Genomic DNA, 55,954 nt, shown 5'->3' on the forward strand with positions numbered 1-55,954 from the left:
CATCACCTGTGCGCTGACCGGCGCGGGCGACACCGTACGCCGCTCCCCGCACGTCCCCGTGACGCCGGAGCAGATCGCCACGTCCGCCGTGCAGGCGGCCGAAGCGGGCGCCGCCGTGGTGCACATCCACGTCCGCGACCCCGAGACCGGCGACCCCTCGCGCGACCCGAAGCTGTACGCCGAGGTCGTCGAGCGCATCAAGGAGACCGGCACCGACGTCGTCATCAACCTGACCGCCGGCATGGGCGGCGACCTGGTGCTCGACCCCGACCAGCCGCTGGAGAAGGGCGCCCGGCCCGGCACCGACCTGGTCGGCGGCCTGGACCGGCTCCCCCACGTCGAGGATCTGCTCCCCGACATCTGCACCCTGGACTGCGGCTCGCTGAACTTCGGCGACAACCTCTACATCTCCACCCCCGAGATGCTCCGCAAGGGCGCCAAGCGCATCCAGGAGCTGGGCGTCCGCCCCGAGCTGGAGATCTTCGACACCGGCCAGCTGTGGTTCGCCAAGCAGCTGCGCGCCGAGGGTCTGCTCGACGACCCGACCGTCTTCCAGCTGTGCATGGACATCCCGTGGGGCGCCCCGGCCGACCCGGGCGTGCTCCAGTCGATGGTCAACATGCTGCCGGAGAACGCGGAGTGGGCCAGCTTCGCGCTCGGCCGCATGCAGATGCCGTGGGTCGCCCAGTCCATCCTGCTCGGCGGCAACGTCCGCGTCGGCCTGGAGGACAACCTGTACCTCTCCAAGGGCGTGAAGGCCACCAACGCGCAGCTCGTCGAGCGCGCCGTGACCATCACCGAGTCCCTCGGCGCCAAGGTCGCCACCCCCGACCAGGCCCGCGCCCGCATGGGCCTGAAGCCCCGCGCCTGACTCCCGCTCGCCGTACGCCCGTTCCCACCCTCAGGAGACGCCTCCCCATGTCCTCCCCCGCTCCGCTCGCCCCCGAAGACGTAACCAAGGTCGCCTGCATAGGCGCCGGTGTGATCGGCGGCGGCTGGGTCGCCCACTTCCTCGCCCGCGGTTACGACGTGACCGCCTGGGACCCGGCCGACGACGCCGAGGAGAAGCTGCGCCGCCTGGTCTCCGCCGCCTGGCCCGCCCTTGAGCAGATGGGCCTCGCCGAGGGCGCCTCGCAGGACCGCCTCACCGTCGCGCCCACCCTCGCCGAGGCCGTCGCCGACGCCGACTTCGTGCAGGAGAGCGCCCCGGAGAAGCTGGAGCTGAAGCGCTCGCTGCTGGCCGAGCTGACCGACGCCACCCGCGACGGCGTGGTCATCGCCTCCTCCACCTCCGGCTACCCGATGTCGGACATGCACTCCGACGCCGCCGACAACGGCCGCCTCGTCGTCGGCCACCCCTTCAACCCGCCGTACCTGATCCCGCTCGTCGAGGTCGTCGGCGGCGAGAAGACCGACCGCGCCGCCGTGGAGTGGGCCTCCCGCTTCTACGACATCGCGGGCAAGTCCGTGATCACCATGGACCGCGAGCTGCCCGGCTTCATCGCCAACCGGCTCCAGGAGGCCCTGTGGCGCGAGGCGCTGCACATGGTCGCCAACGGCGAGGCCTCGGTGCAGGACATCGACGACTCGATCACCGAGGGCCCGGGCCTGCGCTGGGCGTTCATGGGCCCGCTGCTGACCTTCGCGCTGGCCGGCGGCGAGGGCGGCATGGGCCACATGCTCGACCACTTCGGCCCCTCCCTGAAGTCCCCGTGGACCCGCCTGGAGGCCCCCGAGCTGACCCGCGAGCTGCGGGACGCGATGGTCGACGGCTGTGAGAAGGAGGCGGGCGAGCGGACGTACGCGGACCTGGTGGCCGAGCGCGACCAGGGCGTCATCAACGTGCTGCGCGCCACCGGCCGGCTCGGCGGCGCCAAGTGACGGCGGCCGCCGGCGCGCTGCCGCTCTTCCGGCAGACCGTCAAGGACGAGTGGATCGACTACAACGGTCACCTCAGCGAGGCTTACTACGTCCTGGTCTTCGGCTTCGCCACCGATGCGCTGATGGCGGAGACGGGACTGGGTCCGGAGTACCGCGAGACGACCAACTGCTCGCTGTACACGGTCGAGGCGCACGTCCGGTACCTCCGCGAGGTCGACCGCAACGCCGAACTCGCCGTACGCACCACCGTGCTGGGCGCGGACGCCAAGAAGGCCCGCTTCCTGCACGAGATGTACGTCGCCGACGCGGCCGGCGAACCGGCCGGCGAACCGGTCGCCACGGAGGAACTCTTCGCCCTCCACGTCGACCGGGCCACCGGCCGCTCGGCACCGCTCCCCGACGCGGTACGCGACCGCCTCACGTCCCTGACCGCCCCGGCCCCGGAATGGGCGGGGCGGGGGATCCGGGAGGTCTGACAGCGGTGCGGGTCCGGCTGCCTCCGGGCCCGCACCGTCCGTGGGTGACATCCTGGAAAGGACCGTCCCTCGTCCGGGAGGACCACTGATGACCACAGGCCACCGCATCACTGTCGAGCGGAGCGACACCCATGTCCGCGTGGTGCGCGGCGGGGAAGTGATCGCCGACAGCACGCGGCCGCTGGTGCTGCGCGAGACCGGGTATCCGGATCGCTACTACCTGCCGCCGCAGGACGTCCGTACCGACCTCCTCGCCCCTTCCAAGACCACGACCCACTGCCCCTTCAAGGGCGACGCGTCCTACTGGTCCCTGCCGGGCGGACCCGAGGACGCCGTGTGGGCGTACCCGGAGCCCAAGGAGGCCGTGGCGGAGATCAAGGACCACTACTGCTTCTACGAGACCGAGGTCGTCGACGGCTGATGCGCACGGAGAGCCACGACGAAGGCGGCGACCCGGCCTGCTGGCTGGACCGGGTCTGCGACGCGTGCGGCCGGATCCGGGAGGACCCGGCCGCCGCGTGCCCCCACTGCGCGGTGGAGGCGGCGGACGGCGGCGCCCGGAACGGCGCGGCGAGCGCCGCACGCGACGCGGCCCCGCGCGGCGCCGGTGCGCCCCGGCGCCGGGACCGGGACGACGAGGGCCGGGCGCGCAACGCCCGGCCGCGGGACGGCCTGGGCCGCCCGCTGCCGTACGGCTCCCCCGGCGTCGCCCGGCAGCCGGAGGGCGTCGTACGGGAGCCGGCGGAGTCGCTGGCGGAGGCGCAGCGGTTGCTTGACGACGGGATGCCGTTCCACGCCCACGAGGTGCTGGAGGACGCCTGGAAGTCCGGGCCGCCGGAGGAGCGCGAGCTGTGGCGCGGCCTCGCGCAACTGGCCGTCGGGCTCACCCACGCGGCCCGCGGCAACGTCACGGGCGCCGGCTCGCTGCTGACCCGCGGTGCCGCCGCCCTCGGCCCGTACGCGGACTCGGCGCCGTACGGCATCGACGTCGCCGGGCTCGTCCGCTGGGCGGGTGACCTGGCCGGATCGCTGCGGGGCCCGGTACCGGCCGCCGCTCACGCGCCCCGGCTGCGCGCCGCGGCGGAACACTGAAGCCCGGGAGCCGCACCGGCTCCCGGGCCCGGGGACAGCGCCTCAGCCCGCCTTGAAGCCCCAGTTCAGGAGGGCGGCGGCCTCCTTGTAGACCGCGTTCTTCTTGTTCTTGGGGTCGAGGACGGTGACGACGAGGGTGCGTCCGTTGCGTTTCGCGGCGGCGATGAGGGTGTTGCCCGCCTTGCTGGTGTAGCCGTTCTTCACACCGATGATGCCGGGGTAGCGGTTCACGCCGCCCGTGCCGGACAGCATCCGGTTGGTGTTCACTATGGCGCGCGCCCCCTTGGAGCCGCCGGGGAAGGTGGCCCGTACGGTGCCGCAGTACCGCGCGAAGTCGGCATTCTGCAGGCCCTTGCGGGCGAAGAGGGTGAGATCGCTCGCCGAGGAGACCTGCCCGGCCGCGTCGTAGCCGTCCGGTGTCTTCACGGTCGTGTCGTCGGCGCCGAGCGTGCGGGCCTTGGCCTGCATCTCCTTGGCGGTGGCCTGCCAGCCGCCGTTCATGCTCGCCAGGACGTGCACCGCGTCGTTGCCGGAGCGGAGGAAGACGCCCCGCCACAGGTCGGCGACCGTGTAGCGCTGCCCCTTCTTGATGCCGACGAGGCTGCTGCCCTCGCCCACGCCCTTGAGGTCGGCGGCGGTGACCGTGCGGACCATGTCGGCGGGGAACTTCGGCAGGACGGTGAGCGCGAAGAGCGTCTTCAGGGTGCTGGCCGGGGCCAGTTGGCGATGCGGCTGTTTCGAGCCCACCACCTGGCCGGTCGTGGCATCGGTGACCGTCCAGGCCTTGGCGCTGATGCCGGCCGGGGCCGCCGCCGCGGGCCCCCGGGGCATGAAGGACGGCAGGAAGGCCCCGGGCCGGACGGGTTCGGGCCAGGCCGCCGTGTGGGGCGCGGAACTGTCGGGGAGTGCCCTGCCCTGTGTCGTGGGCGCGGCATGCGCGGGGGCAGGCAGTGCGAGGAGGGCGCCCGCCACGGCTATGGCCGTCAGGGTGCCCGTGGTCCTGGTCGAAGCGGTGTCGGTTCCCATGGAACCACGCTAGGGACACAAGCGGTCACGCGCAGTACCTGATGCGCCAGACGGCTCACGTGTCGCAGCGGAAGGCCCGCCCGGTGCGACGGGGGATGCACACCGGGCGGGCTCAGAACCTTTCTACCGCATGCCGGAACGGTTATGCAGGAAAAGCCTGTTCGAGTCGCTGTTACCAGGCGACGGGGAGCGAGATCAAGCCACGCGCTCGGATGGACCTGCGCCACCGCAACTCCGCCCGGGGAACGGTCAGGCGAAGGCCGGGGAAACGCTGAATCACGGCGTTGAGGGCCGTCTGCGTCTCCATTCTGGCGAGCGGAGCGCCGAGGCAGTAGTGGATGCCGTGACCGAGCGCGAGATGGCCGAAAATATCGCGGTGCGGATCGAGTGTCGCGGGCTCGGGGAACCGTTCCGGGTCACGGTTGGCGGACGCCAGCGAGAGCAGCACACTCTCCCCCGCCGGGATCCGCACGCCACCGATCTCCACGTCCTCGACCGGGAAGCGGCGGATGGCCAGCGGCGCCGGGCCGTCGTACCGCGCGAACTCCTCCACGGCGCCGGGCATCAGCCCGGGATCGGCACGCAACTCCGCCAGCACGTCCGGGTGGTCGAGCAGCCCGAGTACGGCGTTGCCGATGAGATGGACGGTGTTCTCGTAGCCCGCGAAGAGGATCAGGAACGCGAGCGAGGTCAGCTCGTCCTCGCTGAGCCGGTCCCCCGCCACCCCGCCGGCTCCGCTCTCGTCGTCCGGCTCGTCCCGCACGGCGATCAGGTCGGAGAGCAGGTCGTCACCCGGCTCGGCGCGCTTGGTGGCGATCAGCCCGGTGAAGAAGCGCAGCATGGCACCGATCGCCTCCTTCATCGCCTCGGGCCGGGACGGGTCGGGCGTGATGAGCGCGTCGGTCCAGGAGCGGAAGTCGTGCCGGTCGGTCTCCGGCACCCCCAGCAGGTCGCAGATGACGATGATCGGCAGCGGGCCCGCGAAGTCGGCGATCAGGTCGGCGGTGCCCTTGGCCTCGACGGCGTCCAGCAGGTCCTGCGCGACCTTCGCCACGGGAGCGCGCAGCTTCTCGACGCGGCCGGGCGTGAACGCCTTGACCACCAGGCGGCGGACGCGGGTGTGGTCCGGCGGGTCCATGTTCAGCAGGTTGGCGTCCAGGGCCGGCGGCAGGGAGAAACCCCGGTAACCGTTCGAGCTGTTGCGCTTGTCCAGTGCGAGCCGGGGGTCGGCCAGACCGCTGCGGACGTCGGCGTAGCGGGTGACGAGCCAGGCGGGCTGCCCGTCGGGGCCGGTGATCCGGTGCACCGGGCCGGCCTCCCGCAGCCCCTCGTACGCCGCGTACGGGTCGTCCAGCAGCATCGTCGGGTCGAGGGGGTCCGGACGGTCGGATGTGGGGGTCTTCTGCATGGATCCCGACCTTATGGGGTGCCGGCCGGCCGCCCCCACCCGGGGCGGGGCCCGTCTCCGGCCGCGGACAAGGGCACAGGGCGGCTCCGGGGCCGAAACCCCGTGCCGCCCTGTGCCGTAGGCGGTTCGGACCCCCGTACCGAGCCACCTTGTCTGTGGTGCGCCGTTGCGGCGCTATGCCCCCCGTTCCTGCACGGTGCTGCGTTGTTGCAGTTCGGCCAGGACCGTCTCGGCCAGGGACGAGCGGTAGACGTCCGCGACCAGTGCCAGGTGTTCGTACTCCGCCGCCGGCGCCATGTCGGTGGTGACCACGACGGATTCGGCGTACGGCTCCGGGAGCCGGCCGGCCCGCCGGTTGTCCAGGCCCCGGCGCAGCGCCACCGCCTCGGCCACCGCGGCCAGTTGCGACGCCTCGATGCCCACCGCGCGGGCCCGCTCGGTGGCGAAGTCGACGGCGTCTGCCTCGACGTATCGGCGGATGCCGCGCTGTACGTCGCGGATCTCCGCCATCTGGCGGTTGGCCCGCCACTCCAGGTCGGCGAAGGGCCAGCCGCCCGGCCGCGAGCCCTCCATCGTCACCTCCGGGGCGTGCGCGGTGGCCTCGCGCCACAGGGGCGAGAGGCGGCGCAGCCGGCGCCAGGCGGACGCGCGGGGACCGGCGGCGGGCAGCGCGAACCCGATGAGGACGAGGATCGCGGCGACCGAAGCGCTCAGCGGGGCCACGCCGTTGGAGAGCCACAGCGCCGGGCTGCCGGCCCAGGAGAGCGCGAAGCCGATGAGCTTGCAGGCGCAGTACAGCAGGCCCAGCCAGCAGCCGGCGGCCAGCACGCGCAGGCCGCGGGCCAGCCAGGACGGGCCGACCTTGGCGGCGTAGCGCGGGCAGAGGGTGCCGAGCCCGGCCAGGCTGGCGCCGAAGATGGCCAGGTACAGCATCAGGAAGACCATGACGCCGGGCGCGTCGGTGTACGCGGTGCTGAAGTCCCGCGGGTGCTCCACGGCGTCCGGGCGGCCGACGGCGAAGCCGGTGACGGCCACCGCCCACGCCACCACGACGAGCCCGAGGACCGTACGGGTGCGGGTGCGGGCCCGGTCGCGGGCCGCCTCGTCCTCGCCGCCGGTCCAGCGCAGCAGCAGCACCAGGGCGCCGGCCGCGAAGACCACGACGGAGGAGTACAGGAAGACCATGGCGAGGTTGGCGACGCCGGTGAACCGGTCGAAGGCGCGGTACAGGCTCGGCGCCGAGAACAGGAACACCGTGGCGACGCCCGCCGTCATCAGGGACGTCAGGCCCAGGTCGGCGTTGGCGCGGTCGCGCAGCCAGGCGCGGAACTTGTAGCCCGCGAGCCCCCAGGCGACGGCCGCGAAGCAGAGATAGACCACGTCAAACACGCGGCGGCCCTCCGTCCTCGGAGCCGGTCCCCCGGTCCTCCGGACCGCTGTCCCGGGCGCCGTCCAGCTCCCGGCGGATGTGCTTGAGCGCGGGGCCCAGCGCGGCGGCGATCTCGGCCGCGTCACCGCTGAGCGGCGGGTCGTCCTTGGCGGTGGCGGGCACCAGGTGCGCCATGAGGAGCGTGCCGAGGACCTCGGTCTCGCGCTCGGTGGCGTCGTCGTAGCAGTGGTGGCGCGCGAAGCGGGCGGTCAGGCCCATCCGCCGGGCGGCCGTGGCGACGTCCATGGTGGGCGTCCAGACCTTCAGCGCGTTCTCGGTGACGGTGGGGTCCTGCTCGTGGCCGAGGAGGAGGTGGCTCAGCTCGTGGAGGACGATGTGGGTCTGATGCCAGGGCGAGGTCTGCCGCTCGTAGAAGACCCACCAGCCGTCGTCGGTGCCCGCGGTCATGCCGGAGACCACGCCGCCCAGGCTCATCGGCGCGATGCGCACGGGGCGCCCCACGCGCCGCGCCACGACCTCGCACAGGCCGGTCAGGTCGGTCGCGGCGGGCAGCGCCAGCTCCTGGACGAGCTGCTTGCACCTCCGGCGTATGCGCCGTACCCGCATGGCCGTCCCGTCCTCGAATCCCGTCCGCCGCCATGCGGCGAAGAGCTGCTCGTCAGTGGCCGGCATGCGGTTCCTCACCGCTGGTCGCCGGCGGGTCCGGCGGCAGGTCCATCTGCTGCCGGAACTGGGAGATGATCGTGGTGAGGCTGTCCTGCACCTCGGGCGGCAGACCGACCGAGCGTAGCGCGATCGTCCGCACCCGCTGGTCGCGCATGGCCGCGAGGAAGCTCAGTTCCTCCTCCACCCGGTCGGCCTGCGGCTGGGAGAGGTCCCCGACCAGATAGCCGACCGGCACCGCGAAGAACTTGGCGAGGGCGCGCAGCACTTCGTGGCTGGGGTTGGTGCGCCTGCCCTTGCGGAGCATGGACAGGTACTGCTCGGAGAGCGTCACGTCCCCGTACTCGGTGCCCTCGCTGATCTCCTCGGCGACGTAGGCGTTGGTGTACGGCGCGCCGGGCGGATGCATGTGGGCGAAGAGGTGGTTCAGCCGCTCGGCGAGCGGGCTGTGCTCGCTCTTCGGCATACCCTCGCCCCCTCGCGCCATGTCCGTCCCCCATCCCTGTCTGCCCTGGTCCCAGCAGCGGCCGAACGACGCGCGCACCCAACGGACAGTTGAGTCGCGCGCTCTCCGCTGTGCTCATCCTTTCATGAGCGGAACGACACGCACCAGTCCACCTACGGACGGTCACCACATCCCGGCACAGGCGTGCATCAACTCGTGGTTGAGAAGGTTCCCCGGATACGGACGGTGTCGAGAAAACCGCCGACGGCCTGCGCGAACCCCGCGGGGTCGTCGGCGTGGAGCCAGTGCCCGCAGCCGGGGAACTCGGTGAGTGCGGTGTGCGGCCGGGCAGCGGCCATCCACTCCGCGGTGGCGCGCGTCAGCAGGAAGCTCTCGCCCGCCCTGAGCAGCAGGGCGGGCTGCCGGGAGGCGGCCCACCGGGCGGAGAAGTCGCCGGTGAAGGCGCGTTGCGAGGCCATCATGCCGTCCGTGTCGAAGAGCAGCCCCCAGCCGTCCTCGAACTCCGCCGCGCTGTCCAGGAAGTAGCCGGCGTCCGGGATGCCCCGCGCCTCGATGGCGGCGCGCAGGGCCGCGCGCGAGGGGGTGCGGCGCGGCCACCGCGACACGTCCAGGACGGGCCGGGTCTCGGGGGCGTGGTTGCGCACGGTCATGTCCGCCACGACGAGGGCCCGGACGAGCTCGGGGTGGCGTTCGGCGAGCAGGAAGGCGACGGCGCCGCCCATGGAGTGGCCGAGCACGGCCGCGGGGCCGGCGTCCAGGGCGCGCAGGAGGGCAGCCGCGTCCGCCACGTACGCGTCCGGGGTGTAGGGGCCGCCGTGGTCGGAGAGCCCGTGGCCGCGCTGGTCCGGGGCGAGGACGCGGTACCGGCCGGCCAGCGCGGCGGCCAGTGGCGCGAAGATTCGGCCGCGGCCGAAGTGGCCGTGCAGTGCGAGCAGGACGGGGCCAGGGCCGCCGGAGTCGAGGTAGGCGAAGCGGCGGCCGCGCAGGCGGACGAAGGACTCGGGGACGGGCGCGGCGGGCACGGCGGGGCCTCTCTCGTGGGCGTCGGACGTACGGACGTCCACGAGCATCCCAGCCGGCCCGCCGGCCGTCCTACCGCGCGGGCAGCGGCGCGGTGACGGTAGCCCCCGCCGCGGCGTCCGCCGCCGTCTCGTCGTGGTTCGGTCGGCGCAGGAGCAGCAGCATGCAGCCCATGGTCAGGGCGACCTGGAAGACCGCGTAGACGATGACCGTGGTGATCGAGCCGGTCCAGTTCAGCAGCGACTGGCCGATGATCGGCGTGGTGCCGCCCAGCAGCGTGCCGCACAGCTGGTAGCAGAGCGAGATGCCGGTGTACCGCAGGTGCGCGGGGAAGCGGCTGGCGAGCATGCCGGCCAGCGCCGCGTAGTACAGGCAGTGCGGGATGGTGGCGACCGCGACGCCGAACATCGCCAGGCCGTAGTTCTCGGTGCCGATGAGGAGGAACATCACCGGCATCAGGAACAGTTCGGGGATCAGCATCACGCAGACGGCCCGCGACCAGCTCTTCATCTTCGTGGCGAGGACCGCGCCGAAGGGCTGCACGATGATCTGGGTGATGTTGGCGACCAGGATGATCGTGAGGAAGGAGCTGCGGTCGAAGTCCAGGGCGCTGGTCGCCCAGGACAGCGCGAAGGTGGACTTGAAGTACGTGGCCGACAGGCCGATGGTGCAGGCGCCGATGCCCAGGACGATCAGCATCGGGTGGCTGCGCAGCACCTCGGTCAGCGGCAGCTTCGCGACCTCCTTCTTCTCGATCAGCTTGGCCATCGCCGGGGACTCGGCCACCTTCAGCCGGACGAAGAGGCCGACCATGACCAGCAGCGCGGAGGCGAGGAACGGCACCCGCCAGCCCCAGGAGACGAAGGCGTCGTCCGGCAGCCGGCTGATGGCCAGGAACGAGAGCGTGCTGAGGGTGTTGCCGACGGGCGAGCCCTGCTGCGCGAAGGCCCCGTACAGCACGGACTTGCCCTTGGGCGCGGACTCGGAGGCGATCAGGACGGAGCCGCCCCACTCGCCGCCCAGGCCGATGCCCTGGATCATGCGTATCGCCACGAGCAGGACCGGCGCCGCGACGCCGATGGAGGCATAGCCGGGCAGCAGCCCGATGGCCGTGGTGGACACGCCCATCATCAGCAGGGTGATGACGAGGGTCTTCTTGCGGCCGAGCCGGTCGCCGTAGTGCCCGAAGATGATGCCGCCGAGCGGCCGGGCGAGGAAGCCGACCCAGAAGGTCGCGAAGGCGACCAGCGTGCCGAGGGCGCCGTCCAGTTCGGGGAAGAAGACCTTGTCGAAGACGAGAGCGGAGGCGGTGCCGTAGATGTAGAAGTCGAACCACTCGATGGTGGAGCCGATGAAGGCGCCGATCCCGGCGCGGTTGGCGGCTCTGGTGCGGTCGCGTGCGGTGGGCGCGGTGGGCGCACTCATACGGACTCCCTGGGCGTCTTTGGGCAGGGGAAGGGGACACCAGGGGCGCCGCGTCGTCCCGAGCGGCGCCCCTGGGTGGTACGGGTGGTGCGCGATGTACTTGTACGGGTGCGGAGGAACTCCGCAGGGGATCGGCCGGGGGTCGGCCGGAGGTCAGACGATCCGCTCGAAGACGGCCGCGAGTCCCTGGCCGCCGCCGATGCACATGGTCTCCAGGCCGTAGCGGGCCTCGCGACGCTTCATCTCCCGTGCGAGGGTGGCCAGGATGCGGGCGCCGGTGGCGCCGACGGGGTGGCCGAGGGAGACGCCGGAGCCGTTGACGTTGAGCCGCTCGTGGTCGGCCTCGCCGAGGCCCAGTTCCTTGGTGCAGGCCAGCACCTGTGCGGCGAACGCCTCGTTCAGCTCGATGAGGTCCATCTCGGCGAGCTTCAGGCCCGCCTTGTCCAGCGCCGAACGGGTGGCGCCGACCGGGCCGAGCCCCATGGTCTCCGGGGCACAGCCGGTCCGTGCGAAGGAGACGAGCCGCACGATCGGGGTGAGGCCCAGCCGCTCGGCGGTGGCGGCGCTGGTGACCAGGCAGGCAGCGGCGGCGTCGTTCTGGCCGCTGGCATTGCCCGCGGTGACGGTGGCCTCGGGGTCCTGCCGGCCCATGATCGGCTTGAGCTTGGCCAGCTGCTCGGCGGTGGTCTCGGGGCGCGGGTGCTCGTCGGCGGAGACGACGGTGTCGCCCTTACGGCCGCGCACGGTGACCGGCACGATCTCCTCGTCGAAGAGGCCCGCCTCGATGGCGCGTCCGGCCCGCTGCTGCGAGCGGAGCGCCAGCGCGTCCTGGTCGGCGCGGCTGATGCCGTACTGGCGGCGCAGGTTCTCGGCGGTCTCGATCATGCCGCCGGGGATCGGGTGGTTCGCGCCGCCCGCGGTGACCCGGCCGCGGGTGAGGGAGTCGTGCAGGGTGAGGTTCGGGCCCTTGATGCCCCAGCGGCCCTCGTGGGTGTAGTACGGCGCCGCGCTCATCACGTCCACGCCGCCGGCGATCACCACGTCGCTGAACCCGGCCTTGATCTGCATCGCGGCGTCCAGCACGGCCTGCAGGCCGGAACCGCAGCGGCGGTCGATCTGCACGCCGGTGACGGTGTCGGGCAGGCCGGCGTCCAGGGCGGCCACCCGGCCGATGGCCGGCGCGTCGGAGGTGGGCCAGGCGTGGCCGAGGATCACTTCGTCGACCTTCTCGGGCGCGACGCCGGTCCGGCGGACGATCTCGCTGATCAGCAGGGCGGCCAGGGCGGCGGGGCGCTGTCCGGCCAGCGCGCCGCCGAACTTGCCGATCGGGGTGCGCAGCGGTTCGCAGAGAACGATTTCGGTGGGCTCGGACATGCCACGGCCTTTCCTGGTGGACGCTTCCCGGTGACTTTTCCACCCGAGTACTGAGCCGGTCCAATATCCAATTCGGCCAGAATTCGGACGCCAGACTTATCAATCAGAGATCGCCGCAGGTCAGGCGCGAACCGGAGCCTTCCCTTCAGGCGTGGGCAGCGCCTCCTCGGCCACCGCCAGGACGGTACGCAGGGCCGCCGAGGGATTGTCCGGACGCCAGGCCAGCGCGGCCTGCAGCCGGATCGGCGGGCCCGCCAGCGGCCGGTAGACCAGCCCGGTCTGCTGGATGTGCTGGCAGGAGGTGACGGTGAGGGTGACGCCCACGCCCGCGGCGACCAGCGCCAGGATCGTGTACGAGTCGGGCGCCTCCTGCACCACCCGCGGGTTGAACCCGGCGTCCTCGCACGCCCGGACCGTGGCGTCCCGGACCGTCGAACCGGCGTTGGCGGGAAAACTGACGAACGGCTCGTCGGCCAGCGCGGCGATGGGGATGCGCCGGCGGCGGGCCAGCGGGTGGTCCGACGGCAGCGCGCAGACCAGCTCCTCCTCGTCGATCACCCGGGTCGTGACGCCCGCCTGGGTGACCGGCAGGCGGACGAAGCCGAGGTCGAGCGAGCCGTCGGCGACCCCGGCGAGCGCGACGTTGGCGTACGTCTGGCCCTTCATCACCAGCTCCAGCGCCGGGTGCGCGGCCCGCACTGCGCGCGTGAGCAGCGGCAGCGTCTCGTGCGTGGAGGCGCCGGCGAAGCCGATGGTGACCCGGCCGTACTCACCGCGCCCGGCGGCCTTGGCGGCGCGGGTGGCGGTGTCCAGGTCGGCGAGGACAGTACGGACGGGATCCAGGAAGGACTGGCCCGCGCTGGTCAGCCGGACCGAGCGGGTGTTGCGCTCGAAGAGCTGGACGCCCAGTTCCTTCTCCAGCTGGCGGATCTGCTGGCTGAGCGGCGGCTGCGCCATCTGCAGACGCTTGGCGGCCCGACCGAAGTGCAGCTCCTCGGCCACCGCGACGAAGGCGGTCAGATGCCGCAGCTCCATGCCGTTCAGTCCGTTCCCTGCGAGCCGACTATTTCTTTCCTGATATCAGTCTGACCTTAATTCGGTATTGGACGGAGATCAATGGCCGGTGAAACGGTAAGCGGGACCGGATCCACATCCCGCACGCCGAGGAGCACCGTGGACAAGACCATGACGATGCGGGAGGCCGTCTCCTCCTTCGTCCATGACGGGGACACCGTCTCCCTCGAAGGCTTCACGCACCTCATCCCCACCGCCGCCGGGCACGAGATCATCCGGCAGGGCCGCCGGGACCTCACCGTCGTCCGGATGACCGCGGACATCGTCGTGGACCAGATGCTCGCCGCCGGCTGCGTGTCCCGGCTGGTCTCCTCCTTCGTCGGCAACTCCTCGGCCGGTTCGCTCGGTGAGCTGCGCCGCCGGGTGGAGAAGGCCGTCCCGGAGCCGCTGGTCTTCGAGGAGTACAGCCACTACGGCATGATCTGCCGCTACCTCGCGGGCGCCCAGCGGCTGCCGTTCTACCCGCTGCGTTCGTACGGCGGCAGCGACCTGCCCTCCGTCAACGAGGGCCTGCGCAAGGTCACCTCGCCCTACCCGGGCCCGGACTGCGAGGCCGAGCAGGTATACGTCGTACCGCCCGTCAACCCCGACGTGACGATCATTCACGCGCAGCGCGCCGACCGCAGCGGCAACACCCAGATCTGGGGCCTGACGGGCGTCCAGGCGGAGGCGGTCTACGCGGCGGACAAGGCGGTCGTGGTCGTCGAGGAGATCGTCGAGGACGAGGTCGTCCGCTCCGACCCCAACCGCACGGTGATCCCCTCGCACGCGGTGGACGCGGTGGTCGCCTGCCCGCGCGGCGCTCACCCCTCCTTCGCGCAGGGCTACTACGACCGGGACAACGCCTTCTACCGCGCCTGGTCCGGCGTCAGCAAGGACCCCGACCGGCTCCAGGACTGGCTGAAGGAGTGGGTGTACGGCACCGCGGACCACGCGGAGTACGTCAGCAAGCTCGGCGAGGAGTTCTGGGACTCCCTCGCCGTCGGCGAGGCGATGAGCCTGCCGGTCAACTACGGGAGGCGACTGTGAGCACGGACCTGACCACCACCCCCGACGTGACCTCTTCCGAGCTGCTCGCCGTCGTCGCCTCGCGCGAACTGGCGGCGCGCCGGACGGTGTTCGCCGGTATCGGGCTGCCCACGCTCGCCGCCTCGCTCGCGCACCTCACGGTCGCGCCGCAGCTGGAGATCGTGTACGAGTCCGGGGTGTGCGGCGCGCACCCCTCGCACCTGCCCGAGACGATCGCCGACGCGGTGCTGATCACCGGTGCCGAGGCGGTCCTGTCGATGCCCGCTCTCTTCGGGTACGTCCTCCAGGGCGGCCACATCGACGTGGGGTTCCTCGGCGCGGCGCAGATCGACAAGTGGGGCAACCTCAACACCTCCGTCATCGGTGACTGGGAGGCGCCGAAGGTGCGGCTGCCCGGTTCCGGCGGCGCGATCGAGGTGATGGCCAACTCCCGCGAGGTGTTCGTGGTGATGCGCCGCCACGACCCGCGCTCCTTCACCGAGAAGCTGGACTTCTGCACCACGCCGGGGCCCGACCGCGCCCTCGAAGAGGGCGTGCGCCCGCTCGGCACGGGCGTCACCCGGGTCATCACCGAGCTGGGCATCCTGGCCCGCACGGGCGTCGGCCGGGAGCTGACGCTGGTGGCCGTGCACCCGGGCGTGACGGTGGACCAGGTACGCGAGAACACCGGCTGGGACCTGGCGGTCGCCGACACCGTGGAGACCGTCCGCCCTCCGAGCGACGCCGAGCTGCGCCTGCTGCGCGAGGATGTCGACCCGGACCGGGTGTACCTGCGCTGACCGCGTACGCCTGCGCGCTGACCGCGTGGACAGCGCCCCTGGTGACGCCGGATTGTCAGTGGGTGGGAGTAACTTCACGAGCAGAGTGGTGGAGGCGGGGGAGGGGGTCTCGATCACGGGACTCTCCTCGTGGGGATCGGGACTTTCCTCGTGGGGAGAGGGAGGGGCCCTGCCAAGGAACCGAGGGAGTATCTGACGTGCGAATCAGGATCGTCGGCGCCGGCGTCATGGGCCGCGGCATCGCCCAGTGGGCCGCCACCGCAGGGCACACCGTCGAACTGGCCGACATCCGTACGGAGGCGGTCGGCGCGGCCGTGGACTTCGTGCGGGGCATGCTCGACCGGGCCGCCGCCAGGGGACGGATCACGGCAGGGGAAGCGGCGGACACGCTCGCCCGCATCGTGCCGCTGGACTCCCCCTGGGCGCCAGGCGATGATGTGGAGCTGGTCATCGAGGCGGCCCGGGAGGACCTGGACACCAAGGCCGAGGTCTTCGGCAAGCTGGCCGAGGCGCTCCCCGCGTCCACGGTCTTCGCGACCAACACCTCCTCCCTGTCGGTCACCGCGATCGGCGCCACGCTGGCCGACCCGTCGCGCCTGGCGGGCCTGCACTTCTTCAACCCGGTACCGCTGATGCGGATCGTGGAGGTGGTGCCGGGCGCGGCGACCCGGCCGGAGATCCCGGAGCTGCTCACCGGGCTGGTGACCGGCACCGGCCACCGTGCCGTGGTGGTCGCCGACACCCCCGGGTTCCTCGTCAACCACGCCGGGCGCGGCCTGGCCACCGAGGCGCTGGCGCTGCTGGAGGAGAACGTCGCCGACGTGCCCGGCATCGACCGGGTCGCCCGTGACGTGCTGGGCCTGAAGATGGGCCCGTTCGAGCTGATGGACCTCACCGGGCTCGACGTGACCGCCGCGGTCATCGACACGATCTGGCACGGCTTCCGCCACTCCGACCGGCTCCGCCCGTCCTTCCTCACCCCCAACCGGGTGACCGCAGGGCTGCACGGCCGCAAGACGGGCCGCGGCTGGTACGCGTACGGCCCCGAGGACCCGGCGCCGGCCGCCGTCCCCGAACCGCCCGTCACCGGCGACGCCAAGCGGCCCGTACGGGTGGCCGGCACGGGCCCCGGTACGGAGGCGCTGCGCTCGGCGCTCGCCGCGTCCGGCGCGGTGCTCGACGAGGCCGAGCGCCCGGGCGACGACTCGCTGGTCCTGGTCGCCACCTGGGGCACGACGGTCGCCGAAGCGGTGGCGGGGCTGGACCTGCCCCCGGCCCGCACCCTGGGCGTCGACCCGCTGTCCCTCGCCACCCGCCGCCGGGTGCTGGCGGCCACGCCGGCCACCGACCCGGAGGTGGCGGCCGACGCCCGTGCGGCCCTCGCGGCGGCGGGCGGCGAGGCGGAGCCGTACGCGGTGACCGTCGTACGGGACGCCGCGGGCTCCGTGGCGCAGCGGCTGCTCGCCTCGATCGTGTCGGTCGCGGCGTCCATCGCGGAGCGCGGCCTCGCGACACCGGCCGACATCGACCTCGCCGTCAGCACCGGCCTGGGCTATCCGCACGGGCCCCTGGCCTGGGGCGACACCATCGGGGCTCCCCGCCTGCTCGCGCTCCAGCAGTCGCTGCACCGCACGACGGGCGATCCGCGGTACCGCCCCACCCGCTGGCTCACCGAGCGCGCCCAGCTGGGGATGTCCCTCACCGACCCGGGCAACAGCCCGTTCCCGCAGGCCGGCTGAGCCTGCCGCAGGCCCGGTGCCTGCCTCCGACCCGGCCGCGGCGTACCGCTGATCATGCCCTGACTCCCGGTGCGCCGCGGCCGCGCACGCCGTGGCGGCCGTCGCCCGGCCCACTTGTCATGCGCTCGTCATTCAACTCGCGCCAATGTCCCGCAGAGAGCACCTGACCAGCAAGGACAAGACCCGCACCGGGTTCCTCTTTCCCTGCCCCGCCGTTGTACTGACGCCATGGACAACGACTGGTACGTGGACGACCGTTGCACCGACTGCGACGTCGCCAGGCAGCTCGCGCCCGGCCTGATCGACCGGGTGGGGCGGCGGTCCGAGGTGGTACGCCAGCCGCGCGACGCGGCGGAGGACCGGGCGGTCCACGCCGCCGCCTTCGCCTGCCCGACCCGCTCCGTCCGCCCCGCCTCCGGGCGCCTCGACCCCGCGCTCGACCCCTTCCCGCTGGCCCTGGACGCGGCCGTCTCGCTCTGCGGCCACAACTCCCGGCAGACCGCCGGCGCCAACTCCTACCTGGTACGCCGCCCGGCGGGAACCCTCGTGCTGGTGGACACCCCACGCTGGAGCGAGGTGCTCGCCGCGAAGTACGCGGCGCTCGGCACGGTCACCGACGTCCTGCTCACCCACCGGGACCACGCGGCGCACGGCCGCCAGTACGCGGACCACTTCGGCGCCCGGCTCTGGATCCACGAGGGCGACCTGGACGCGGCGCCCGACGCCGACCGGGTGCTGCGCGGCACGGAGCGCGTGGAGATCGGCCCGGGGCTGGTCGCGCACCCGCTCCCCGGCCACACGCGGGGCAGCGTGCTGTACGTCGCCGACGAGCGGTACTGCTTCAGCGGGGACAGCTTCTACTGGTCCCGCACGACGGGCGACGTCGAGGTGGCGGAGAGCGTCACCTGGTACTCCATCGAGGAGCTGGCCGCCTCCCTGGCACGTACCGCGGGGCAGCTGCGCTTCGAGTGGCTGCTGCCCGGCCACGGCGACCGCAAGCACCTGCCGGCGGACCGGATGGCGGAGCGGCTGCGGGGCCTGGCGGCGCGCACGCGGCGACTGACGCCTCGGCCGGTCGACTTCACCGCGATGCGCTGGTGACACCGGCCGCGCCCGCGACCCCTCCCCCTCGTGAGCCGTCCTGGCCGATTTCGTCGTGCGGGACCGTTGCGCGATCACGGTGCGGTGACCAATCATGACCGGCGAGTGATCTTCAGGTCCCGCTGAACGGAGGGTGCCGATGGCTGTCGGGGACGACAGCGCGGCCGTCGAGCTGCGCGGCGTCACGATGACGTACCAGGGTGCCGAGGGCGATTACACGGCCGTACGGGAGGTGGATCTGACGGTGGCGCCGGGGCGGTTCGTCTCGGTGGTCGGGCCCACGGGGTGCGGCAAGTCCACGGTGCTCAACGCGGTGGCCGGGCTGCGCGAGCCGTCCGCCGGGCAGGTCCGCGTCGGCGGCGAACCGCTGCACGGCCTGAACCGCAGGGCCGGTTACATGTTCCAGCAGGACGCCCTGCTGCCCTGGAAGACCGTCGTGCAGAACGTGGCGTTCGGCCTCGAACTGTCCGGCGTGGACAAGACCGAACGCCTGGCGCGGGCCCACGAGTGGGTCCGGCGCGTGGGCCTGGCCGGCTTCGAGAACGCCTACCCGCACCAGCTCTCCGGCGGCATGCGCAAGCGCACCGCCGTCGCCCAGACCTGGATCGGCGACCCGGACATCCTGCTGATGGACGAGCCGTTCGGCGCGCTGGACGTGCAGACCCGGCAGGTCATGGAGAACGAGCTGCTGGCGCTGTGGACCGACAGCGGCAAGACGGTCCTCTTCGTCACCCATGACCTGGAGGAGGCGGTGTCGCTGTCGGACGAGGTGGTGCTGCTGTCCGCGGGCCCCGGCAGCGGCGTCGTCGGCCGGTACCCGGTCGACCTGCCCCGGCCGCGCGACCTGCTCGACATCAGGACCACGCCGCGCTTCACCGAGCTGTACGGCGCGATCTGGGCGGACTTGAGGAACGAGGTGATGAGGACCTATGAGCGCGCTTCCCACGGGACCGCGGGCGCCGGAGCTGTCCAAAACGCCGGCTGACACCGCACCGCCACGGCCCGCCGGGCCCCCGCGCCGCCGCCGGAGCGGCCCGTCCCGGCCCGCCGTGCTCGCGGCCCAGCTCGGCCTGGCCGTCGTGCTCGTCGCGGGCTGGGAGGTGGGCGCCCGTACCGGCGTCGTCGACCCGTTCTTCTTCAGCTCCCCCGCCGCCGTGGCCGGCCGTATCGGCAAGTGGCTGGGCAGCGGCGAGATCTACGGGCACCTGCTCACCACCCTGCTGGAGGCGGCGCTCGCGCTGGTCATCGGCGGCGTACTGGGCCTGGGCATCGGCTTCCTGCTGGCCCGCGCCCGCACCCTGGCCGCCGTCCTCGACCCGTACATCAAGGTGCTCAACGCGCTGCCGCGGGTCGTCCTGGCACCGATCTTCCTGCTCTGGTTCGGCCTCGGCATCTGGTCGAAGGTCGCCTTCGGTGTGACGCTGGTCTTCTTCATCGTCTTCTTCAACACCTACCAGGGCGTACGGGAAGTGGACCGGGTGCTGGTCGACAACGCCCGGATGCTGGGCGCGAAGGAGAGCCAGCTGATCCGGCACGTGCTGCTGCCCAGCGCCATGTCGTGGATCTTCTCCAGCCTGCACACCAGCGTCGGCTTCGCGATCGTCGGCGCGGTGGTCGGCGAGTACCTCGGCGCGTCCGAAGGCATGGGCTACCTGATCGCGCAGGCGGAGGGGACGTTCGACACGACCGGGGTGTTCGCCGGGATGGTCGTGCTCTCCGCCGTGGTCGTCGTCATCGACCTCCTCGTCAACCGCGTCGAACGCCGTCTGCTGCGCTGGCAGCCGGCCCGCGAGCGCGGCCACGCCTGACCCGTCCCCTTCCCCAGGAGAGTTCATGGCGCACCATCCCGCCCGTCGCCCCCTGCGCAGCGCCGTGGCCGCGGCGGCCTGCCTCGCCACGCTCGCCGCCGTCTCCGGCTGCTCGTCCGGCGGCGGGGGCGACGCGGTCCGCATCGGCGTCGGCGGCCAGCCGCTGCTGGTCTACCTGCCCACCACGCTCGCGCAGCAGCTGGGCTACTACAAGGAGGCGGGCGTCCAGGTACGGCTGGAGGACCTGCAGGGCGGTTCGAAGGCGCTGCAGGCGATGCAGGGCGGCAGTGTGGACGTGGTGAGCGGCTACTACGACCACACGATCCAGATGCAGGCCAAGCACCGGGACGTGGTCTCGTTCGTCAACATGCTGCGCTACCCCTCGCTGGTGCTGGCCGTCTCGCCCAAGGCGAGCAAGAAGATCGACTCGGTCGACGACCTCAAGGGCGCGAAGGTCGGTGTGACCGCGCCCGGTTCGTCCACCGACTTCTTCCTCAAGAAGCTGCTCACCGACCACGGCATGAAGGCCGACGCGGCGAGCGTGCAGGGCATCGGGGGCGACTCCACGGCGGTCGCGGCGATGGAGCAGGGCCGGGTGGACGCGGCCGTCATGCTCGACCCGGCGGTCTCCCAGCTCCAGAAGCGGGTGGGCGCGAAGGAGGTGAAGCTGCTCACCGACACGCGCACCGAGAAGGGCGTCCAGGAGGACTTCGGGGTCTCCACCTACCCCGCCGCCGTCCTCTACTCCGACCGCGACTGGCTGGAGGACCATCCCGACCAGGCACGCAAGCTGGCGAAGGCGGTCCTGAAGGCCCTGAAGTACATCGACACGCACTCGGCCAAGGAGATCGCGGCGAAGATGCCGCGCCAGTACGCCGGTGACGACCCGGCGGTCTACGAGAAGGCCATCGCGCAGGCGAAGGACGCGTACGCCAAGGACGGCCGGATCCAGGCCGACGGCGCGGCGGCGGTGCACAAGGTGCTCTCCGCCTTCACGCCGGAGATCGCGAAGGCGGACGTGGACCTGAAGAAGACCTACACGAACGAGTACGTGAAGTAGGGCGGTCCGGGGTGTTCTCGTACGAGAACACCCCGGTCTCCGGTCAGTCCTGCGCCGCGGCGTCCTGCAGCTCGCGCACCTTGGCGAGGAAGTCGCCGATGAACGGGTCACCGATCTTGACCGCGCCGTGCGGGCGGGTCTCCTCAGGGTCGGAGGTGATCTTTCCGGCGGCGCTGGCGTCGGCGTCCATGGCGGCACGTTCCTTCGCGGCCCCCGCCGTGTCGCCGTCCTGCACGGCGGTCAGCGCGGCGAGGCCGTGCCGCATCGCCGAGCCCCACAGCGCGGTGGCGTCCAGCCAGCGGTCGGCGTCGTGCAGGAACAGCTCGTCGGGCACCCCGGAGCGGATCACCCGCGGCGCGCGGGCGATGCCGTCGACCGTCGGGCGCAGCTTCGCCACCGCCGCCTTCGGGTCGCTGTCGTACGCCTTCCAGAACGCCGCCAGCCGGGCGCTGAGCACCGGGGCCTGCGGCTGCCACGGCGTCGGCGTGGAGCCGGGCGCGAGGTGGTTGAGGTCGACGAAGGTCTGTACGGCGTCGGCGGTCCCCGGGTCGCCGCCCGCGAGGTGCAGCGCGGACTGCCGGGCCGAGCGCTTCACGTCGTAACCGCGGTCGTTCCAGGCGAAGTCGGCGATGGTGAAGACGGCGAGCTTGCTGGCCGCCTCCTGGTTCATCGGGTTGGAGACGATGCCGCTGAGGTGGTCGGAGAGGCCGGCCTCGCGTTTGTCGTACGGGGCGAGCAGCAGCCGGCCGGCGGTCTTGTCGAAGTCGTTGACCGGGTAGTTGTCCCAGACGAAGACCTTGCGGCCGAACAGCTCGGCGGCCTTGGCGGCCTGGTCGTTGGTGATCTCCGACGGCACCACCTCGGTACCGGTCCACATCACCTCGATGTCCTTATCGAGCGTCGAGCGAAGCTTCTGCTTGTACGCGGTGTCGGTCAGGTCGCCGTACTCTGTCGGCACCATCTGGAGCGGGTTGGTGCCTTCGTGGGTGGCGATGAAGGCGCGCTGGACCTCGTTGAGCAGGCCGACCTGGGCCTCGGCGGCGGGTTCGCGGCCCGGCGCGCCGAACTTCTTCTCGTCCCCCGCGCAGTTCCACTTCGTGTAGCTGATGTCGTCCAGCGGCACGGAGAAGGAGCGGACGCCGAGGCCGTACAACGACTCCAGCTTGGCGATGAGCGCCTTGACGTCGGCGGGGTCGGAGTAGCAGATGGAGTTGCCGGGCGAGACGGCGAAGGTGAAGCGGACGTGGTGGGCGGTCGCGCGCCGCACCAGGGCGCCCAGCTCGTCGAGCTTGTCGGCGGGATAGGGATCGCGCCACTTCTCGCGGTGGTACGGGTCGTCCTTGGGCGCGTAGACGTAGGTGTTGGACTTGACTTCGCCGAGGAAGTCCATCTGGTCCAGGCGCTCTTCGTGGGTCCACGGGGAGCCGTAGAAGCCCTCGATGGAGCCGCGCAGCGGCATGGACGGGAAGTCGGAGACCGAGGCGCCGGCGATCCGGCCCCCGGCGATCAGGCCGCGCAGGGTCTGCACGGCGTAGTACTGGCCGGCGGCGTCGGTGCCGCCGAGCGCGACGGTGGCCTGCCGTGACCGGTGGTCGGCGACGCGCAGCGCGTACCCCTCGGCGTGGTCCGGTACGTCCGTGCCGCGCAGCGCCGCAGCGACGTCCGGGCGAGTGGCGGGGCCGAGCAGTACGGTGAGGGCGGCATGGCGGTCGGCACGGGTGCTGACATCGATGTCACGCACGCCGTGCGCACGGAGCGTCTTGAGGAGCAGCTTGCGCGCCGCCGCGTCGGCGTCCCTCCCGACGACGACGTTGACGCGGCCGCCGAGCCGGACGTCGGCCGAGACCCGGGTCATGTGCTGCGGGGTCGGCGAGATCACCGGGAGCGGCGGTTCATGGCCGGCTTCCGGTACTGCGCCGCCCGGTGGCGCGGCACCGAGCGTGGCGGCGGCGAGCAGCACGGCGAGCGAGCCGGTGAGCGATCTGGCGAAGACGGTCACGTGGCCTCCGGAGGTGTGGCGGACTGCGGGTGCGCGGCCGGCCCATGAAGGGAAGCGGAGCCGGTGCCTGGAACCGTCCGCAAGCCTCCGACATGCGGGAACGGGCGTCAATGCCGCCTCGCCGGTCGGGACTTGGACTTTTCTGCGCCCGTTTCGTCCTGGTGCACATGCGCCACATCCGCATGTACGGTGCATCCGCTCCACGGTCGAGCCACCGAACGGCGAGGAGGACGCATGCGTACCCGTCCACGTACCGGCAAGCTCATGACCCGCTCCTGGACCCTGCCGGTACTGGCCGCCGCCGCGGTGGCCGCCGGGCTGCTGACCACCGTGCCGTACGGGACCGCGGGCGGCGGGCGCGGGGACGGCGGCGCCTCGGCCGGGCCCGCCGCCGGGCGCCTCGCGGCGGCCGGGGCACCGCAGGGCAAGGCACGGCCGGACGCCCGGCACGTGGTGCTCGCGGTGCACGGCGGCGCCGGCACCGCACTGCAGCGCGACGAGACCTCGCCCGAGCGGGAGAAGGCCTACCGGGACGGCCTCGCGGACGCGGTACGGGCGGGCAAGCAGGTGCTGGACCGGGGCGGCGACAGCGTCTCGGCGGTCGAGGCCGCGGTCCGGTCGCTGGAGGACGATCCGCTGTTCAACGCGGGCAAGGGCGCCGTCTTCACCGCGGACGCCGGGCACGAACTGGACGCCTCCATCATGCGCGGCTCGGACCTGGCGGCGGGCGCGGTCGCCGGGGTACGCCACGTCCGCAACCCGGTCTCCGCCGCCCGCCTGGTCATGGAGAAGTCCCCGCACGTGCTGCTGGCGGGCGAGGGCGCCGACGACTTCGCGGCCCGCAACGGCCTGGCGACGGTGACCCAGGACTACTACTGGACGCAGGCCCGCTGGGACGCGCTGATGGCGGCCAAGAAGAAGGCCGGCGAGGACCGTTCCGGCGCCGGCACCCGCTCCTCGGCGGCCCTCGCGGACGAACAGGCGAAGGGCACCGTTGGGGCGGTCGCGCGGGACGGCAGGCGGAACCTGGCCGCCGCCACCTCCACCGGCGGCCTCACCAACAAGATGTCCGGGCGGATCGGCGACTCCCCCGTGGTCGGCGCCGGTACGTACGCCAAAAACGGCACCGTCGCGGCCAGCGCCACCGGTGACGGCGAGATCTTCCTCCGCGGCGCCGCGACCGCGACGATCTCCAGCCTCATGGAGTTCGGCGGCAAGGACGTGGCAGCGGCGGCGTACGAAGTGCTGGTGAAGCGGCTGCCGAAGCTCGGGGGCGACGGCGGGGTGATCGCACTGGACGGCAGGGGCACCTTCGACGCGCCGCACAGCAGCGAGGGCATGCTGCACGCCTACCTCACCGAGGACGGCACGATCGTGACGAAGATCTTCCCGGACGAGACCCCACCGAACACCTGATCCGTCCGGGTACGGCAGGAAAGACCTGGTCGCACGGCGCGTGTGAGGTCCATAGGATCAACGGCATGTCCGACACGCCGCACTTCCGTCCGTCCGGCCGCCGGGAGACCACCGCATGACCGCGCCGCACCGCGACGCCTGGCTCGATGTCACCTCCGGCGTCGCCGGGGACATGCTGCTCGGCGCGCTCATCGACGCCGGGGCCACGCCGGAGGCCGTGCAGCACGCGGTCGACGCGGTGATCCCCGGCGCCGTACGGCTGACCCGGTCGGCCGTCACCCGCGCCGGGCTGCGCGCCACCAAGGTCGGCATCGAACCGCTGGCCGAGGACCATCCGCACCGGACCTGGCGCGCCATCAGGGGCCGGATCGAGGAGGCCGGACTGCCGGGCCGGGTCGGCGACCGTGCGCTGGCGGTCTTCGGACGGCTCGCGACGGCGGAGGCCCGCGTGCACGGCGTACCGGTCGAGGAGGTGCACTTCCACGAGGTCGGCGCCTGGGACTCGATAGCGGACGTGGTCGGGGTCTGTGCCGCGCTGCACGAACTGGCCATCGACGGGATCACCGCGAGCCCGGCCGCCCTGGGCTCCGGCCGGGTCCGCACGGCCCACGGCGACCTGCCGGTACCGGTGCCCGCCGTGCTCGAACTGGCAGCGGGCTGGGAGGTGGTGGGCGGCGGCGCCGGCGAGCTGGCCACACCGACCGGCATGGCGCTGGTGACCGCGCTGGCCACGGAGTGCGGCGAACTGCCGCGGCTGCGGGCCGAGGCGACCGGGGTGGGCGCGGGCACGCGGGACACCCCGGGCCGCCCGAACGTGGTACGCGTGGTGATCGGCTCCCCCGCGGCCGCCGCGTCCGGCGCGGACGAGGAGACGTCCGCCGCCGTCCTGGAGGCCAACGTCGACGACCTGGACCCGCGCCTGTGGCCCGGCGTCCTCGCCTCGCTGCTGGCGGCCGGCGCCTCGGACGCCTGGCTGGTGCCGATCCTCATGAAGAAGGGCCGCCCGGCGCACACGCTGCGGGTACTGGCCCCGCGGCAGCGGGCGGACGCCCTGCGCGACCTGATCTTCCGTGAGACCAGCACCATCGGGGTGCGCGAGTCGGCCGTACGGAAGACCGCGCTGCAGCGCACATGGGTACGGGTCACCGTGGCGGACGGCGCCGAGCTGCCGGTCAAGGTCGCGCACCGCGGCGGCGTGATCGTCCGGGCCACCCCCGAATTCGACGATGTGGCCGCCCTGGCCGCCGACCGCGGCCTCCCCACGAGCACCCTCCTGGACGCCGCGATCGCGGCAGCAGTAACAGCCGGCCTGATCCCGGGCGCCGCACTGCCCGGCGGGGCCTCCTAGGAAGCCCCGCCTTTCGGCGGCCGGTCTACGCCGCGGGAAACGGTGCCGCGATCTGGGCTGCCAGGTGACCCGCGCCGTAGCCGTTGTCGATGTTGACCACGGCGACGCCCGGGGCGCAGGCGTTGAGCATGGCCAGCAGCGGGGCGAGGCCGCCGAAGGCGGCGCCGTACCCGACGGAGGTCGGCACGGCGACGACCGGCGCCGCGACCAGCCCGGCCACCACGCTGGGCAGCGCGCCGTCCATGCCCGCGACCACGACCACGGCCCGTGCGGAACGCAGCAGGTCGAGCCTGCCGAGGACCCGGTGCAGCCCGGCGACGCCCACGTCCGCCACGAACGCGGTCTCCCGGCCGAGGTACGCGGCGGTGAGCAGCGCTTCCCGGGCCACCGGGAGGTCGGAGGTGCCGGCGCAGACCACGGTCACCTTGCCGCCGGTCGCGGTCGGCGGCGCCGGCGGCCAGGCGAGCAGCCGGGCTTCCGTGTCATGGCGCGCGTCGGGGAGTTCGGCGAGCACCGCCTTGGCGTGTCCGTCGTCGGCCCGGGTGAAGAGGGTGACCGGTATGTCGGGGCCCAGGTGCCCGGTATCGGCGTACCGTTCGCGTATCGCGGCCGCGATGGCGGCCACCTGAGCCGTCGTCTTGCCCTCGCAGTAGACCGCCTCCGGGTAGCCGCGCCGCGCGGCCCGGTCATGATCCAGCTCGGCGAGCCCGGCGAGGCTCGTCGCACCGCTCATCGCCGCCTCGGGACCCGGCGCGTGCTCAGACATTGCGGCCGCCTCCCGTCACGCCGACCAGCGGCAGGGTGAACGCGCCGGACTGGATGCCGGCCAGATCGATCGCCACCATGCGGAAGCCGGCCGCCTGCACGGCGCTCAGTACCGCCTCGCGCAGCTCGTCGGAGGCGGCCCGGGCGATCTCCGCGACCGGCAGCTCGACGCGCGCCACCTCCCCGTGGTGCCGCACCCGGCAGTCGCTGAACCCCAGCCCCCGCAGCGCCTTCTCGGCCCGCTCTATCTGCCCGAGCTTGGCGGGCGAGACCTCTTCGAAGTGCGGGATGCGGGAGGCCAGGCAGGGCGCGGCGGGCTTGTCGGCGCAGGGCAGCCGGAGCGCGCGGGCGAGGCGGCGTACGGCGGCCTTGTCCAGGCCCGCTTCGGCGAGCGGCCGCAGCACCCGGTGCTCGGTGGCGGCGCGGCTGCCGGGCCGGTCCGGGCGGCGGGCGTCGTCGGCGTTCTCCCCGTACGCGACCGCCGCGAGCCCGTGCTCGGCGGCGACCTCGTCCGAGATCCTGGTGAACAGCTCGTCCTTGCAGTGGAAGCAGCGGTCCGGCCCGTTGGCGCGGTAGGCCGCCGACTCCCCTTCGTACGTGGCGACTTCGACGACCCGCGCGCCGATGTGGGCGGCCACCCGGTGGGCCCCGGCGCGCTCGTCCGCGGCGAGGCTGGGCGAGACGCCGAGGACCGCGACGACCCGCTCGGCGCCGAGCGCCCGTACGGCGAGCGCCAGCAGCAGCGAGGAGTCGACGCCGCCGGAGAAGGCGACGCCGAGCGGGGCGGCGTCGCGCAGCAGCGCGGCGACCGCGTCGGCCGCCTCGGCGTCCGCGCCGGTGAGCTCCGGGAGCTGAGGCAAGGTCATGTACCGCTCCTCATTTCGTGCGCAGCCGGTGGAGGATCTCGCCCGCGTGCGGCACGACCAGGGTCTCCGGGTCGGCGGCGAAGGCCGCGGGGTCGATCTCCGCCGGGTCGAGGTGGTTCAGGTTCGCGGCGCGGACGACGTCCTCGGGGATGCCGGTGGCGAGCGTGACGGTGACCCGGCAGTGTTCCTCGCCGGTCTCGGCGTCGTACGTCCCTGCGCCGCGCAGGTGCGTGGAGTGGGCCAGCACGCCCCAGTGCAGGTCCTTGAAGCGGTCCCACTGCTTGGTGAAGTAGTCCCGGCAGTGGTAGCCGATGTCGCCGATCTCCGGGTGCATGGCGGAGAGCTGCGTGATGTGCGGCGCGTAGAGGATGACCTCGCCGCCGTCCGCGACCACCGGCTCCAGCTTGTAGAAGCCCTTGGCGGCGGTCCAGATGTCCTCGTACTTCTCCGGCATGACCGACAGGACGCGCTGCACGGGCGCGTCCAGGTACCGGATGTGCGTCTCGGCGGAGACCTCGGCCGCCGCGGCCCAGGCAGCCTCCGGTGTGCCGTACGCGAGGCAGTGCAGCGCGTCCGTCCCCGACTGCGCGACGGCGCAGAGGGCGAGGCGGCGTCCGGGGATGAGGGCCGCGGCCTCGTCGATGAGCGCGCGTACGGGCGTGATGCCGCGGGTGCCGATGATCTCCACGCTGCTGATCAGGGCGCCCAGCCAGTGCGAGAGGTCGATGATGTCGGCGCCCGCGACGCCGGGGAAGAAGTACTTGTTGCCACCGGAGAAGCCGACGACCTCGTGCGGGAAGACGGGGCCGAGTACGAGGGTGACGTCGTGGTCGACGACTGCGCGGTTCAGGCGGACGTCGACGGCGTGGTGCAGCAGCCCGCCGGACAGCTCGCCGACCCGGTCGGCGGAGATCGTGCCGAGCGAGACGAAGGTGTCGGGGTCCCACCACTCGTGGTTCCGTACGGTCATGCCCGGATAGCGCGCGGCGAGCCCGCCCTCCGGGTAGCCGAGATGCTCGGCCAGCCGGGCTTCGTCCATGGCGGCGTGGGTGCCGAGCGCGATCAGCACGGTCAGCCGGCTCACCCGCCCGGCGAGCGCGCCGTGCACGGCGGACAGCAGCAACGGCAGCGGACAACTCCGCGTCCCGTCGGGCACCACGACGCAGACACTCCGCCCGTCCAGCTCCGCCCCGCCGAGCGCCCCGGCAACGAACTCGGTGACCTGCGCGTCGTCGAGCACCGTCCCGGCCCCTCCGACCCGTGCGACCCCGGCCTCCGCCGCGTCCTTCGGCTCCGCGTTCTCCGTCATGCCGAAACGATCTCCGAGCCCGCCGCCGGCCGCAAGGGGCTGTGGACAACTCTCCGGTGTGCACGAAAGCCGTCACCCGTACGAAGCACGCAGGCCTCTCCACGAGCGCGCAGGCCGCCCCCACACGTGCGGAGGCGGCCTGCGCCACAGGGGACTGCCCCGCCTAGTCCGGCGGCGTAGGCGTGTCCGGGCTGCGGTACATGGCCTGGAGGTCGAGTTCCAGTTTGACCGTCGGGCCGACGACGGCGATGCCGCGGGCGAGCATGTTGCGCCAGTTGAGGGTGTAGTCCTCGCGGTGCAGCTCGGTCTTGGCCAGGGCGGCGCAGCGCAGTTCCTCGCCGTAGCCGCCGTTGACGGCGCCGAGGTAGGTGGTGTCCAGGTTGACGGTGCGGCTGACACCGTGCATCTCCAGGACGCCCTGCACGACCCACTTCTGGCCGCCCTTGTGGATGAAGCGGGTGGAGGCGAAGTGCAGGTACGGGTAGTTCTCGACGTCCAGGAAGTCCGCCGAGCGCAGGTGGCCGTCCCGGGTGTTGTTGCCGGTGTTGATGCTCGCCGCCTCGATGCGTACCTCGATGCGCGAGTCGGCCATGTCGGGGGCCACCCGGATGCCGCCCTGGAAGCGGGTGAACCGGCCGTGCACGTTGGCCATGCCGACGTGCTTGGCGATGAACCGGATCGCGGTGTGCGGCGGGTCGAACAGCCACGTACCGGGCTGGGGCAGCTCGAGCGGCGCCGAGGACTCCAGCCGGATCGTGGGCAGCGGCAGGGTCTCGCCCTCCCTGATGTCGATCGTCTGCCGGTTCGGCTGCAGTCCGTCGGCGGAGACCAGGACGCTGTACCGGCCGACGGGCAGCGTCAGGAAGAACAGACCGTACGGGTCGGTCGTCAGCTTCGCCACGACCTGCCCGCCGTGCGCCGAGGTGACGGTGACCTCGGCCTGGGGCAGGGGCTCCCCGAGCGGGTCGAGCACCTCACAGTTGAAGGCACCCGCACCCGGGGGGACGGGGTGCAGGAGGCCGGCTCCGCGCGGGCCTCGGGCGGCCCGCTTCCTCCGGAGCAGTGCGATGGGCATGCCATCACCTTTCTACGCGGTGCATGTCAACAAGGCCCCTGTGTCGGGGCCGTGGGAGAGGGGGGTGACGGTGACCAAGACCGTCCCTGTGCCCACGATTTCATGCGCCGCCTTCTGCCGCTCACCCACCCCGGGCCACTGGCCTGCTCATTTTCGGGCGGATCGGCATGAACTGCCGAGCGGCGGAAGCGATTCACCCAATGAATTCCCGGCGTCCGGCGCTCGCGACACCGCTGTTGATCAGCACACTGAGCGCCGGACCGGAACGTTCACTCCTCGTACACCGTTTCTTTACGCGGCCGGCTCGCCGGAGTCGCGAAGTGCCGCGGTACCGGGCTGCGGTGGGACGGCGTCCGGTCCGGCGCCCTCCTCCTGCTCCACATAGCCGTAGACCTCGGGGAGGATGTAGGTGGCCGCGAGGTACCCGGTCAGCGAGAGCAGCGAGACGATCACGGTCGCCAGCGGCACGCCCAGTTCGGTGAAGAGGATCGGGAAGAAGAAGATCGACACGAACGAGGCGAGCTTGACGAAGAGGTAGCCGAAGCCGGAGGCGGTGGCCTTGTACCGGCTCGGCGCGACCATCGAGGCGATCGTCATGCCGTTGGACGCGTCCCAGTAGTGGCCCCACATCAGGCCCGCGGCGGCCAGCGGCACCAGTACGTGCCACTCCAGGTGCAGGAAGAGCGCGGCCAGCAGCAGCGAGACGAACGCCATGCCGTAGCCCACGCGGGCCACTCCGCGATGGCCGATCCTCGGGGTGACCTGCGGCGCGACGAAGCCCGCCACGGTCGCGATGATGTAGATCGCGCCGGTGACGAAGTTGGTCGCGCCGATACCGGAGACGCCGGTGAGGACGAGGATGACCGGCAGGTAGAAGGCGAAGGCGGCGAACTCGGCGCCTTGCATCGCGTTGGAGATCCACGCGAACACACTGGCCTTGCGGCGCACCGGGTCCTGCCAGATGCTCTTCAGGAAGTCGCGGGTGCGCGGCCGCTCCATGACGAAGTCCTCGTCCGGCAGCATGTCCAGGTCGTCGTTGAACATCTCCTTCGCGACGGCCTTGGCCTTCTTGAACTTGCCGCGCTGCACCAGCCACAGGGCGGTGTCCGGCACATCCAGCCGCCCGATGAGCAGCGCGAGGGCCGGCAGCGCGCCGAGGCCGAGACCGATCCGCCACAGCAGGCCGTGGTCCATGCCGCTGAGGTACATCACGGTGATCACCGCGATGGCGGCGATCTCGCCGAGCCCGAACATGCCCTGCCAGCGGTTGCCCATAACCTCCCGCTTGCCCTTGGGCATGGTCTCCATGATGTACGCGTAGCCGGTGGAGATGTCGCTGCCCAGCGGGATGCCGAGCAGGAACCGGACCGCGACCAGCTGCCACATGCTGGTCACGAAGGACTGGCTCAGCGCGAGCACCACGAAGAGCGCCATCGTGATGATGAAGACCTTGCGCCGGCCGATCCGGTCGGCGACCCAGCCCCCGCCCAGAGCGCCGATGAGCGCCCCCAACTGCACGGCACCTGAGGCGAGTCCGAGCATCGCGGCGCTGGGGTGCAGGTCGTTCTTGACGAACAGCAGCAGGAACGAGATCGCGTACAGGTCCCAGGCTTCGATCAGGATCGTCGAGATCATGAGCCAGCCGGTGCGCCGCCCCGTATCGGTGCCTTGTTTGCTGAGGACGTGCTGCGCTGCCCGGTCGGACAGCTGCCGTATCTCCGCCTGAGTCGGCACGGATTCTCCTGACGTCGGCACGAATGGTCCAGGCCGTTCCGCCCCGTTCTGCCAGGCGAAACGGCGTTCAGGGGGGTGGAATATCGGGGGAAGCTAGCCCTAGCCTCGAAGACGTGTCAACGAGTTCTGCACAGACGTATTCCGGCAGGCCCAATGACGGTGCGGGCCCCCGCAAAGTGCTGCGGCTCATCGAGACGCTCTGCCATGCGCAGGAGCCCCTGCGCCTCGCCGACCTGGCCGCCGGCGCCGCCGTTTCCAAGCCCACGGCCCACCGCCTGCTGGGCACGCTGGTCGCCGAGGGCTGGGCGGTGGCGCACCCCGGCGGGCGGTACGGCATCGGCCCGACCGCCAGCGGTGTCGGCGCGGCGGTCGCCCGCGGCCACCGGCACACCACCGTCGAGGCGGTCCTGGTCGAGCTGCAGGACCGGATCGGCCAGACCATCCACGTGGGCCTGCGCAGCGGCGACCGCATCGTCTACACCCACAAGGTCGAGGGCGTGCAGCCGTTCGCCTTCCTCTCCCGGGTCGGCATGCAGCAGCCCCTGCACTCCACCGCCATCGGCAAGTGCATACTCGCCGGGCTCGACGCGGCGGCACTGGCGGAGCTGGTGGACCGCACCGGCCTGGAGCGGCGTACGGACCGCACGCTCACCACCCTCGACGCGCTCTCCGCCGAACTGGCCGGCGTACGGGAGCGCGGCTACGCCCTGGACGACGAGGAGAACGAACCCAACGTGCGCTGCCTCGCCGCGCCCGTCCACACCCCGGACGGCCGCACGGTCGGCGCGGTCAGCGTCTCCACCGTCACCTTCATCATCGGCCGCGACGAGGTGCTCGCGCTGACGGACGCGGTACGGGACACGGCGCGGCGGGTGGAGTCGGTGATGGCCTGAGCTCGACGGTACGGAAATGGAGGAGTCGTATGAAGGAAGCGGACACGGGCGCCCGGTCCCGCCCCGAGCGCGTCGCGCTGTTCACCTCGTGCATGGGCGACCTGGCGGCGGGCGGCCCGGCCCGCGCCACGGTGGAGGTGCTGGCGGCGATGGGCGTCGCGGTGGAGCTGCCGCGCGGCCAGACCTGCTGCGGCCAGCCCGCGCTGAACTCCGGGCACCCCACGGAGGCGGGCTCACTGCTCGACCGCTGGCTGCGGATCTTCGCACCGTACGACGCGGTGGTCACCCCCTCCGGATCCTGCGCCGCCCACCTCCACCACCACCTCGGCCGGCTCCGCTCCCCCACCCCGGAGCAGCGCGCGCTCGTCGAACGGACCTATGAGTTCAGCCAGTTCGTGATGGCGTACGGCACGGAGCTGCGGTTCCGGCTGCCCGGCTCGGTCACATACCACGACTCCTGCCACCTGACGCGCACGCTCGGCGAGCGCCGCACGCCACGCCAACTGCTGGGCAGGATTGAGGGGTTGGAGGTCAGGGAGATGGCGGGCTGCGACACCTGCTGCGGCTTCGGCGGGACCTTCGCCGCGAAGTTCCCCGAGGTGTCGGTGGCGATGGCCGACACCAAGCTCCGCTCCGCGGCTGCCGAGGGCACCGACTGGCTGGTCTCGGCCGACCCCGGCTGCCTGCTGCACCTGGGCGGCCGGGCGCGGAAGGCCGGGCCGCCGGTCCGTACCCGGCACCTCGCGGAGCTGGTGCGCGACGCGCTCGTCCCGGCGGAGGTGCCCGCATGACCGAACAGCGCACGACCGAGCAGCGGTCCTCCGCCCTCGCCGGCCGCGAGCGCATCCACCCCGACCGCCCCGAGTGGGCGGCCGGCGACATCCCTCCGCACCGGCGCCCGCTGCCGCTGATCACCCGGGACGCGCTGACCGTCCGCACCGCCCGCCCCACCCACGACCGCCTCGCCGCCCTGAACGAGGAACGGCACGTCGGCACGTGGACCCCCGAGGTGGCCCGGCTCCGCGAGCAGGGCGCCGCCATCCGCCGCGAGACCCTCACCGACCTGGAGAAGTACCTCCAGCAGCTGACCGGGAGCGTCGAGCGGAACGGCGGCGTGGTGCACCGGGCCGGCACACCCGCCGAGGCCCGCGCCGTCATCGGACGGATCGCCCGCGAGAACGGCGTCCGCCTCGCGGTGAAGTCCAAGTCGATGGCCACCGAGGAGATTCACCTCAACGCCCACCTCACCGCGGACGGCATCGAGGTGGTCGAGACGGACCTGGGCGAGTACATCGTCCAGCTGGCCGACGAGCGGCCCAGCCACATCGTCGGGCCCGCGCTGCACAAGTCCCGGCAGGACGTGGCGGATCTCTTCGGGCAGCTCGCCGGTGACGAGGTGTCAGGAGAGCCGGAGGACCTCGCGTCCTTCGCCCGTACCCGGCTGCGCGCCGACTTCAAGGCCGCGGGCATGGGCATCACCGGCGTCAACTTCGCCGCCGCCGACACCGGCACCCTCGCCCTCGTCACCAACGAGGGCAACGCCGACATGGTGACCTCCCAGCCGCGCGTCCACGTGGCCGTGATGACCGTCGAGAAGGTCATCCCGCGCTTCGCCGACCTCGGCGTCCTCATCCCCCTGCTCTGCGACGCGGCCACCAAGCAGCGCGTCTCCGTCTACCAGACCCTGGTCAACGGACCGCGCCGTGAAGGCGAGACCGACGGCCCCGAGCAGATGCACCTGGTCATCCTCGACAACGGCCGTACGAAAGCGCTCGGCACGCCGCAGGAAGAGGTGCTCGCCTGCATCCGCTGCGGCAACTGCCAGATCTCCTGTCCGGTGTACCGGACGGTGGGCGGCGGACACCCGTACAGCGCGGTGTACGGCGGCCCGATCGGCGCCGTGCTCAGCCCGCTGATCGGCGCCCCCGGTACCGACTCCGACCTGCCGTTCCTCTCCTCGCTCTGCGGCGCCTGCTACGACGCCTGCCCGGTCAAGATCCCCATTCCCGACCTGCTGGTGGACCTCCGCGCGCGGCACGAGAGCGAACGGTCCGCCGGCCGGACGGCCCGCGCGGGCTGGCGGGCCTGGGCACTGGCCTGGCGTACGGGGGCCGGTTTCCGCGTCACGATGGCGGCGGCCCGGCTGGCCGGCCGGCTGCTCCCCGACCGGCTGGTGGCCCGGCTGCCCGGGCCCGGCCGCGCCTGGGCCGAGGGCCGCGCCCTGCCGCCGCTGCGGGAGGCGGGCGCCTTCCGGCGCTGGTTCCGGCGGTACGAGGAGAACCGGCGGGACGACGGGAGGCAGGGATGAACCAGGAGCTGGCGGAGCTGTTCCGCGACCGGCTGGCTGAGGCCGGCGGCCGGGCGGAGCTGACCGCCTCGCACGGCGAGGCGCTGGCGGTGGTCCGGGAGTGGGCGGGCGACCGCCCCGTGCTCGTCGACGACCATCCGGACCTGACGGGTCTGCAGGTCGCCGGGGAGCGGCCGCGGGACCCGTGGGACGCCGAGGTCGGGGTGACCGGCGTGCTCGGGGCCGCGGCGGACACCGGCACCCTGGCGCTCGGCCCCGCGCCCGGCCGCCCGCGCGGCACGGCGGTACTGCCGGGCGTCCATCTCGCGGTCGTACCGCTCTCCCGGCTGCACGCCGACTACGCGGCACTGATCGCGGCGCTCGGCCGGCTCGACCCCATGCCGTCCGGCCTGCAGCTGGTCACCGGGCCCAGCCGCTCGGGCGACATCGAGTCGGCGATGATCCAGGGCATGCACGGGCCGCGCGCGGTGCGGGTGGCGGTTTATCCGGACGCGTGACGGGCCCCGGTTCGTGACGGCCCGTCAGCGGCGTCGTCAGGGTCTGCCGGGGCGGCCTCCGGCGCTCCCGTACGGGCAGGTACGCGTACGGGAGCTACGATGCGGCCGGCCCGGCAGGTCCGTGCCGGTCAGCCGGCGTCGCGCGCGGCCTCGGCCTGCTGCCGCAGCAGCTTCTTGTCGGGCTTGCCCGCGTCCGTCAGCGGCAGCGCGTCGACGAAGGTGATGCTCGCCGGCTCGTACATCGCGCCGCGCGCCTCGCGCACCGAAGCGCGCAGCTCCTCGGCCTCCAGGCCGCTGTCCGGCGCGGCCACGACCGCCGCGTGCACCTGCTCCATGCGGTCCGCGTCGCGGACGCCGAAGACGGCGCTCTGCAGCACCTTCGGGTGCGAGTTGAGCAGGTCCTCCAGCTCGGTGGTGTACACGTGGCCGCCGACCACCACGATCATGTCCTTGATCCGGTCGACGACGGTGATGTAGTTGTCGGCGTCGACGAAGCCCACGTCACCGGTGTGCAGCCAGCCGTCCTTGAGCACCTCGGCGGTCAGCTCGGGCTGCTTCCAGTAGCCGGTCATGGTGCCGGCCGAGCGGACGCAGATCTCGCCCAGCTCGCCCGCCGGCAGGTCCTTGCCGTCGGTGTCGCGGATGGCCACCTCGACGCCCGGAAGGATCTTGCCGGCCGAGCGCAGCCGCTCCAGGTTCTCCGGGTCGTGCTCCTCGGCGGGCAGCACGCTGATGCCGCCGGCCTCGTTCTGGCCGTAGAACTGCACGAGGACCTTGCCGAAGCGGCGGACCGCGTCCGCGATGCGGGCGGGCGAGGACTGGCAGCCGCCGTAGGTGAGGGCGCGCAGGCTGGAGAGGTCGCGGCGCTCGGAGTCCGGGTGGTCCATCAGCTGGTAGACCAGCGGCGGGAGCAGGAAGAGATGGGTGATGTTCTCGCGCTCGATGGTGGCGAGCGCCTCGGCCGGGTCGAAGTCGTCGTGCAGGACGACGGTGCCGCCGCTGAGGAACATCACGTCGGCGAGCATGCCGGCGGCGTGCGCGATGGTGGTGCACACCAGCTGCTTGGGCGTGTAGCCCTGCTCGGCCTGCTCGGGCATCATCCGGCGCATGCGGTTGAGCTGCCGGAAGGTGGTGACGATGCCCTTGGGGTGGCCGGTGGTACCGCCGGTGTGCCGGATGTTGCAGATGTCGTCCGGCCGCGCGGTGCTCTCGTACGGCTCGGCGGTCTGCTCGGCGGCGAGCGCCAGCACGTCCCGGCCGACCTCCCGCTTGGCCTCGCCGAGGGTGAGGACGGTCGGCACGGGCGCGCGCTCGGTCAGCTCGGCGGCGCGGTCGGCCAGCCGCGGGTCGACGATCAGCGCCCGGGTCTCGACGTCGCGCACGATGTTGGCCTGCACGTCGGCGGAGAGCTTGTTGTAGAGGTGGTTGACGCGGCAGCCGACGAGGTTGGCGGCGTAGCGCGCGGCGATGGCCTCGGGGAGGTTGCCGCTGAGCAGCGTGACGGTGGTGCCGCGCTCGACGCCCTGCGCCGATATGGCGTGTGCCATACGGTGTACCAGGTCACAGAACTGACCGGCGGTCAGCCGGCGGTCGCCGTGCACGAGCAGTTCCCGGTCCGGGTCGGCCGCCAGTGCGTCGAGGTTGTCCTCGACGTACGTGCGGAACCCGTCCTCCAGCGAACTGCCGTGGTCGTCGTGGGGGGTTGTGGGGGTGGTCTGGGATGCGGCTGCCTCGGCAGGCATGAATCGTCCTCCTGACACCGGGCGCGCTCGTCCCCGCACCCCGGTGGTGGTACTCCGTTGGTCGGTGGTGCCCAGGGCCGGCACGGCGCATGGCGGCGCACCCGGCACAAGTGAACTCCCCCGCCCCGGGAATTGGTTGCCCCAGACAACCAATTCCCATGCTAGCGCTCCACCCCTCCCGCCCGCACATCACAAACCACCCGTTCCAGGCACTTGACCGCCTCTTTTCCTTTCTTTTCCTTAGCCGTTCCTTGACTTGACCTTCCCTTCCAGCGTTATTCGGCCATACGTCAGCCACCGCGCGGCGACCGGAACCGACCACCGCGCAGGCGTCACCCGACCCGGGTCGATCGCCCGGAAGCCGCTGGATAGCGGCGTACGGATCGGGAAGGATGGCTCCCGCCCGCCGGGCCGTCCCGCATCGGCCCGTCCCCCGCCGGAAAGGACACCGAGATGCCCCAGCACGCCCCTGACCAGCTCGTCGTCACGCGAGCAACGCCGGAGGACTGGAAGGTCGTCAGCGAGTGGGCGGCGGCCGAGGGCTGGAACCCGGGCCTCTCCGACGCCGCCTGCTTCTTCGCCCAGGACCCCGACGGGTTCTTCATCGGCCGCATCGGCGGCGAACCGGTCTCCGCCATCTCGGTCGTCAACTACAGCCCGGACTACGCCTTCCTGGGCTTCTACCTCGTCCGGCCCGATCAGCGCGGCCACGGCCATGGCCTCACCACCTGGAAGACGGCACTCGCTCACGCCGGCGAGCGGACCGTCGGCCTGGACGGCGTACCGGCCCAGCAGGACAACTACCGCCGCTCCGGCTTCGAACTGGCCTACCGCACCAGCCGGTTCGGCGGCACGGTGCCCGCCGGCGGCCGTCCGGCCCCCGCGGACGTCGTCCCCGCCGAGGCCGCCGGGCTGGACGCGCTGCTCGCGTACGACAGCGCCTGCTACCCCGCCGACCGCCCGGAGTTCCTGCGCCACTGGCTCACCGCCGAGGGCCACCGCGCGCTCGCCCGCGTGGTGGACGGCCGGGTGACCGGGTACGGCGTGATCCGCCCGGGACTCGACGCCCACCGCGTCGGCCCGCTCTTCGCCGACACCGCCGAGGACGCCCGGGTACTGCTCGACGCGCTCACCGCCGACCTGGGCGGCGCGCCCTTCGCCGTGGACATCCCGGAGACCAACGCGGAGGCCGTCGCGCTGGCCGAGTCGCTCGGCCTCACGCCGTCCTTCGACACGGCCCGTATGTACACAGGGCCCGTCCGCGACTTCTCCGCGTCCCGGGTCTTCGGCGTGACCAGCCTCGAACTGGGCTGAGGCCGCCCGGGGCCCCGTCCCCCTTGTCCCCCGCCGCGAGAATTGACCATATGTTCGAATACTTCGCCAGGCGAAACGCAAGATCAGTCGATAGCGTGTCAAATCGAACAGAACTCTCCGAGGCACCTCACAGCGGAAGACGGAAGAAGGCACGTCATGGCCGTTCAACCTGAGGGCACTCCCATCTGGCTCGACGCCTCGTTCCCCGACCTGGAGGCGGCGAAGGCGTTCTACGGCGACGTCCTGGGGTGGACGTTCGGCGAGAGCAAGGCGGAGCTCGGCAATTACACGCAGGCGTACTCCGACGGCAAGGCGGTCGCCGGCCTCGCCCCCCAGATGCCCGGCCAGGACGACTGGCCGACCGCGTGGTGCCTGTTCTTCGCCTCCGCCGACATCCAGGCCCGCACGGACAAGATCCGTGAACTGGGCGGCCGGGTCGTCGTGGACCCCATGGCCGTCCACGAGTTCGGGCACATGACGATCGCCGCCGACCCCGGCGGCGTCATCTTCGGCCTCTGGCAGCCCGGCACCCACCTGGGCTTCGAGAAGCAGGGCGAGCCCGGCTCGTACTGCTGGGCCGAGATCACCACGCGCGACGCGGAGAAGGCGGACGCGTTCTTCCCCGCCCTCTTCTCGTACGGCGTGAAACGGATGGAGGACGAGGCCATCGACTTCGCCCTCTACGACCTGGGCGGCGACACCACCCTCGGCCGGATGAAGATGACCACCGACTTCCCGGCCGATCTGCCGTCGCACATCAACCCGTACTTCGCCGTCGAGAACTGCGACGACACGATCGCGAAGATCACCAGGCTCGGCGGCCAGGTGCACTTCGGTCCGCACGACACCCCCTTCGGCCGCTTCGCCGCGGTCTCGGACCAGCAGGGCGCCGGGTTCTCCGTGATCGACCTGCAGACGACCAAGGGGGACATGCCGAAGATCTCGTAGCGGACGCCCCGTCCGGCCGCCCGCACCGGCTTCGCGTGCCTTTCCCGCCCTGCCCCGGGAGCCGTCGTCCGGCTCCCGGGGCAGCGGCTGTTTCGCGGTCGTCCGGTTCCCGGGGGAGGGGCCGTTACGCGGTCGTCCGGCTCCCCGGGGCAGGGTCCGTCACGGGGGCGCCCGGCTCCCCGGGGCAGGGTCCGTCACGCGGTCGTCGTCCGGGTCCCCGGGGCGGCCGCGTTACGCCATCGATCGCAACGCGGCCGTCAGCCGGTCCGTGACCGCCGCCGGCTGCTCGACGTTCATCAGGTGCCCGGCGGCCGGGATCTCCTCGTACGTCACGTCGCAGGGCGCCGCCTTCAGACCGTCCAGCATGATGTCGGCGGCCCGCCGCGGGCAGAAGGTGTCGTGCGCGGCGCCGACCACCACCACGGGGCACTCGACGGCGGCGAGTGCCGGGGTGAGCGGACGCTCCCGCAGCCCGGCCATCGCGGCGGCCGCGTTGGCGTAGCCCGCGCCGTCCCCGATCGCCGCCATCCGCCGCACGGTCACCGCCTCGGCGTCCGCGTCCGTGCCGTACAGCGCGGCCACGGTGTCCGCCCGCATCGCCGCCGCCAGCCGCTCCCGGTCACCGCCCCGCACCAGCGCGATCCGCTCCTCGTAGAACTCCACGGCAGCCTTCCCCACCACCGTGGACGTACCGAGGACCACGGCCCCCGTGACCAACTCGGACGCGGTCGCCGCCGCGGCCAGCACCACCGCGCCGCCCAGCGAGAACCCGACGCACACCGCGGGGCCCGTCACCTCCCGCAGGAAGGCCAGCAGGTCGTCCCGCAGCTGCTCAAGGCTCCCCTCGGCGGCCCCCAGCCCGCTCCCGCCGTGCCCTCGCAGGTCGTACGCGTACGTCCGCCGCCCGGCCACCTCCGCCTGCTGCCGCTCCCACGCCCCGCTGTCCTCCCCCAGCCCGTGCACCAGCACCACTGCCGGTCCCTCTCCGGCGGCGTGGTAGCGCACGTCGATGCCGTTCAGCCGGGCGCGGTCGCCGGCCGGTGCCTCCGTCATCGCAAGCCTTCTCTCTCCTCGTCACAGCAACTCTTGCTCTGGCCAACTTTCCGCCAAGGGGCAAGAAAATTCACCGGTGCGCAGTGGGGCGGCGGAGAGATCTCTGGCTGACTGACTGCTGATGCGCGCATGACACGAACCGGCAGGGTGCCGAGGCCGGGAGGAGAGCGCTCTGATGGCGCGAGCGTCCGCGAAGACGGCGGCGGTCGTGACGGTCACGGCGGTCGTGGGGGCGCTCGCCGGAGGCGTGTCCGGGACGGCCGACGGCCGGGCCCCGGCGGACGCGCGGGGCGGCCGGGGTGCCGCCGCGGCGGACGGCCTGCGGCACACCACCGTCGAGGTCTCCCCCGGCGGCTGCGGCTGCACGCCGCGCTGAAGGCCCGCATGCTCCCGGCCGTCTCCTTCGTGAAGGCACCCGCATACCGGGACGCGCACGCCGGCAACTCCTCCCCCACCGGCGAACAGCGCTTCCTCGTCGACGAGATCAACCGCATCCAGAAGTCCGCGCAGCGGAAGGACACCGCGATCGTCGTGGCGTACGACGACTCCGACGGCTGGTACGACCACGTGTAACGGCCCCGGTACTCCCCCTCGGCCCCGACGCCGCCGTACTGGCCGCCGGCGCGGGCGCCACGGCCTTCGCCCTCCGCCGCGCTCGCGCGGACGCGCCTACGGGCTGAGCGCACAGAGGAGTACAGGCGGGGCGCAGGCGGCGGACCCCGAAACGCCGTGCGGCCCCCTCCGCCCGCAGTTGGGCGAAGGGGGCCGCGGCGGGCTCCGGAGGGGCGTCTCAGGAGACGGCGACGGTGGTGGCGGCCGCGTCCTCGTCGGCGTCGGAGGGCTTCGTCTCCCCGTCGTCCAGGGAGACGTTCCTGGTCTCCTTGCCGAGTACGAGGGCGATCAGGGTCAGCAGCGCCATCGCGGAGAGGTAGATCCCGACCAGCCACGGCGAGCCGTCACCGGCCTCCCACAGCGCCACCGCGATGAACGGGGCGACGGCCGCGCCGAGGATCGAGCTGACGTTGTAGGCGATGCCGGAACCGGTGTAGCGCACGCTGGTCGGGAACAGCTCCGGCAGCAGCGCGCCCATCGGACCGAAGGTCATGCCCATCAGCGTGAAGCCGAGCACCAGCCACAGCACCACGCCCAGCGTGCCCAGGCCGATCAGCGGCACCCACACCAGCCCGAAGACCACGATCCCGGCGGTGATCCAGATCAGGGTGGCGCGGCGGCCGTACTTGTCGGCCAGCGGGCCGGAGATCAGAGTGAAAGCGGCGAAGAACAGCACGCCGAAGATCATCATCAGTACGAACGTGGTGTAGCCGTACCCGAGGCCGGGCACGGGGGCGTTCTTCGCGGCACGCCCGTAGCTCAGCGAGAACGTGGTCATCAGGTAGAAGAGCACGTACGTCGCCAGCATGACGAAGGTGCCGAGGATCAGCTGCTTCCAGTGGCTGCGGAAGACGGTGACCAGCGGCAGCTTCCGCACCAGCCCGGACTCGCGGGTCTTGGCGAAGACCGCCGACTCCACGAGCCGCATCCGCACCCACAGGCCGATCGCGACCATCACGGCCGAGAACAGGAACGGGATGCGCCAGCCCCAGGTCAGGAAGGCCTCGGAGGGCTGGGAGGGGTCGGCGCCCGCCGCGGACGGCAGCAGCGCGGCGATGATCAGGAAGAGGCCGTTGCCGATGATGAAACCGAGCGGGGCGCCCAGCTGCGGGAACGTGCCGTACAGGGCGCGCTTGCCGCGGGGAGCGTTCTCGGTGGCGACCAGCGCCGCACCGCTCCACTCACCGCCGAGCGCGAAGCCCTGCGCGATCCGCATCAGCACCAGCAGCGCGGTGGCCACCCAGCCAGCCTGTGCGTATGTGGGCAGGACGCCGATGAGGAAGGTGGCGATGCCCATGGTGAGCAGCGAGACCACCAGCGTCCCCTTGCGGCCGAGCCGGTCCCCGAGGTGCCCGAAGAAGACGGCACCGATCGGGCGCGCGATCATCGCGGCGCCGAACACCGCGAAGGACGACAGCAATGCCGTCGTCGGGTCACTGCTCGGGAAGAAGAGCTTGGGGAAGACCAGAACGGCGGCGGTCGCGTAGACGTAGAAGTCGTAGAACTCGATCGTCGTACCGATGAGGCTGGCGATGAGCACGCGGGACCGCGAATTGACGGGTGCCTGGGCGGGGCTGCTGGCTGATGCGGACATGTCTCGGTCTTTCGCGCGAGGGTGGAGAACGGTCACCGGCAGCGCGCGCCGGCGGCCCGACGGCAGCGCGCGTCCCCCTCGCGGATAAGTCGCACGAACCGCCTGAGCAGCGCGACCATCTCATCTATCTCATTCAACGGTCGGGGGATATCACGATGTGGGACGAGGGCGGCGGCGCCCGTCCCACTGCCGGGGATCAACCCTGCTGAGTCGGCGGCGAGTTCGAGGCCCGAGGCCCTACCGGGAAAGCGACAGGTACACAAAAAGGCCGTATCGGATACTCTCCGATACGGCCTCTGCTCTGCGACTCTTTCGAGTCGGGACGACAGGATTTGAACCTGCGACCCCTTGACCCCCAGTCAAGTGCGCTACCAAGCTGCGCCACGTCCCGGTGCCTGGCCTGCTCGGGGAGCCCCGGGCGGCCGTGCACGAGAACAATACCCCATGTCAGAGGGTGCGCGCTGCGGGTTGGCCGAAGGGGCGGGGGTGACGCGCGGGTACAGGATGAGTAGGCGTACTCATGTGGCGCGGGTCACGGGGCGCCACGCTACCCCTCATGAGCACACCATCCATTCAGCGTCCGACGACGACGGCCTTCTTTGTGCAGGCCGCGCTCTCGTTCGGGCTGTCACTGGCGGCCCTGGCCATCGGGATCGCCAAGCTGCCCGTAGGGGCCTGGGAGCGGAGCTTCCTCGGGCTCGGACTCATCTTCGTGGTGTCGTCGGCATTCACGCTGGCGAAGTGCGTCCGCGACCGGCAGGAGGTCGAGGAGGTGACCAATCGGGTGGACAAGGCCCGGATCGACAAGCTGCTCATCGAGCAGGACGTGTTCAAGCCGGGGGTGTGAGCCCCGGAAGGGGGCCTCGAAGTGGAGCCCTCTTGGAGGGACGGCACTCTCGGGCGGTGACCGCTTGACCTGAAGTCAGGTTGAGGTTGCACGGTGGTCGCATGACCGAGATGACGAGCGATATCGCGAGGGAGCGCGCCGACGCCGGCCCGCTCCCGTACGAGCTTCCGTACGACCGGTATGACCAACTGCCCTCTCTGATGGGGCTCATGACCGGGGACGAGAAGCACGGGCCCGCCGCCACCTCCACCCTCGACACGCTGTGGGTGCTGTACGACCGGGTGCTGCGGGTCTCGCCCGGGACCGTCGAGGACCCGGACCGGGACCGCTTCCTGCTGTCCAAGGGGCACGGGCCGATGGCGTACTACGCGGTGCTCGCGGCGAAGGGGTTCTTCCCGGCGGAGTGGCTGCCCGGGTTCGGCTCGTACGACTCGCCGCTCGGGCACCACCCGGACCGGCAGCTCGTGCCGGGCGCGGAGATCGGCAGCGGATCGCTCGGGCACGGGCTGCCGCTCGCGGTCGGCACCGCACTCGGGCTGCGCGCCCAGGGCCGCACCGAACCCGCGGTCTGGGTGCTGATCGGGGACGCCGAACTGGACGAGGGCAGCAACCACGAGGCCCTCGCATACGCCGGGCCCGCCGGGCTGGACCGGCTGCATGTGGTCGTGGTCGACAATGCCTCGGCTTCGTATCCGCTGGACGGCGGGATCGCCGCGCGCTTCGCGGCGGCGGGGTGGTCGGTGCGGACCGTCGACGGCCGTGACCACGACGCGCTGTACGCCGCGTACACCGCACCGCATCCGGGACGGCCGCACGCCGTCGTCGCCCGCGTCGACCCCAAGGAGGCCTGAGCACATGGACACCATGCGGGAACGCTTCGCCGCGGTCACCTCGCGGCTGCTGGACGAGGACCCGCGGCTGGCCGTCGTACTCGCCGAGATCGGCAAGGACGGCTTCACCGCGGCCCACGAACGCCACCCCGACCGGGTGCTGAACGTGGGCATCAGGGAACAGTTGCTGGTCGGAGTGGGCGGCGGGCTGGCGCTCACCGGGCTGCGGCCGATCGTGCACACCTTTGCCGGCTTCCTGGTCGAGCGGCCCTTCGAGCAGGTGAAGCTCGACTTCGGGCACCAGGGGGTCGGCGGCGTGCTCGTCAGCGCGGGCGGGTCGTACGACTGGCCCGCGGGCGGCTTCACTCATATGTCGCCCGGGGACGTGGCGTTGATGAACACGCTCGACGGGTGGACGGTGCATGTGCCGGGGCACCCGGACGAGGCGGAGGTCCTGCTGCGGCACGCCGCGGCGGCCGGCGACGACAAGGTGTACGTGCGGCTGTCCGTACAGACCAACGAGGCGCCGCGCCCGGTGGACGGCAGCCGCTTCCTGACGCTGCGCGGGGGGCGCGCGGGGACGGTCGTCGCGGTCGGCCCGATGCTGGACAACGTGCTGACGGCGACCGAGGGGATGGACGTCACGGTGCTGTACGCGACGACCGTACGGCCCTTCGACGGCGCGACGCTGCGCGCTGCCGCCGGCGGGACGGGCGCGGCGGACGTCGTCCTGGTCGAGCCGTACCTGGCGGGCACGTCGTCAACGGCCGCGGACGAGGCGCTGCAGGACATCCCGCACCGTGTGCTGGGCCTCGGCGTAAGCCGCCAGGAGCTCCGCCGCTACGGCGACATGCCGGCCCACTTGGCGGCCCACGGCCTGGACGCGGCCTCACTGCGGGAGCGGATCGGGGGGTTCTTGGGCGCGGAGTGAGGGGCGGGGTGAAGGGCGGAGTGAGGGGCGGGGCTCGTGGCCCTGGGCAGGGCCCCTCCCTCTCCCCGAGAAGTGACGTGACCCCCTCCCCCGCCGCCGCCACACCCATATCAAGCTAGTGCCCGCCACTGACAACTCGCTTGTCCAGCCAGGACAGCAGGTCCTGTTGGACCTCGTCGCGGTTGGTCTCGTTGAGGATCTCGTGGCGGGCGTCGGGGTAGGCCGTCCAGGTCAGGTCCTCGGTGCCGAGGTAGCGGAAGTCCTCCAGGAGTTCGTAGACCAGGGTCATCCGCTGGTTGCAGGGGTCCTGGTCGCCGACGGCGAGGTGGACGGGCAGGTCGCGGGGCATGCGGGCGAGGTTCGCCGGGTCGTTGACCTTGCGGACGGCGCGTACCCAGTCCAGCGCGAGCCCCGTACAGAAGGGGAAGCCGCAGTCGTCGTCGGCGGCGTACGTGTCCACCTCGGCCGCGTCGCGCGAGAGCCATTCGAAGCCGGTGCGGTGCGGGTACGGGTCATTGAACGAGCCGAAGAGGCGCGGGATGAAGTCGGAGAGCGCGGTGCGTCCGCGCTGCGCCGCCTCGGCCTCCAGTGCGGCGATCGAGCCCTCGATCTCGGCGCCGGGCAGCGTACGGAAGGTGCCGGAGAGGATCAGCCCTGCCAGCCCGTCGGCGTACTCCTGGGCGTAGTCGCGGGCGAGCATCGAGCCCATGCTGTGGCCGAGCAGCACCAGCGGCACGCCGGGGTGCAGGCCGCGCGCCGTGTCGCCGATGGCCTTGAGGTCGTCGACGGTGCGGCGCCAGGCGTCCTCGCCGACGACGCCGCGGCCGCCGGTGGACGCGGCGGTGGCGCCGTGCCCGCGGTGGTCGGAGGCGACGACACCGTATCCGTGCGCGGTCAGGAAGCGGGCGAAGCGGTCGTAGCGGCAGGCGTGTTCGGCGGCGCCGTGTGCGATCTGTACGAGGGCGCGCGGACGGCCCGTCTCGGGGAGCCAGGTGTAGGTGGCCACTCGGGTGCCGTCGGGCGCCTCGTGGAAGTCCTGCTGCATGGGCGTCGTCTCCTCACTGTTGACGCGGGCGGCGCGGGGCGGGCCACCTTCTCGTCCGTGAACCAGGCCACCTTCTCCTCCGGGGGCGGGACGCGCCAAGAGGGGACGCGACGAGGTGTTGACCTTCGCTGTCCGGAGCGTGACAAGATCGGCGGGTTCCTGGCTGGTTGTGCACCACACGTATCCCCTGTCATAGGAGGACCGTTGGACACCACGGACAGTTTCCCGGGCGCCGACGCCGGCTCAGCCCCCTCTCCCCTTTCCCGCCGCGGCTTTCTTCAGGGCACCGCCACCGCGGCGGCCGCAGTGGGGCTCGCCGGGCTCCCGGCCGCCGCCTCCGCGGCACCCGCCGCCACCGCGCCGGCCGCCGCGGCCCGCGCCACCACCCTCTCCTTCACCGCCGCCACCAACGGCGCCGCCACCCTCGCCCCCGACGGCAAGCATCTGGTGGCCGAGGTCCAGAACGTGCTGTGGTCGGTGCCGCGCTCGGGCGGTACGGCGACGGCGCTCACCCCGCCGCTCCTGGAGCCGACGCGGCCGGTCTTCGCGCCGGACGGCTCGCGGCTGGCGGTCTGCGGCTACCAGGGCGGTCAGTTCCACATCTGGACGCTGGCCCCGGACGGCTCGGGGCTGCGGCAGGTCACCGACGGGCCGTGGGACGACCGGGGGCCCGCGTGGTCGCCGGACGGCACCCGGATCGCGTTCGCCTCGGAGCGCGGCGGCGACCCGGTGGCGGGCAGCCCGTACCGAATCTGGGTGCTGGAGCTCGCGAGCGGCAAGCTGACGCAGGTCACGGGGGTGCCGGACCAGGACGGGCCGCACCAGGGCGGCGCGTGGGAGGACTTCGACCCGGTGTGGGCACCGGACGGTGCGCGCATCTGGTTCGTGCGGGGGCGGCCGGCGGGCACCGCGCTGGAGTCCCGTACGGTCGCCTCGGTGCCGGCGGACGGCGGCGGGCCGGTGGTCACCGAGCACACCGAGAAGGCCGCCGCGCAGGTCATGGTGCCGGCGCTGTCACCCGCCGGGCGGCTGGCCTATGTACGGACGACTCCGGCGCCGGGCCCCACCTGCACACTGGTCGTGGACGGTGCCGCGGTGGCGGTGGACGGCGATGTGATGCCGGTGCCGCCGCGCTGGATCTCCCGCGAGGAGCTGCTGGTGACGGTGGGCGGGCAGTTCACGGTCGTCCGGCCGGAGCGTCCGGATGCCGCCGAGACCATTCCGTTCGCCGCGCGGATGCCGGTGGAGCGGCCGCGGTACCGGGTCAAGGACTACGGCTTCGAGCGGGACGGCGCGCGCCCGGTGCGGGGTGTGCATCTGCCCGCGCTCTCCCCCGACGGCCGCCGGGTCGCGTTCGCCGCGCTCAACGGGCTGTGGGTGGCGTCGGTTTCGGGCGGTGCGCCGCGGCTGGTGGTGAAGACCGCGCCGACGCGTTATCTCCTGGCGCCGTCGTGGACGCGGGACGGCCGGGCGCTGGTGTACGCGGACGACCGGGACGGGTTGTACGCGGTGCGGCGGCGGGACGTGGCGACCGGTGCGGAGCGGGTGCTCGCGGAGGGCGGCCGGGTGCATCCGGCGCTCTCGCCCGACGGGCGGCGGCTGGCCGCGCTGGACATGTCGGGGAATCTCGTGGTGCGGGACCTGGCGGCCGGTACGGAGCGGAGGCTCGCGGCGCCGCTGGGCGGGGGCGGGCTGCCGGGGCGGCCGAGCTGGTCGCCGGACGGCCGGTATCTCGCGCTGTGCGACCGGAACCGGCTCAACCAGCGGTTCCGCGAGGGCTACAACCTGATCCGGGTGGTGGACGCCGAGTCCGGCGCGAGCCGGCTGCACGCGCCGGACGCGCATGTCTCGATCTCCGACCGGTACGACTCCGGCCCTGTCTGGTCGCCGGACGGGCGGTGGCTGGCGGTGGTCGCCGAGTCGGCGCTGTGGCTGCTGCCGGTGCGCCCCGACGGAACGCCGGACGGTGCGCCGCGGCAGCTGACGGAGGAGCCGGCGGACCATCCGTCCTGGTCGGGTGATTCCCGTACGCTGCTCTACCTTTCGGCGGGGCGGCTGCGGACGGTGCCGGCGGCCGGTGGTGCGCCGCGTACGGTGCCGCTGCGGCTGGACCACCGGCGGGCGCGGACGGCGGACACGGTGGTGCACGCGGGGCGGTTCTGGGACGGGATGGGCGAGCAGGTCCGGGACGACGTGGACGTGGTGATCCGGAACGGGCGGATCGCGGCGGTCGCGCCGCACCGTGCCGGGCGCCGGGCCGCGCGGCGGGTGGACGCCTCGGAGCGCACGGTGATCCCGGGGCTGTGGGACTCGCACACGCATCCCTGGCAGCTGACGTACGGCGGGCGGCAGACGGCGTTGCAGCTGGCGTACGGGATCACCACGGCGGTGTCGTTCGGCGGTTTCTCGTACGAGCAGGCGCGGCTGCGGGAGGCGGTGGCGGCCGGGGCGCTGGCCGGTCCGCGGCTGCTGAGCTGCGGTGAGCTGCTGGACGGGGCGCGGGTGGCGTACAGCATGGGGCGGGCGCACCGCACCCGGGCGGGGCTGCGCCGGTCGCTGGCCCGTGGTGCGGCGCTGGACTGGGACTTCGTGAAGACGTATGTGCGGGCGCCGGGCTGGGTCATGCAGGAGGCGGCGGAGTTCGCGCACGAGCGGCTGGGGGTGCGGTCGGGGAGCCATCTGCTGACGCCGGGGGTGCAGCTGGGCCAGGACCTGACGACCCATCTGCAGGCTACGCAGCGGCTGGAGTTCGGTCATGCGGTGTCGGCGACGTCGCGTACGTACGGTGATGTGGCGGAGGTGTACACGGCGACGGATTTCCATCTCGTGGCGACGCCCTTCACGTCGGGCGTGCTGATCGGCGCCGATCCCGGGCTGGCCGACGATCCGCGGGTGACGGCGCTGATGCCGCCGTGGGACGTGGCGCTGGTGCGGGAGGACGCGGGGCACCGGCCGACGGAGGCGGAGCTGGCGGATCTCGCGCGGGAGACGGCGTTCTACCGGCGGGTGCTGGGTGAGGGCGGGCTGGTGGCGCTGGGTACGGACGCGCCGCTGATGCCGATCGGGCTGTCGCTGCATCTGGCGTTGCGGGCGCTGCACCGGGCGGGGCTGTCGGTGGCGGAGACGCTGCGTACGGCGACGGCGCTGCCGGCGCGGGTGTTCGGAGCCGAGCGGGATCTGGGGACGCTGGAGGAGGGCAAGGTCGCGGATCTGGCGCTGGTGGACGGTGATCCGTTCCGTGATTTCGACGCGCTGGTGCGGACGTCGGGGGTGCTGCGCGGCGGCCGGCTGTACGAACAGGGCGATCTGGTGGGCGCGTTCGAGGGGCAGGGGCCGGCTGCGGCGCGGGCTGCCGGTGCGGAGGACTGGGCGGCGGTGGGCCGGCAGCTGCGCCGGGACTCCTGCTGCGACGCCGGCCATTAGCCCTACGAGGGGGAGGCGTCGGGTGGCGCGGGGCGGGAGTGCGCGTGCTACGGCACCGGCAGGCCGCGCCCCGCGCCGTCCTGCGCTGGTCCGGTGCGCCGCGCAGGGGTGCTCTGCGTGCGTGCGCTACGCACTCCTCCGGTGACGCGACCCCGTCGAAATTCGGTCAGGCGTACCCACGTAGCGAGCAACTCTGATCACTCCTGCCTCAGTTCTGCGTTTTCGCATGTGGGAGCCCCACGGGGTGGTGAAGGATCAATGCGCACTCCAATGTCTTCGCATAAATGCGACGAGTAGAGGTTTTATGCGCCCTGCGCCAGGTATGCCAACGGGTATTGCACTCGGGGTAACCACAGAACGACTGTCCGGATCCGATCGAGGAATGACATATACCGGATGAACGAATTCCACTAGCGCGGACGCATTACGGAGGAGGGCTCGTCTTGCATCGCTACTTCACGGACCAGCGGCATGAGGCACTCCGGCACAGGGTGCGCGACTTCGCAGAGCGCGAAGTCCGGCCCCGCATAGCCGAGATGGAGGCAGGCCGCACCGTCAGCCACGCCCTGTCGCGCCGGATCGCCCGCCAGGGCTGGATCGGCGCGACCGTGGCCCGCGGCTACGGCGGCATGGGGGCGGGACACCTGGCAAAGACGGTGATAATCGAGGAGCTCTCCCGGGTCAGCGCCGCCATGGGCGCGATGGTGCAGGCCTCCCAGCTCGGCGTCGCGAAGATCATCCACTTCGGCAGCGAGGAGCAGAAGAAGACCTGGCTGCCGGCCATCGCCGCGGGCGAGTGCCTCCCGACCATCGCGGTCACCGAACCCCACTCCGGCGGCCACGTCCTCGGCATGACCAGCAGCGCGGTCCGGGACGGCGACGACTACATCCTCAACGGCAGCAAGATCTACGTCGGCAACAGCCACGTCGGCGATCTGCACGGCGTGGTCGTCCGTACCGGCGAGGGCTCGCAGGGCCTCTCGGCCTTCCTCGTGGAGCACGACCGCCCCGGCTTCCGGGTCGGCCCCGAGACCGCGACCATGGGCCTGCACGGCTTCAGCTTCGGCGAGCTGTTCTTCGAGAACTGCCGCGTCCCGGCGGCCAATCTCCTCGGCCGGGAGGGCGACGGGCTGTCCGTCGCGTACTCCTCCAGCGTGCTGTACGGCCGCCCGAACCTCACCGCCGTCTCCCTCGGCATCCACCAGGCGGTCCTGGAGGAGACCGCGCGCTTCTGCGCGGAACGGCAGCGCTACGGCAAGCCGCTCGGGGCGCTGACCAACATCAAGATCAAGCTGGGGCGGATCCAGTCCCGGCTGCTGACCGCCCGGCTCGCCGCCTACCACGCGGTGCACCTGCTGGACCGCGGCGAGAGCTGCGACGCGGAGCTGATGAACGCCAAGCTCGTCAACGTCGAGTCGGCGATCGAGTCGGCCCGCGACGCCATGGACATCCACGCCGCGTGCGGGCTGTTCACCGACCGGCCCGTGGAGCGCTATCTGCGGGACGCACACCACATCTTCGCGCCGGCCGGCACCTCCGACATCCAGCTGCTGCGCCTGGGCGAGCTGGCGCTGGGCTCGGCGCGCGGCGAGTGGTCCAGCCGGCTCGCGGACCGGGTCCGCACGGCGGAGCACGTCCCCCAGCAGTACGACCCCCACCAGGCCTACGCGGGAGTGGGCTGCTGACCCGGGGACCGACGTCATGGCGGCTTACCGCGGGAGAGCCGCACACAACGGCCCGGTGGGGCCCCGCTGCCGGACAGCGGGGCCCCACCGGGCCGTTCCTCCGTACCGCGGGCGGCGGGCTCACAGCCCCTCCGTCTGCTCCCGCTCCATCAGGTGGATCTGGTCGACCAGCCGGGCCGCCATCGACTTGATGGTCTCCAGGCCCTCGCGGCCCCACGGGCGCGGTTCGAGGTCCACCACGCAGACCGTGCCGAGCGCCATGCCCGTACGGTCGATCAGCGGCGCGCCGAGGTAGGAGCGGATGCCGATCTCGTCGACGACCGGGTTGCCGGCGAACCGCGGGTAGTCGCAGACGTCCTCCAGCACCAGCGCCTTGCGGCGGACGATGACGTGCGGGCAGTAGCCGTGGTCACGGGCCATCACCCGGCCCGGCTGGGCGCTGGCGGGCGCGGGCCCCAGCTCGACGGGGGCCTGTTCCTCGGCCGGGGTGTACAGCCCCGCGAAGTACTGCCGGTGCTCGTCGATGAAGTTGACCATGGCGTACGGCGCCTGGGTGGTCCGGGCGAGGTTGCGCGCGAACTCGTCGAAAGCGGGCAGCGGCGCCTCACCGATGCCGAGCGTGCGCAGCCGGGCGACGCGCGCCGGCGCCTCGTCGTCGTCGGGCGTCAACAGCAAGTGCCGGGTGGGGTCGTAAGTAGCGGCGGAGAGGTGGGACGCGGGGTGGGTCATGGCAGCTCCGAGGCGAATGCGGGGGTCAGTAGGTGCTGGACGAGGGCGACCAGGACGTTGGTCGCGGAACTGCAGTGCCGGGCGTCGCACAGCACGACCGGGGTGCTGGGCGAGAGGTCTATGGCGGCACGCACCTCGTCGGGCTCGTAGTGGAAGGAGCCGTCGAACTGGTTGACCGCGACGATGAATTCGATGCCGCGGCGCTCGAAGAAGTCGACGGCGGAGAAGCAGTGTTCGAGGCGCCGGGTGTCGGCGAGGACGACGGCGCCGAGTGCGCCGGCCGACAGCTCGTCCCACATGAACCAGAAACGTTCCTGGCCGGGTGTGCCGAAGAGGTAGAGCACATGGTCGGTGCTGACGGTGATGCGCCCGAAGTCCATCGCGACGGTGGTGGTGGTCTTGTCCTCGACCCCGTCGAGGCAGTCGGTGCCGATGCTGACCTGGGTGAGGAGTTCCTCCGTGCACAGCGGTTCGATCTCGCTGACGGCGCCGACGAAGGTGGTCTTGCCGACCCCGAAGCCGCCCGCGACGAGGATCTTCAGGGCGGAGGGAAAAGGGGCGCCCTCGGGCCCGGTGTCCGGGGCGTACGGTTCAAAAGTACTGGTCTTTTCAAAGACGCTGTCGGAGTCCATTCAGCACCGCCTCCAGGAGAGCTCGGTCGGTATGGGGCGACGGGCCGTTCGGATCCTGCACGGGGGCCCGGGCGGTGAGGGCTCCGCAGTCGACGAGATCCGCGAGCAGCACCTTGGTGACCACCGCCGGCAGGCGTATGTGTGCGGCGACCTCGGCCACGGAGACCGGGCCGCCGCACAGTCCGAGAACCTGCATGTGGTCCGGGCCCTGACACGTCACCGGGCGCTTGCCGGTGGCCATCACCATCGTCAGCAGATCGAACTGGGCGGTGGGGCGGGTCCGTCCGTTGCTGACGGTGTACGGACGGACCAGGCGGCCGGCCTCGTCGTCGAGCCACAGCGGCTCCGGCCCGTGCCGTCGCCGGCGACGTACCGCCATGTTCAGCGCCCGCCCGCCCGTGCCTGGTGTCGCGCGGGCGTGGCGAGGTAGGGCCGTACGCTCTTGACCAGCATGCCCATCTCGTAGCCGAGCACGGCGACATCGGCCTCGCGGCCGGCGAGGACGGCGAGGTTGGCGCCGGATCCGGCGGTGGACACGAAGAGCAGGGTGGACTCCAGCTCGACGACGACCTGGAGGACGTCGTCGCCGTCGCCGAAGCGGACGCCCGCGCTGCGGGCGAGGCTGTACAGGCCGGAGGCGAGCGCGGCCATGTGGTCGGCGCTGTCCGGCTCGAAGCCGTGTGCCGCCTTGACCAGGCCGTCGGAGGAGAGCAGCAGGGCGCTTCTGGCGTGGGGGACGCGCTGGACGAGTCCGGTCAGCAGCCAGGACAGGTCCGTCGTTGGCCGGCTGCCGTGCCGCTGGGGCTGTACGTGAAGGTCACTCACCATGGTTCTGGTCGTCTCCTCGTGGGCGGCTCACGGCCGTTCCGTTGCCGGTCTGGTCGTACGGGGCGCTGCTGCCGTACGCGGGGGCGGGGTCGTGGCCGGTGCCCGGGGCAGCGGCCGCGTCGTAGGTGTCGTCGGCGAGGCTGATGCCGCGCCGGAAGGCGGCCATCAGGCCGGGGTCGTGCTCGGGCTCGGGGCGCCCGGGCGTACGGACGCCGCCGGGCGGGGTGGGGTCGCGCAGCTCGGGGACGAGGTGTTCCTGCTTTCGGCGGCGGGGCAGGTTCGGCCGGTCGCCGGTGGTGGCGGGCGAGGCCGGGGGCAGGACGACGGGGCCGGGTTCCGGGGCCGCGGCGACGGTGGGAGCGTCCGCCGCCGCGGCCCGGCCGCTGCCCGGGTCACGCGCCTCGGCGCGTGCGGCGTCCCGGCGCGGGTCGGTGGGCTCCGCGGGGGCACCGGCCGTGCCGCGGGGCGCGGCGGCGACGGGCTGCGGGGCCTGCGCTGGGCGGTACGCCGGCGGGGCCGGGACGACACGGTCGGCGCGCGGCGGCGGGGGCGGCAGGATGCCGTCGGGGTCATGGCCGTTGGCGGTCCGCGCGGCTCCGCGGTGCCGCTCGCGCTCCTCGGCGGGGGCGACGGCGGGCGGGGCGGGGGTGGCGGCCCGGTCGGCGTCCCCGGCGGGCTCGTCGCCGAGGAGGCCCTGCGGCAGGATGAGGACGGCCTGGACGCCGCCGTAGATGTTGCTCTGGAGGCGGACGACGATGCCGTGCCGGCGGGCCAGGGAGGAGACCACGAAGAGGCCGATGCGGCCGTCGTTGAGGAGTTCGGCGACGTCGACGTGGTCGGGGTCGGCGAGCAGCGCGTTCATCCGGTCCTGCTCCTCCAGGTCCATGCCCAGGCCGCGGTCCTCGACCTCGACGGCGAGACCGGCGGTGACCAGCTGGGCGCGGAGCAGGATGTGGGTGTGCGGCGCGGAGAAGACCGTGGCGTTCTCGACCAGCTCGGCGAGGAGGTGGATGACGTCGGCGACGGCGTGGCCGCGCAGGGTGCCCTCGATGGGCGGTACGAGCTTGACGCGCGGGTACTGCTCGACCTCGGCGATGGAGGACCGCATGACCTCGGTCATGGTGACCGGGCGGCTCCACTGGCGGCGGGAGATGGCGCCGCCGAGGACGGCGAGGTTCTCGGCGTGGCGGCGGATGCGGGTGGCGAGGTGGTCCACGTGGAAGAGCCCCTTGAGCAGGTCCGGGTCCTCCACCCGGTTCTCCAGCTCGTCGAGCAGTTCGATCTCGCGGTGGACCAGGGACTGGAGGCGCCGGGCGAGGTTCACGAAGACCTCGACCTTCTGCTCGCTTCCGCTGGCGTTGCCGCGGGCGACGGCCACCGCGTCGATGACGGCGGTCTCGGCGGCGCGGCCGGCGGCGGAGACGTCGTGGAGGAGGAGGTCCAGGGTGTCGCCGGCGGGGCGGGGCAGCGGCTCGGGGGCACGCTGCTGGAGCCACTCCCCCTGGCGGACGCGGTGCACGAGGGCGTACAGGTCGGACTGGCTGCGGGCGCACACCTCGCGGAGGCGCGCGTAGCGCTGCACGGTGGCGCGGGCCTCGGCGGTGGCGGCGGCGCAGGCCACGGCGGTGACACCGCAGACGAGGGCGAAGCCGCAGCCGAGGACGATCCAGGCGGCCCCACTCAGCGGCTGTCCGCCGGACCGGGCGACGAACGCGGTCACGGCGGAGCAGGTGGCGGCGACGAGCAGGCAGGGCACCGCCGCGAGGCGTACGAGGCGGACACGTATGACGGAGTCGGCGGCCGTCTCGCGCAGGGGTACGCGGCTGTGCCGGGCGCCTTCGCGGTCCCGCCGCCGCCCGGGCAGCGGTGCGGGAACCATTCCCCCCGTCCCCCGGGTCCCGTGGGATGCGGGGTGCTCCTGGGGCACGTCGGTCCCCGTCTCCTGGGGAAATGCAGCAGGCATCGGCGCCCTCCGGATCGGCCGTCGGCGGTTCGCGGAGCACGCACGCTAGTTGTTGGGGTGGGGCCGACCGGGCGGACTTCGGGGTTTCGCTACCCCACGCCACCTTCCTGAGTGGCAGTTCCTCGTACGGAAGTGCGAGGGATTACGAACTCCCGTTCGCCGCCCGGGATTTCCTTCCCTCCCGGTTCCGGAAACGCGGAAGCGGCGGCCCGCAGACCGCCGCTTCGTTCACCTTCTCCCGCCCGTCACTCCCCCGCGACCGGTGCGCTGTTCGCCTCACTGGCCCCACTGGCCCCGCTCGCCATCGCCGCGGGCCCCTTCGGCGGCCAGCACGGCCACCCGTGGGCCGGCGGTACGGCAACGGCCCGCCACCACGGCTCCACGGTGAATTCGTCCGCGGGCTCGAACGGCTTGCCGGGCACCGGCGCGGCGAGCTTCGCGCCCGCCGCCATGGCCGCCGCTGCCGTACGTTCCGCCGGCTCGGCCCACGGGTGCGGCGCGAGGTTGAACGTCCCCCAGTGGATCGGCAGCAGCGCGCCGGCGGGGCGGCCGCCGCCGAGGTCGATGTGGGCGCGCAGCCCCTCCTCGGGCGTCATGTGGATGTCCGGCCAGAACTCCTCGCTGTACGCGCCGATCTGGATCATGGTGAGGTCGAACGGGCCGTGCGCCTGCCCGATCTCGGCGAAGCCGTCGAAGTAGCCGGTGTCGCCGCTGTGGTACACCCGGTGTTCGGGCCCGGCGACCACCCAGGACGCCC

Annotated in this window: 51 protein-coding genes, 1 tRNA gene and 1 pseudogene (2 of these 53 running past the window's edge); 27 read left to right on the forward strand and 26 right to left on the reverse strand. The window is 72.5% G+C overall.

Features of this window, described 5'->3' with window-relative positions; all coding sequences use genetic code 11:
* The 5 genes from ACIGQF_RS30845 to ACIGQF_RS30865 form a co-directional block, all read left to right on the forward strand.
* Positions 1–871: the 3' portion of a 3-keto-5-aminohexanoate cleavage protein gene (locus ACIGQF_RS30845; protein ID WP_399716975.1), read on the forward strand. 17 nt of this gene lie to the left of the window's left edge; only the last 871 of its 888 coding nucleotides appear in the window; its start codon lies beyond the left edge, outside the window; it ends in the stop codon at positions 869–871.
* Positions 872–918: 47 nt separating this feature from the next.
* Entirely contained in the window at positions 919–1,881 is a 963-nt protein-coding gene (locus tag ACIGQF_RS30850) for a 3-hydroxyacyl-CoA dehydrogenase NAD-binding domain-containing protein (protein WP_399716978.1), read from the forward strand.
* Positions 1,878–2,357, forward strand: a complete 480-nt coding sequence (locus ACIGQF_RS30855; protein ID WP_399716980.1) for a thioesterase family protein — start codon at positions 1,878–1,880, stop codon at positions 2,355–2,357. Before ACIGQF_RS30850 ends, ACIGQF_RS30855 begins: the two co-directional genes overlap by 4 nt.
* Before the next feature lie 88 nt (positions 2,358–2,445).
* Positions 2,446–2,778, forward strand: a complete 333-nt coding sequence (locus ACIGQF_RS30860; protein ID WP_399716983.1) for a DUF427 domain-containing protein — start codon at positions 2,446–2,448, stop codon at positions 2,776–2,778.
* 113 nt (positions 2,779–2,891) lie between these two features.
* Positions 2,892–3,449, forward strand: a complete 558-nt coding sequence (locus ACIGQF_RS30865; RefSeq protein ID WP_399717174.1) for a DUF309 domain-containing protein — start codon at positions 2,892–2,894, stop codon at positions 3,447–3,449.
* 42 nt (positions 3,450–3,491) lie between these two features.
* Here the strand turns inward: ACIGQF_RS30865 and ACIGQF_RS30870 are convergent, their stop codons facing one another.
* The 9 genes from ACIGQF_RS30870 to ACIGQF_RS30910 form a co-directional block, all read right to left on the reverse strand.
* Complete coding sequence (locus ACIGQF_RS30870) at positions 3,492–4,475, reverse strand: D-alanyl-D-alanine carboxypeptidase family protein (protein WP_399716986.1); 984 nt, start codon at positions 4,473–4,475, stop codon at positions 3,492–3,494.
* A 172-nt stretch (positions 4,476–4,647) separates the two neighbouring features.
* Complete coding sequence (locus ACIGQF_RS30875; protein ID WP_399716989.1) at positions 4,648–5,883, reverse strand: cytochrome P450; 1,236 nt, start codon at positions 5,881–5,883, stop codon at positions 4,648–4,650.
* Positions 5,884–6,057: 174 nt separating this feature from the next.
* Positions 6,058–7,272: an MAB_1171c family putative transporter gene (locus ACIGQF_RS30880; RefSeq protein WP_399716992.1), complete on the reverse strand. Its 1,215-nt coding sequence runs from the start codon at positions 7,270–7,272 to the stop codon at positions 6,058–6,060.
* A complete protein-coding gene (locus tag ACIGQF_RS30885; RefSeq protein WP_399716995.1) occupies positions 7,265–7,945 on the reverse strand; it encodes a hypothetical protein in 681 nt (226 codons plus the stop codon). Before ACIGQF_RS30885 ends, ACIGQF_RS30880 begins: the two co-directional genes overlap by 8 nt.
* The gene (locus ACIGQF_RS30890) at positions 7,932–8,402 is read right to left on the reverse strand and encodes a helix-turn-helix domain-containing protein (RefSeq protein ID WP_399716997.1); all 471 of its coding nucleotides are present in this window, start codon (positions 8,400–8,402) and stop codon (positions 7,932–7,934) included. The genes ACIGQF_RS30885 and ACIGQF_RS30890 overlap by 14 nt, the downstream gene beginning before the upstream one ends.
* Before the next feature lie 188 nt (positions 8,403–8,590).
* The gene (locus ACIGQF_RS30895; protein ID WP_399716999.1) at positions 8,591–9,466 is read right to left on the reverse strand and encodes an alpha/beta fold hydrolase; all 876 of its coding nucleotides are present in this window, start codon (positions 9,464–9,466) and stop codon (positions 8,591–8,593) included.
* A gap of 28 nt (positions 9,467–9,494) precedes the next feature.
* A complete protein-coding gene (locus tag ACIGQF_RS30900) occupies positions 9,495–10,847 on the reverse strand; it encodes an MFS transporter (RefSeq protein WP_399717001.1) in 1,353 nt (450 codons plus the stop codon).
* Positions 10,848–11,000: 153 nt separating this feature from the next.
* Positions 11,001–12,221, reverse strand: coding sequence for an acetyl-CoA C-acetyltransferase (locus ACIGQF_RS30905; protein ID WP_399717004.1), 1,221 nt, complete (start codon positions 12,219–12,221; stop codon positions 11,001–11,003).
* A gap of 120 nt (positions 12,222–12,341) precedes the next feature.
* Complete coding sequence (locus tag ACIGQF_RS30910; protein WP_399717006.1) at positions 12,342–13,256, reverse strand: LysR family transcriptional regulator; 915 nt, start codon at positions 13,254–13,256, stop codon at positions 12,342–12,344.
* A 150-nt stretch (positions 13,257–13,406) separates the two neighbouring features.
* On the opposite strand from ACIGQF_RS30910, the gene ACIGQF_RS30915 reads away from it, so the two are divergent.
* The 7 genes from ACIGQF_RS30915 (at position 13,407) to ACIGQF_RS30945 (ending at position 20,811) form a co-directional block, all read left to right on the forward strand.
* A complete protein-coding gene (locus ACIGQF_RS30915; protein ID WP_399717177.1) occupies positions 13,407–14,324 on the forward strand; it encodes a CoA transferase subunit A in 918 nt (305 codons plus the stop codon).
* Positions 14,321–15,103 carry a CoA-transferase subunit beta gene (locus ACIGQF_RS30920; RefSeq protein ID WP_399717009.1) on the forward strand — a complete coding sequence of 261 codons (783 nt, stop codon included), beginning with the start codon at positions 14,321–14,323 and terminating at the stop codon, positions 15,101–15,103. The genes ACIGQF_RS30915 and ACIGQF_RS30920 overlap by 4 nt, the downstream gene beginning before the upstream one ends.
* Before the next feature lie 197 nt (positions 15,104–15,300).
* On the forward strand, positions 15,301–16,842 hold the full coding sequence (locus ACIGQF_RS30925) for a 3-hydroxyacyl-CoA dehydrogenase (RefSeq protein ID WP_399717012.1): 1,542 nt from the start codon (positions 15,301–15,303) through the stop codon (positions 16,840–16,842).
* Between the two features lie 228 nt (positions 16,843–17,070).
* Entirely contained in the window at positions 17,071–17,943 is an 873-nt protein-coding gene (locus ACIGQF_RS30930; protein ID WP_399717014.1) for an MBL fold metallo-hydrolase, read from the forward strand.
* Positions 17,944–18,082: 139 nt separating this feature from the next.
* On the forward strand, positions 18,083–18,928 hold the full coding sequence (locus ACIGQF_RS30935; RefSeq protein ID WP_399717016.1) for an ABC transporter ATP-binding protein: 846 nt from the start codon (positions 18,083–18,085) through the stop codon (positions 18,926–18,928).
* Positions 18,873–19,751: an ABC transporter permease gene (locus ACIGQF_RS30940; RefSeq protein ID WP_399717018.1), complete on the forward strand. Its 879-nt coding sequence runs from the start codon at positions 18,873–18,875 to the stop codon at positions 19,749–19,751. Before ACIGQF_RS30935 ends, ACIGQF_RS30940 begins: the two co-directional genes overlap by 56 nt.
* Before the next feature lie 25 nt (positions 19,752–19,776).
* The gene (locus tag ACIGQF_RS30945; RefSeq protein ID WP_399717021.1) at positions 19,777–20,811 is read left to right on the forward strand and encodes an ABC transporter substrate-binding protein; all 1,035 of its coding nucleotides are present in this window, start codon (positions 19,777–19,779) and stop codon (positions 20,809–20,811) included.
* Between the two features lie 43 nt (positions 20,812–20,854).
* On the opposite strand, the gene ACIGQF_RS30950 is transcribed toward ACIGQF_RS30945, so the two are convergent.
* Positions 20,855–22,810: a beta-N-acetylglucosaminidase domain-containing protein gene (locus tag ACIGQF_RS30950; RefSeq protein ID WP_399717023.1), complete on the reverse strand. Its 1,956-nt coding sequence runs from the start codon at positions 22,808–22,810 to the stop codon at positions 20,855–20,857.
* A 234-nt stretch (positions 22,811–23,044) separates the two neighbouring features.
* On the opposite strand from ACIGQF_RS30950, the gene ACIGQF_RS30955 reads away from it, so the two are divergent.
* On the forward strand, positions 23,045–24,226 hold the full coding sequence (locus tag ACIGQF_RS30955; RefSeq protein ID WP_399717026.1) for an isoaspartyl peptidase/L-asparaginase family protein: 1,182 nt from the start codon (positions 23,045–23,047) through the stop codon (positions 24,224–24,226).
* Between the two features lie 115 nt (positions 24,227–24,341).
* Positions 24,342–25,574, forward strand: coding sequence for a nickel pincer cofactor biosynthesis protein LarC (gene larC / locus ACIGQF_RS30960; RefSeq protein WP_399717028.1), 1,233 nt, complete (start codon positions 24,342–24,344; stop codon positions 25,572–25,574).
* Between the two features lie 25 nt (positions 25,575–25,599).
* Here the strand turns inward: larC and larB are convergent, their stop codons facing one another.
* From larB to ACIGQF_RS30985, 5 genes are all read right to left on the reverse strand, one after another.
* Positions 25,600–26,340, reverse strand: a complete 741-nt coding sequence (gene larB, locus ACIGQF_RS30965) for a nickel pincer cofactor biosynthesis protein LarB (RefSeq protein ID WP_399717030.1) — start codon at positions 26,338–26,340, stop codon at positions 25,600–25,602.
* Positions 26,333–27,205 (reverse strand): ATP-dependent sacrificial sulfur transferase LarE, encoded by an 873-nt coding sequence (gene larE, locus ACIGQF_RS30970; protein WP_399717033.1) that lies wholly within the window; start codon positions 27,203–27,205, stop codon positions 26,333–26,335. The genes larB and larE overlap by 8 nt, the downstream gene beginning before the upstream one ends.
* Before the next feature lie 10 nt (positions 27,206–27,215).
* On the reverse strand, positions 27,216–28,514 hold the full coding sequence (locus ACIGQF_RS30975; protein ID WP_399717036.1) for a lactate racemase domain-containing protein: 1,299 nt from the start codon (positions 28,512–28,514) through the stop codon (positions 27,216–27,218).
* Positions 28,515–28,677: 163 nt separating this feature from the next.
* Positions 28,678–29,589 (reverse strand): YceI family protein, encoded by a 912-nt coding sequence (locus ACIGQF_RS30980; RefSeq protein ID WP_399717039.1) that lies wholly within the window; start codon positions 29,587–29,589, stop codon positions 28,678–28,680.
* A 291-nt stretch (positions 29,590–29,880) separates the two neighbouring features.
* A complete protein-coding gene (locus ACIGQF_RS30985; RefSeq protein WP_399717041.1) occupies positions 29,881–31,323 on the reverse strand; it encodes an MFS transporter in 1,443 nt (480 codons plus the stop codon).
* A gap of 113 nt (positions 31,324–31,436) precedes the next feature.
* On the opposite strand from ACIGQF_RS30985, the gene ACIGQF_RS30990 reads away from it, so the two are divergent.
* Genes ACIGQF_RS30990 through ACIGQF_RS31005 form a run of 4 tightly spaced genes read left to right on the forward strand, consistent with a single transcriptional unit; the run spans position 31,437 to position 35,021 of the window.
* Positions 31,437–32,216 carry an IclR family transcriptional regulator gene (locus ACIGQF_RS30990; protein ID WP_399717044.1) on the forward strand — a complete coding sequence of 260 codons (780 nt, stop codon included), beginning with the start codon at positions 31,437–31,439 and terminating at the stop codon, positions 32,214–32,216.
* A gap of 29 nt (positions 32,217–32,245) precedes the next feature.
* Positions 32,246–33,007, forward strand: a complete 762-nt coding sequence (locus tag ACIGQF_RS30995) for a (Fe-S)-binding protein (protein ID WP_399717047.1) — start codon at positions 32,246–32,248, stop codon at positions 33,005–33,007.
* The gene (locus ACIGQF_RS31000; protein ID WP_399717050.1) at positions 33,004–34,524 is read left to right on the forward strand and encodes a lactate utilization protein B; all 1,521 of its coding nucleotides are present in this window, start codon (positions 33,004–33,006) and stop codon (positions 34,522–34,524) included. Before ACIGQF_RS30995 ends, ACIGQF_RS31000 begins: the two co-directional genes overlap by 4 nt.
* Positions 34,521–35,021, forward strand: coding sequence for a lactate utilization protein C (locus tag ACIGQF_RS31005; protein WP_399717052.1), 501 nt, complete (start codon positions 34,521–34,523; stop codon positions 35,019–35,021). The genes ACIGQF_RS31000 and ACIGQF_RS31005 overlap by 4 nt, the downstream gene beginning before the upstream one ends.
* A gap of 128 nt (positions 35,022–35,149) precedes the next feature.
* Here the strand turns inward: ACIGQF_RS31005 and ACIGQF_RS31010 are convergent, their stop codons facing one another.
* Entirely contained in the window at positions 35,150–36,763 is a 1,614-nt protein-coding gene (locus tag ACIGQF_RS31010; protein WP_399717055.1) for an AMP-binding protein, read from the reverse strand.
* Between the two features lie 453 nt (positions 36,764–37,216).
* Here ACIGQF_RS31010 and ACIGQF_RS31015 point away from each other — a divergent pair, with 453 nt between their 5' ends.
* Together ACIGQF_RS31015 and ACIGQF_RS31020 are read left to right on the forward strand one after the other, a co-directional pair.
* Positions 37,217–38,077 (forward strand): GNAT family N-acetyltransferase, encoded by an 861-nt coding sequence (locus ACIGQF_RS31015; RefSeq protein WP_399717058.1) that lies wholly within the window; start codon positions 37,217–37,219, stop codon positions 38,075–38,077.
* 156 nt (positions 38,078–38,233) lie between these two features.
* Positions 38,234–39,025 carry a VOC family protein gene (locus ACIGQF_RS31020; protein ID WP_399717061.1) on the forward strand — a complete coding sequence of 264 codons (792 nt, stop codon included), beginning with the start codon at positions 38,234–38,236 and terminating at the stop codon, positions 39,023–39,025.
* A gap of 231 nt (positions 39,026–39,256) precedes the next feature.
* Here the strand turns inward: ACIGQF_RS31020 and ACIGQF_RS31025 are convergent, their stop codons facing one another.
* Positions 39,257–40,078, reverse strand: a complete 822-nt coding sequence (locus ACIGQF_RS31025; RefSeq protein ID WP_399717064.1) for an alpha/beta fold hydrolase — start codon at positions 40,076–40,078, stop codon at positions 39,257–39,259.
* Between the two features lie 175 nt (positions 40,079–40,253).
* On the opposite strand from ACIGQF_RS31025, the gene ACIGQF_RS31030 reads away from it, so the two are divergent.
* The gene (locus ACIGQF_RS31030; protein ID WP_399717187.1) at positions 40,254–40,454 is read left to right on the forward strand and encodes a hypothetical protein; all 201 of its coding nucleotides are present in this window, start codon (positions 40,254–40,256) and stop codon (positions 40,452–40,454) included.
* A pseudogene (locus tag ACIGQF_RS31035) lies at positions 40,445–40,648 on the forward strand (alkaline phosphatase family protein); the annotation flags it as partial. The gene ACIGQF_RS31030 and the pseudogene ACIGQF_RS31035, both read left to right, overlap by 10 nt.
* 220 nt (positions 40,649–40,868) lie before the next feature.
* On the opposite strand, the gene ACIGQF_RS31040 reads toward ACIGQF_RS31035, so the two are convergent.
* Both ACIGQF_RS31040 and ACIGQF_RS31045 read right to left on the reverse strand, forming a co-directional pair.
* On the reverse strand, positions 40,869–42,284 hold the full coding sequence (locus tag ACIGQF_RS31040) for an MFS transporter (protein WP_399717067.1): 1,416 nt from the start codon (positions 42,282–42,284) through the stop codon (positions 40,869–40,871).
* Positions 42,285–42,601: 317 nt separating this feature from the next.
* A tRNA-Pro gene (locus ACIGQF_RS31045) sits at positions 42,602–42,675 on the reverse strand.
* 165 nt (positions 42,676–42,840) lie between these two features.
* Here ACIGQF_RS31045 and ACIGQF_RS31050 point away from each other — a divergent pair.
* From ACIGQF_RS31050 to ACIGQF_RS31060, 3 genes are all read left to right on the forward strand, one after another.
* Positions 42,841–43,131: a YiaA/YiaB family inner membrane protein gene (locus ACIGQF_RS31050; RefSeq protein ID WP_399717070.1), complete on the forward strand. Its 291-nt coding sequence runs from the start codon at positions 42,841–42,843 to the stop codon at positions 43,129–43,131.
* 200 nt (positions 43,132–43,331) lie between these two features.
* Positions 43,332–43,982, forward strand: a complete 651-nt coding sequence (locus ACIGQF_RS31055) for a transketolase (RefSeq protein WP_399717180.1) — start codon at positions 43,332–43,334, stop codon at positions 43,980–43,982.
* 4 nt (positions 43,983–43,986) lie between these two features.
* Positions 43,987–44,892 carry a transketolase family protein gene (locus ACIGQF_RS31060; protein ID WP_399717073.1) on the forward strand — a complete coding sequence of 302 codons (906 nt, stop codon included), beginning with the start codon at positions 43,987–43,989 and terminating at the stop codon, positions 44,890–44,892.
* A gap of 115 nt (positions 44,893–45,007) precedes the next feature.
* On the opposite strand, the gene ACIGQF_RS31065 is transcribed toward ACIGQF_RS31060, so the two are convergent.
* Positions 45,008–45,937, reverse strand: a complete 930-nt coding sequence (locus ACIGQF_RS31065; RefSeq protein ID WP_399717076.1) for an alpha/beta fold hydrolase — start codon at positions 45,935–45,937, stop codon at positions 45,008–45,010.
* Positions 45,938–46,141: 204 nt separating this feature from the next.
* On the opposite strand from ACIGQF_RS31065, the gene ACIGQF_RS31070 reads away from it, so the two are divergent.
* Positions 46,142–49,360: an amidohydrolase family protein gene (locus ACIGQF_RS31070; RefSeq protein WP_399717079.1), complete on the forward strand. Its 3,219-nt coding sequence runs from the start codon at positions 46,142–46,144 to the stop codon at positions 49,358–49,360.
* Between the two features lie 443 nt (positions 49,361–49,803).
* A complete protein-coding gene (locus ACIGQF_RS31075) occupies positions 49,804–51,045 on the forward strand; it encodes an acyl-CoA dehydrogenase family protein (RefSeq protein WP_399717082.1) in 1,242 nt (413 codons plus the stop codon).
* A gap of 120 nt (positions 51,046–51,165) precedes the next feature.
* Here the strand turns inward: ACIGQF_RS31075 and ACIGQF_RS31080 are convergent, their stop codons facing one another.
* The 6 genes from ACIGQF_RS31080 to ACIGQF_RS31105 all read right to left on the reverse strand — a co-directional run.
* A complete protein-coding gene (locus ACIGQF_RS31080; RefSeq protein ID WP_399717085.1) occupies positions 51,166–51,774 on the reverse strand; it encodes a GAF domain-containing protein in 609 nt (202 codons plus the stop codon).
* A complete protein-coding gene (locus ACIGQF_RS31085; RefSeq protein ID WP_399717087.1) occupies positions 51,771–52,406 on the reverse strand; it encodes a GTP-binding protein in 636 nt (211 codons plus the stop codon). The genes ACIGQF_RS31080 and ACIGQF_RS31085 overlap by 4 nt, the downstream gene beginning before the upstream one ends.
* Entirely contained in the window at positions 52,384–52,785 is a 402-nt protein-coding gene (locus tag ACIGQF_RS31090; RefSeq protein WP_399717089.1) for a DUF742 domain-containing protein, read from the reverse strand. Before ACIGQF_RS31090 ends, ACIGQF_RS31085 begins: the two co-directional genes overlap by 23 nt.
* A 2-nt stretch (positions 52,786–52,787) precedes the next feature.
* On the reverse strand, positions 52,788–53,234 hold the full coding sequence (locus ACIGQF_RS31095) for a roadblock/LC7 domain-containing protein (RefSeq protein ID WP_361561260.1): 447 nt from the start codon (positions 53,232–53,234) through the stop codon (positions 52,788–52,790).
* On the reverse strand, positions 53,224–55,113 hold the full coding sequence (locus ACIGQF_RS31100; RefSeq protein WP_399717092.1) for a sensor histidine kinase: 1,890 nt from the start codon (positions 55,111–55,113) through the stop codon (positions 53,224–53,226). The genes ACIGQF_RS31095 and ACIGQF_RS31100 overlap by 11 nt, the downstream gene beginning before the upstream one ends.
* Positions 55,114–55,442: 329 nt before the next feature.
* Positions 55,443–55,954, reverse strand: the end of a protein-coding gene (locus ACIGQF_RS31105) for an MBL fold metallo-hydrolase (protein WP_399717095.1). Its footprint extends 676 nt past the window's final position; 512 of the gene's 1,188 nt are visible here — the last part of the coding sequence; its start codon lies off the right edge, out of view; it ends in the stop codon at positions 55,443–55,445.

The organism is Streptomyces sp. NPDC053560 (genome assembly GCF_044544605.1).
Classification (GTDB): Bacteria; Actinomycetota; Actinomycetes; order Streptomycetales; family Streptomycetaceae; genus Streptomyces.

Excerpts from the sequence above, each read along its gene's own strand:
- ACIGQF_RS30850 (WP_399716978.1), top strand. The coding sequence starts at position 919 with ATGTCCTCCCCCGCTCCGCTCGCCCCCGAAGACGTAACCAAGGTCGCC.
- ACIGQF_RS30860 (WP_399716983.1), top strand. The coding sequence starts at position 2,446 with ATGACCACAGGCCACCGCATCACTGTCGAGCGGAGCGACACCCATGTC.
- ACIGQF_RS30870 (WP_399716986.1), bottom strand. The coding sequence starts at position 4,475 with ATGGGAACCGACACCGCTTCGACCAGGACCACGGGCACCCTGACGGCC.
- ACIGQF_RS30875 (WP_399716989.1), bottom strand. The coding sequence starts at position 5,883 with ATGCAGAAGACCCCCACATCCGACCGTCCGGACCCCCTCGACCCGACG.
- ACIGQF_RS30885 (WP_399716995.1), bottom strand. The coding sequence starts at position 7,945 with ATGCCGGCCACTGACGAGCAGCTCTTCGCCGCATGGCGGCGGACGGGA.
- ACIGQF_RS30890 (WP_399716997.1), bottom strand. The coding sequence starts at position 8,402 with ATGCCGAAGAGCGAGCACAGCCCGCTCGCCGAGCGGCTGAACCACCTC.
- ACIGQF_RS30900 (WP_399717001.1), bottom strand. The coding sequence starts at position 10,847 with ATGAGTGCGCCCACCGCGCCCACCGCACGCGACCGCACCAGAGCCGCC.
- ACIGQF_RS30905 (WP_399717004.1), bottom strand. The coding sequence starts at position 12,221 with ATGTCCGAGCCCACCGAAATCGTTCTCTGCGAACCGCTGCGCACCCCG.
- ACIGQF_RS30910 (WP_399717006.1), bottom strand. The coding sequence starts at position 13,256 with ATGGAGCTGCGGCATCTGACCGCCTTCGTCGCGGTGGCCGAGGAGCTG.
- ACIGQF_RS30915 (WP_399717177.1), top strand. The coding sequence starts at position 13,407 with ATGACGATGCGGGAGGCCGTCTCCTCCTTCGTCCATGACGGGGACACC.
- ACIGQF_RS30930 (WP_399717014.1), top strand. The coding sequence starts at position 17,071 with ATGGACAACGACTGGTACGTGGACGACCGTTGCACCGACTGCGACGTC.
- ACIGQF_RS30935 (WP_399717016.1), top strand. The coding sequence starts at position 18,083 with ATGGCTGTCGGGGACGACAGCGCGGCCGTCGAGCTGCGCGGCGTCACG.
- ACIGQF_RS30940 (WP_399717018.1), top strand. The coding sequence starts at position 18,873 with ATGAGCGCGCTTCCCACGGGACCGCGGGCGCCGGAGCTGTCCAAAACG.
- ACIGQF_RS30945 (WP_399717021.1), top strand. The coding sequence starts at position 19,777 with ATGGCGCACCATCCCGCCCGTCGCCCCCTGCGCAGCGCCGTGGCCGCG.
- ACIGQF_RS30955 (WP_399717026.1), top strand. The coding sequence starts at position 23,045 with ATGCGTACCCGTCCACGTACCGGCAAGCTCATGACCCGCTCCTGGACC.
- larC (WP_399717028.1), top strand. The coding sequence starts at position 24,342 with ATGACCGCGCCGCACCGCGACGCCTGGCTCGATGTCACCTCCGGCGTC.
- larB (WP_399717030.1), bottom strand. The coding sequence starts at position 26,340 with ATGTCTGAGCACGCGCCGGGTCCCGAGGCGGCGATGAGCGGTGCGACG.
- larE (WP_399717033.1), bottom strand. The coding sequence starts at position 27,205 with ATGACCTTGCCTCAGCTCCCGGAGCTCACCGGCGCGGACGCCGAGGCG.
- ACIGQF_RS30975 (WP_399717036.1), bottom strand. The coding sequence starts at position 28,514 with ATGACGGAGAACGCGGAGCCGAAGGACGCGGCGGAGGCCGGGGTCGCA.
- ACIGQF_RS30980 (WP_399717039.1), bottom strand. The coding sequence starts at position 29,589 with ATGCCCATCGCACTGCTCCGGAGGAAGCGGGCCGCCCGAGGCCCGCGC.
- ACIGQF_RS30995 (WP_399717047.1), top strand. The coding sequence starts at position 32,246 with ATGAAGGAAGCGGACACGGGCGCCCGGTCCCGCCCCGAGCGCGTCGCG.
- ACIGQF_RS31000 (WP_399717050.1), top strand. The coding sequence starts at position 33,004 with ATGACCGAACAGCGCACGACCGAGCAGCGGTCCTCCGCCCTCGCCGGC.
- ACIGQF_RS31005 (WP_399717052.1), top strand. The coding sequence starts at position 34,521 with ATGAACCAGGAGCTGGCGGAGCTGTTCCGCGACCGGCTGGCTGAGGCC.
- ACIGQF_RS31010 (WP_399717055.1), bottom strand. The coding sequence starts at position 36,763 with ATGCCTGCCGAGGCAGCCGCATCCCAGACCACCCCCACAACCCCCCAC.
- ACIGQF_RS31015 (WP_399717058.1), top strand. The coding sequence starts at position 37,217 with ATGCCCCAGCACGCCCCTGACCAGCTCGTCGTCACGCGAGCAACGCCG.
- ACIGQF_RS31020 (WP_399717061.1), top strand. The coding sequence starts at position 38,234 with ATGGCCGTTCAACCTGAGGGCACTCCCATCTGGCTCGACGCCTCGTTC.
- ACIGQF_RS31025 (WP_399717064.1), bottom strand. The coding sequence starts at position 40,078 with ATGACGGAGGCACCGGCCGGCGACCGCGCCCGGCTGAACGGCATCGAC.
- ACIGQF_RS31030 (WP_399717187.1), top strand. The coding sequence starts at position 40,254 with ATGGCGCGAGCGTCCGCGAAGACGGCGGCGGTCGTGACGGTCACGGCG.
- ACIGQF_RS31040 (WP_399717067.1), bottom strand. The coding sequence starts at position 42,284 with ATGTCCGCATCAGCCAGCAGCCCCGCCCAGGCACCCGTCAATTCGCGG.
- ACIGQF_RS31050 (WP_399717070.1), top strand. The coding sequence starts at position 42,841 with ATGAGCACACCATCCATTCAGCGTCCGACGACGACGGCCTTCTTTGTG.
- ACIGQF_RS31055 (WP_399717180.1), top strand. The coding sequence starts at position 43,332 with ATGGGGCTCATGACCGGGGACGAGAAGCACGGGCCCGCCGCCACCTCC.
- ACIGQF_RS31060 (WP_399717073.1), top strand. The coding sequence starts at position 43,987 with ATGGACACCATGCGGGAACGCTTCGCCGCGGTCACCTCGCGGCTGCTG.
- ACIGQF_RS31065 (WP_399717076.1), bottom strand. The coding sequence starts at position 45,937 with ATGCAGCAGGACTTCCACGAGGCGCCCGACGGCACCCGAGTGGCCACC.
- ACIGQF_RS31080 (WP_399717085.1), bottom strand. The coding sequence starts at position 51,774 with ATGACCCACCCCGCGTCCCACCTCTCCGCCGCTACTTACGACCCCACC.
- ACIGQF_RS31085 (WP_399717087.1), bottom strand. The coding sequence starts at position 52,406 with ATGGACTCCGACAGCGTCTTTGAAAAGACCAGTACTTTTGAACCGTAC.
- ACIGQF_RS31090 (WP_399717089.1), bottom strand. The coding sequence starts at position 52,785 with ATGGCGGTACGTCGCCGGCGACGGCACGGGCCGGAGCCGCTGTGGCTC.
- ACIGQF_RS31095 (WP_361561260.1), bottom strand. The coding sequence starts at position 53,234 with ATGGTGAGTGACCTTCACGTACAGCCCCAGCGGCACGGCAGCCGGCCA.
- ACIGQF_RS31100 (WP_399717092.1), bottom strand. The coding sequence starts at position 55,113 with ATGGTTCCCGCACCGCTGCCCGGGCGGCGGCGGGACCGCGAAGGCGCC.